Annotated in this window: 59 protein-coding genes (2 of these 59 only partly in view); 35 read left to right on the forward strand and 24 right to left on the reverse strand. The window is 46.9% G+C overall.

Annotation, left to right across the window (positions count from 1 at the left end):
• Positions 1 to 647, reverse strand: the 5' portion of a protein-coding gene (gene holA / locus TBC1_RS03180; RefSeq protein WP_062038420.1) for a DNA polymerase III subunit delta. Its footprint begins 358 nt before the window's first position; the window shows 647 of its 1,005 coding nt (coding positions 1-647); it begins with the start codon at positions 645 to 647; its stop codon lies beyond the left edge, outside the window.
• 12 nt (positions 648 to 659) lie between these two features.
• On the reverse strand, positions 660 to 1,430 hold the full coding sequence (locus tag TBC1_RS03185; protein ID WP_062038423.1) for an AMP nucleosidase: 771 nt from the start codon (positions 1,428 to 1,430) through the stop codon (positions 660 to 662).
• Between the two features lie 104 nt (positions 1,431 to 1,534).
• Between TBC1_RS03185 and TBC1_RS03190 the strand changes: the two genes are divergently transcribed.
• Positions 1,535 to 2,002 carry a type I restriction enzyme HsdR N-terminal domain-containing protein gene (locus tag TBC1_RS03190; RefSeq protein ID WP_172668812.1) on the forward strand — a complete coding sequence of 156 codons (468 nt, stop codon included), beginning with the start codon at positions 1,535 to 1,537 and terminating at the stop codon, positions 2,000 to 2,002.
• Between the two features lie 20 nt (positions 2,003 to 2,022).
• Here the strand turns inward: TBC1_RS03190 and TBC1_RS03195 are convergent, their stop codons facing one another.
• The gene (locus TBC1_RS03195; RefSeq protein WP_062038429.1) at positions 2,023 to 2,730 is read right to left on the reverse strand and encodes a DUF434 domain-containing protein; all 708 of its coding nucleotides are present in this window, start codon (positions 2,728 to 2,730) and stop codon (positions 2,023 to 2,025) included.
• 72 nt (positions 2,731 to 2,802) lie between these two features.
• On the opposite strand from TBC1_RS03195, the gene TBC1_RS17385 reads away from it, so the two are divergent.
• On the forward strand, positions 2,803 to 2,955 hold the full coding sequence (locus TBC1_RS17385; RefSeq protein ID WP_082189590.1) for a YqaE/Pmp3 family membrane protein: 153 nt from the start codon (positions 2,803 to 2,805) through the stop codon (positions 2,953 to 2,955).
• Between the two features lie 148 nt (positions 2,956 to 3,103).
• Here TBC1_RS17385 and TBC1_RS03200 read toward each other — a convergent pair whose 3' ends face one another.
• Complete coding sequence (locus tag TBC1_RS03200; RefSeq protein ID WP_062038432.1) at positions 3,104 to 4,081, reverse strand: tetratricopeptide repeat protein; 978 nt, start codon at positions 4,079 to 4,081, stop codon at positions 3,104 to 3,106.
• A 346-nt stretch (positions 4,082 to 4,427) separates the two neighbouring features.
• Between TBC1_RS03200 and TBC1_RS03205 the strand changes: the two genes are divergently transcribed.
• From TBC1_RS03205 to TBC1_RS03215, 3 genes are read left to right on the forward strand one after another with little or no spacing between them, the layout of a single operon-like run.
• Complete coding sequence (locus TBC1_RS03205) at positions 4,428 to 5,027, forward strand: hypothetical protein (RefSeq protein ID WP_062038435.1); 600 nt, start codon at positions 4,428 to 4,430, stop codon at positions 5,025 to 5,027.
• An 11-nt stretch (positions 5,028 to 5,038) separates the two neighbouring features.
• On the forward strand, positions 5,039 to 5,932 hold the full coding sequence (locus tag TBC1_RS03210; protein WP_062038438.1) for a DUF3822 family protein: 894 nt from the start codon (positions 5,039 to 5,041) through the stop codon (positions 5,930 to 5,932).
• Entirely contained in the window at positions 5,920 to 6,462 is a 543-nt protein-coding gene (locus tag TBC1_RS03215; RefSeq protein ID WP_062038441.1) for an RsmD family RNA methyltransferase, read from the forward strand. The genes TBC1_RS03210 and TBC1_RS03215 overlap by 13 nt, the downstream gene beginning before the upstream one ends.
• Positions 6,463 to 6,531: 69 nt before the next feature.
• On the opposite strand, the gene coaD is transcribed toward TBC1_RS03215, so the two are convergent.
• Complete coding sequence (coaD, locus tag TBC1_RS03220) at positions 6,532 to 7,011, reverse strand: pantetheine-phosphate adenylyltransferase (RefSeq protein WP_082189591.1); 480 nt, start codon at positions 7,009 to 7,011, stop codon at positions 6,532 to 6,534.
• A 115-nt stretch (positions 7,012 to 7,126) separates the two neighbouring features.
• On the reverse strand, positions 7,127 to 7,750 hold the full coding sequence (locus TBC1_RS03225) for an NUDIX hydrolase (RefSeq protein ID WP_172668813.1): 624 nt from the start codon (positions 7,748 to 7,750) through the stop codon (positions 7,127 to 7,129).
• A gap of 7 nt (positions 7,751 to 7,757) precedes the next feature.
• Between TBC1_RS03225 and pyrE the strand changes: the two genes are divergently transcribed.
• Together pyrE and TBC1_RS03235 are read left to right on the forward strand one after the other, a co-directional pair.
• Positions 7,758 to 8,399: an orotate phosphoribosyltransferase gene (pyrE, locus tag TBC1_RS03230; protein WP_062038447.1), complete on the forward strand. Its 642-nt coding sequence runs from the start codon at positions 7,758 to 7,760 to the stop codon at positions 8,397 to 8,399.
• A 10-nt stretch (positions 8,400 to 8,409) separates the two neighbouring features.
• Positions 8,410 to 8,820 (forward strand): SRPBCC family protein, encoded by a 411-nt coding sequence (locus TBC1_RS03235; RefSeq protein WP_062038450.1) that lies wholly within the window; start codon positions 8,410 to 8,412, stop codon positions 8,818 to 8,820.
• A 32-nt stretch (positions 8,821 to 8,852) separates the two neighbouring features.
• On the opposite strand, the gene TBC1_RS03240 is transcribed toward TBC1_RS03235, so the two are convergent.
• Positions 8,853 to 9,611 carry a biotin--[acetyl-CoA-carboxylase] ligase gene (locus TBC1_RS03240; RefSeq protein ID WP_082189457.1) on the reverse strand — a complete coding sequence of 253 codons (759 nt, stop codon included), beginning with the start codon at positions 9,609 to 9,611 and terminating at the stop codon, positions 8,853 to 8,855.
• Positions 9,612 to 9,773: 162 nt separating this feature from the next.
• Here TBC1_RS03240 and rsfS point away from each other — a divergent pair, with 162 nt between their 5' ends.
• The 7 genes from rsfS (at position 9,774) to TBC1_RS03275 (ending at position 15,150) form a co-directional block, all read left to right on the forward strand.
• Positions 9,774 to 10,196: a ribosome silencing factor gene (rsfS, locus tag TBC1_RS03245; protein ID WP_062038457.1), complete on the forward strand. Its 423-nt coding sequence runs from the start codon at positions 9,774 to 9,776 to the stop codon at positions 10,194 to 10,196.
• Positions 10,197 to 10,203: 7 nt separating this feature from the next.
• A complete protein-coding gene (gene ftsH, locus TBC1_RS03250) occupies positions 10,204 to 12,252 on the forward strand; it encodes an ATP-dependent zinc metalloprotease FtsH (RefSeq protein WP_082189458.1) in 2,049 nt (682 codons plus the stop codon).
• A 22-nt stretch (positions 12,253 to 12,274) separates the two neighbouring features.
• Entirely contained in the window at positions 12,275 to 12,958 is a 684-nt protein-coding gene (locus TBC1_RS03255; protein WP_062038460.1) for a LutC/YkgG family protein, read from the forward strand.
• 18 nt (positions 12,959 to 12,976) lie between these two features.
• The gene (locus tag TBC1_RS03260; RefSeq protein WP_062038463.1) at positions 12,977 to 13,180 is read left to right on the forward strand and encodes a putative signal transducing protein; all 204 of its coding nucleotides are present in this window, start codon (positions 12,977 to 12,979) and stop codon (positions 13,178 to 13,180) included.
• A complete protein-coding gene (locus TBC1_RS03265; RefSeq protein ID WP_062038466.1) occupies positions 13,173 to 13,991 on the forward strand; it encodes a phosphatidate cytidylyltransferase in 819 nt (272 codons plus the stop codon). The genes TBC1_RS03260 and TBC1_RS03265 overlap by 8 nt, the downstream gene beginning before the upstream one ends.
• A gap of 87 nt (positions 13,992 to 14,078) precedes the next feature.
• Positions 14,079 to 14,732, forward strand: a complete 654-nt coding sequence (locus TBC1_RS03270) for a phosphatidylserine decarboxylase family protein (protein ID WP_062038469.1) — start codon at positions 14,079 to 14,081, stop codon at positions 14,730 to 14,732.
• A 115-nt stretch (positions 14,733 to 14,847) separates the two neighbouring features.
• A complete protein-coding gene (locus TBC1_RS03275; protein WP_062038472.1) occupies positions 14,848 to 15,150 on the forward strand; it encodes a hypothetical protein in 303 nt (100 codons plus the stop codon).
• Between the two features lie 47 nt (positions 15,151 to 15,197).
• Here TBC1_RS03275 and TBC1_RS03280 read toward each other — a convergent pair whose 3' ends face one another.
• Entirely contained in the window at positions 15,198 to 15,899 is a 702-nt protein-coding gene (locus TBC1_RS03280) for a YjjG family noncanonical pyrimidine nucleotidase (protein ID WP_062038475.1), read from the reverse strand.
• 133 nt (positions 15,900 to 16,032) lie between these two features.
• Between TBC1_RS03280 and TBC1_RS03285 the strand changes: the two genes are divergently transcribed.
• Genes TBC1_RS03285 through TBC1_RS03295 form a run of 3 tightly spaced genes read left to right on the forward strand, consistent with a single transcriptional unit; the run spans position 16,033 to position 17,650 of the window.
• Positions 16,033 to 16,905, forward strand: coding sequence for an SPFH domain-containing protein (locus tag TBC1_RS03285; protein ID WP_062038478.1), 873 nt, complete (start codon positions 16,033 to 16,035; stop codon positions 16,903 to 16,905).
• 29 nt (positions 16,906 to 16,934) lie between these two features.
• Positions 16,935 to 17,429: a hypothetical protein gene (locus tag TBC1_RS03290; protein WP_062038481.1), complete on the forward strand. Its 495-nt coding sequence runs from the start codon at positions 16,935 to 16,937 to the stop codon at positions 17,427 to 17,429.
• Between the two features lie 38 nt (positions 17,430 to 17,467).
• A complete protein-coding gene (locus TBC1_RS03295; protein ID WP_062038484.1) occupies positions 17,468 to 17,650 on the forward strand; it encodes a hypothetical protein in 183 nt (60 codons plus the stop codon).
• 55 nt (positions 17,651 to 17,705) lie between these two features.
• Here TBC1_RS03295 and TBC1_RS03300 read toward each other — a convergent pair whose 3' ends face one another.
• From TBC1_RS03300 to TBC1_RS03315, 4 genes are all read right to left on the reverse strand, one after another.
• Positions 17,706 to 18,653 carry a TIGR01212 family radical SAM protein gene (locus TBC1_RS03300; protein WP_062038487.1) on the reverse strand — a complete coding sequence of 316 codons (948 nt, stop codon included), beginning with the start codon at positions 18,651 to 18,653 and terminating at the stop codon, positions 17,706 to 17,708.
• A 159-nt stretch (positions 18,654 to 18,812) separates the two neighbouring features.
• Positions 18,813 to 20,621 carry a peptide MFS transporter gene (locus TBC1_RS03305; RefSeq protein ID WP_062038489.1) on the reverse strand — a complete coding sequence of 603 codons (1,809 nt, stop codon included), beginning with the start codon at positions 20,619 to 20,621 and terminating at the stop codon, positions 18,813 to 18,815.
• A gap of 115 nt (positions 20,622 to 20,736) precedes the next feature.
• Positions 20,737 to 22,848, reverse strand: a complete 2,112-nt coding sequence (locus tag TBC1_RS03310) for a helix-hairpin-helix domain-containing protein (protein WP_062038491.1) — start codon at positions 22,846 to 22,848, stop codon at positions 20,737 to 20,739.
• A gap of 4 nt (positions 22,849 to 22,852) precedes the next feature.
• Positions 22,853 to 23,674: a PorV/PorQ family protein gene (locus tag TBC1_RS03315; protein WP_062038494.1), complete on the reverse strand. Its 822-nt coding sequence runs from the start codon at positions 23,672 to 23,674 to the stop codon at positions 22,853 to 22,855.
• Positions 23,675 to 23,924: 250 nt separating this feature from the next.
• On the opposite strand from TBC1_RS03315, the gene TBC1_RS03320 reads away from it, so the two are divergent.
• Positions 23,925 to 24,590, forward strand: coding sequence for a DUF2461 domain-containing protein (locus TBC1_RS03320; RefSeq protein ID WP_062038497.1), 666 nt, complete (start codon positions 23,925 to 23,927; stop codon positions 24,588 to 24,590).
• A 225-nt stretch (positions 24,591 to 24,815) separates the two neighbouring features.
• Positions 24,816 to 25,241 (forward strand): YbaN family protein, encoded by a 426-nt coding sequence (locus TBC1_RS03325; protein WP_062038500.1) that lies wholly within the window; start codon positions 24,816 to 24,818, stop codon positions 25,239 to 25,241.
• A 113-nt stretch (positions 25,242 to 25,354) separates the two neighbouring features.
• Here the strand turns inward: TBC1_RS03325 and TBC1_RS03330 are convergent, their stop codons facing one another.
• From TBC1_RS03330 to TBC1_RS03355, 6 genes are all read right to left on the reverse strand, one after another.
• Positions 25,355 to 27,472 carry a M3 family metallopeptidase gene (locus TBC1_RS03330; protein ID WP_062038503.1) on the reverse strand — a complete coding sequence of 706 codons (2,118 nt, stop codon included), beginning with the start codon at positions 27,470 to 27,472 and terminating at the stop codon, positions 25,355 to 25,357.
• 170 nt (positions 27,473 to 27,642) lie between these two features.
• Complete coding sequence (locus TBC1_RS03335; RefSeq protein ID WP_062038506.1) at positions 27,643 to 29,688, reverse strand: alpha-ketoacid dehydrogenase subunit alpha/beta; 2,046 nt, start codon at positions 29,686 to 29,688, stop codon at positions 27,643 to 27,645.
• Positions 29,689 to 29,959: 271 nt separating this feature from the next.
• The gene (locus TBC1_RS03340) at positions 29,960 to 30,676 is read right to left on the reverse strand and encodes a hypothetical protein (RefSeq protein ID WP_137305403.1); all 717 of its coding nucleotides are present in this window, start codon (positions 30,674 to 30,676) and stop codon (positions 29,960 to 29,962) included.
• Positions 30,677 to 30,835: 159 nt separating this feature from the next.
• Positions 30,836 to 31,414, reverse strand: a complete 579-nt coding sequence (locus tag TBC1_RS03345) for an L-threonylcarbamoyladenylate synthase (protein WP_236695634.1) — start codon at positions 31,412 to 31,414, stop codon at positions 30,836 to 30,838.
• On the reverse strand, positions 31,404 to 32,414 hold the full coding sequence (locus TBC1_RS03350) for a glycosyltransferase family 9 protein (protein WP_201781626.1): 1,011 nt from the start codon (positions 32,412 to 32,414) through the stop codon (positions 31,404 to 31,406). Before TBC1_RS03350 ends, TBC1_RS03345 begins: the two co-directional genes overlap by 11 nt.
• A 58-nt stretch (positions 32,415 to 32,472) precedes the next feature.
• Positions 32,473 to 33,288, reverse strand: a complete 816-nt coding sequence (locus TBC1_RS03355) for a 2,3,4,5-tetrahydropyridine-2,6-dicarboxylate N-succinyltransferase (protein ID WP_062042716.1) — start codon at positions 33,286 to 33,288, stop codon at positions 32,473 to 32,475.
• A 105-nt stretch (positions 33,289 to 33,393) separates the two neighbouring features.
• Between TBC1_RS03355 and ruvX the strand changes: the two genes are divergently transcribed.
• The 3 genes from ruvX to TBC1_RS03370 all read left to right on the forward strand — a co-directional run bounded on the left by ruvX (position 33,394) and on the right by TBC1_RS03370 (position 35,140).
• Positions 33,394 to 33,837 (forward strand): Holliday junction resolvase RuvX, encoded by a 444-nt coding sequence (gene ruvX / locus TBC1_RS03360; protein ID WP_062038512.1) that lies wholly within the window; start codon positions 33,394 to 33,396, stop codon positions 33,835 to 33,837.
• A gap of 31 nt (positions 33,838 to 33,868) precedes the next feature.
• A complete protein-coding gene (gene def, locus TBC1_RS03365) occupies positions 33,869 to 34,435 on the forward strand; it encodes a peptide deformylase (RefSeq protein WP_062038515.1) in 567 nt (188 codons plus the stop codon).
• A 174-nt stretch (positions 34,436 to 34,609) separates the two neighbouring features.
• The gene (locus TBC1_RS03370; RefSeq protein WP_137305405.1) at positions 34,610 to 35,140 is read left to right on the forward strand and encodes an outer membrane protein assembly factor BamD; all 531 of its coding nucleotides are present in this window, start codon (positions 34,610 to 34,612) and stop codon (positions 35,138 to 35,140) included.
• Positions 35,141 to 35,175: 35 nt separating this feature from the next.
• Here the strand turns inward: TBC1_RS03370 and cdaA are convergent, their stop codons facing one another.
• Together cdaA and folP are read right to left on the reverse strand one after the other, a co-directional pair.
• Positions 35,176 to 35,991, reverse strand: a complete 816-nt coding sequence (cdaA, locus tag TBC1_RS03375; protein ID WP_062038521.1) for a diadenylate cyclase CdaA — start codon at positions 35,989 to 35,991, stop codon at positions 35,176 to 35,178.
• A gap of 27 nt (positions 35,992 to 36,018) precedes the next feature.
• Positions 36,019 to 36,804, reverse strand: a complete 786-nt coding sequence (folP, locus tag TBC1_RS03380; RefSeq protein WP_236695664.1) for a dihydropteroate synthase — start codon at positions 36,802 to 36,804, stop codon at positions 36,019 to 36,021.
• Positions 36,805 to 36,945: 141 nt separating this feature from the next.
• Here folP and TBC1_RS03385 point away from each other — a divergent pair, with 141 nt between their 5' ends.
• The 10 genes from TBC1_RS03385 to TBC1_RS18225 all read left to right on the forward strand — a co-directional run bounded on the left by TBC1_RS03385 (position 36,946) and on the right by TBC1_RS18225 (position 48,937).
• A complete protein-coding gene (locus TBC1_RS03385) occupies positions 36,946 to 37,503 on the forward strand; it encodes a DUF1599 domain-containing protein (RefSeq protein WP_062038524.1) in 558 nt (185 codons plus the stop codon).
• A gap of 43 nt (positions 37,504 to 37,546) precedes the next feature.
• The gene (locus tag TBC1_RS03390) at positions 37,547 to 38,668 is read left to right on the forward strand and encodes a BT_3928 family protein (RefSeq protein ID WP_062038527.1); all 1,122 of its coding nucleotides are present in this window, start codon (positions 37,547 to 37,549) and stop codon (positions 38,666 to 38,668) included.
• A 6-nt stretch (positions 38,669 to 38,674) separates the two neighbouring features.
• Complete coding sequence (locus TBC1_RS03395; RefSeq protein ID WP_062038530.1) at positions 38,675 to 39,754, forward strand: ABC transporter permease; 1,080 nt, start codon at positions 38,675 to 38,677, stop codon at positions 39,752 to 39,754.
• Positions 39,755 to 39,781: 27 nt separating this feature from the next.
• Positions 39,782 to 40,540: a triose-phosphate isomerase gene (gene tpiA, locus TBC1_RS03400; RefSeq protein ID WP_062038534.1), complete on the forward strand. Its 759-nt coding sequence runs from the start codon at positions 39,782 to 39,784 to the stop codon at positions 40,538 to 40,540.
• Positions 40,541 to 40,558: 18 nt separating this feature from the next.
• Positions 40,559 to 41,392: a 50S ribosomal protein L11 methyltransferase gene (prmA, locus tag TBC1_RS03405; protein ID WP_062038537.1), complete on the forward strand. Its 834-nt coding sequence runs from the start codon at positions 40,559 to 40,561 to the stop codon at positions 41,390 to 41,392.
• Positions 41,393 to 41,444: 52 nt separating this feature from the next.
• A complete protein-coding gene (locus tag TBC1_RS03410) occupies positions 41,445 to 45,929 on the forward strand; it encodes a hypothetical protein (RefSeq protein WP_062038539.1) in 4,485 nt (1,494 codons plus the stop codon).
• 12 nt (positions 45,930 to 45,941) lie between these two features.
• Entirely contained in the window at positions 45,942 to 46,592 is a 651-nt protein-coding gene (gene plsY / locus TBC1_RS03415; protein WP_062038542.1) for a glycerol-3-phosphate 1-O-acyltransferase PlsY, read from the forward strand.
• Positions 46,593 to 46,708: 116 nt separating this feature from the next.
• A complete protein-coding gene (gene dnaN / locus TBC1_RS03420) occupies positions 46,709 to 47,830 on the forward strand; it encodes a DNA polymerase III subunit beta (protein ID WP_062038544.1) in 1,122 nt (373 codons plus the stop codon).
• A 115-nt stretch (positions 47,831 to 47,945) separates the two neighbouring features.
• Positions 47,946 to 48,503, forward strand: a complete 558-nt coding sequence (locus TBC1_RS03425) for a hypothetical protein (protein ID WP_062038547.1) — start codon at positions 47,946 to 47,948, stop codon at positions 48,501 to 48,503.
• 17 nt (positions 48,504 to 48,520) lie between these two features.
• On the forward strand, positions 48,521 to 48,937 hold the full coding sequence (locus TBC1_RS18225) for a DUF3795 domain-containing protein (protein ID WP_082189461.1): 417 nt from the start codon (positions 48,521 to 48,523) through the stop codon (positions 48,935 to 48,937).
• A 40-nt stretch (positions 48,938 to 48,977) separates the two neighbouring features.
• On the opposite strand, the gene TBC1_RS03435 is transcribed toward TBC1_RS18225, so the two are convergent.
• Together TBC1_RS03435 and TBC1_RS03440 are read right to left on the reverse strand one after the other, a co-directional pair.
• Positions 48,978 to 50,864 carry an ABC-F family ATP-binding cassette domain-containing protein gene (locus tag TBC1_RS03435; RefSeq protein WP_062038552.1) on the reverse strand — a complete coding sequence of 629 codons (1,887 nt, stop codon included), beginning with the start codon at positions 50,862 to 50,864 and terminating at the stop codon, positions 48,978 to 48,980.
• Positions 50,865 to 50,988: 124 nt separating this feature from the next.
• Complete coding sequence (locus TBC1_RS03440; protein ID WP_062038555.1) at positions 50,989 to 51,180, reverse strand: cold-shock protein; 192 nt, start codon at positions 51,178 to 51,180, stop codon at positions 50,989 to 50,991.
• 742 nt (positions 51,181 to 51,922) lie between these two features.
• Between TBC1_RS03440 and TBC1_RS03450 the strand changes: the two genes are divergently transcribed.
• Both TBC1_RS03450 and TBC1_RS03455 read left to right on the forward strand, forming a co-directional pair.
• Positions 51,923 to 52,648 (forward strand): TerB family tellurite resistance protein, encoded by a 726-nt coding sequence (locus TBC1_RS03450; protein WP_062038558.1) that lies wholly within the window; start codon positions 51,923 to 51,925, stop codon positions 52,646 to 52,648.
• Positions 52,617 to 53,153, forward strand: a complete 537-nt coding sequence (locus tag TBC1_RS03455) for a YkgJ family cysteine cluster protein (RefSeq protein ID WP_082189462.1) — start codon at positions 52,617 to 52,619, stop codon at positions 53,151 to 53,153. The genes TBC1_RS03450 and TBC1_RS03455 overlap by 32 nt, the downstream gene beginning before the upstream one ends.
• Here the strand turns inward: TBC1_RS03455 and TBC1_RS03460 are convergent.
• A complete protein-coding gene (locus TBC1_RS03460; protein WP_172668815.1) occupies positions 53,150 to 54,025 on the reverse strand; it encodes a class I SAM-dependent methyltransferase in 876 nt (291 codons plus the stop codon). The genes TBC1_RS03455 and TBC1_RS03460 overlap by 4 nt on opposite strands.
• Before the next feature lie 96 nt (positions 54,026 to 54,121).
• On the opposite strand from TBC1_RS03460, the gene TBC1_RS03465 reads away from it, so the two are divergent.
• On the forward strand, positions 54,122 to 54,919 hold the full coding sequence (locus tag TBC1_RS03465; RefSeq protein WP_062038560.1) for a TrmH family RNA methyltransferase: 798 nt from the start codon (positions 54,122 to 54,124) through the stop codon (positions 54,917 to 54,919).
• 37 nt (positions 54,920 to 54,956) lie between these two features.
• Here the strand turns inward: TBC1_RS03465 and TBC1_RS03470 are convergent, their stop codons facing one another.
• Positions 54,957 to 55,874, reverse strand: partial view of a hypothetical protein gene (locus TBC1_RS03470; protein WP_062038563.1) — the 3' portion only. The gene runs 399 nt beyond the window's last position; 918 of the gene's 1,317 nt are visible here — the last part of the coding sequence; its start codon lies off the right edge, out of view; it ends in the stop codon at positions 54,957 to 54,959.

The following is a 55,874-nucleotide window of genomic DNA, read 5'->3' on the forward strand; positions in this document are numbered from 1 at the left end:
TGCAACTCGAAAAAATTATAGTCTTTACTGATGCCGATGTTGTCTTCAACCAGTTTTTCCGTGATCAGACTTCCTTTGGGCAGATTGATATATAATTTGCCAAGTTCATTCGATACTTTGCTCAGGTCATTGCCCAGGGCGTCGGAGATCATACTTGAAGCTTTTGGGCTGATGGAGTAGCCGCTGGTTTCAACCTGTGCCACGATCCAGCCCGGAATCTTTTCCTCATAAATTCTGGCTGAATCAAAAACCACCCCTTTTTTATCAATTAGTTTATAGATAGACTTTCGTTTGTCGAATTTTTTGTATTTGTAGCAAAGAACCAGGATGGTGGTATTCAGTGGTTTCTCGATGTATGGTATCAGGTCGTCGAGGGTTTTTATTTCCTGAGCTTCTTTAACGATGACAACCTGGTGGCTCGACATCATCGGATAGCGCTTGGCGTGGTCAAGGATGATACTTGCATTCACATCGCGGCCGTAAAGAATTGTCTGGTTAAATTCCTTTTCAATGTCACTGAGCACTTCCCGTTCAATGGCATCGCTTATCAGGTCAATAAAATAGGGCTCTTCGCCGCTCAGCAGATACACAGGATAATAAATCCGCTTTTTCAGGTCAGACAGGATACGGTTGAAATCAGTGGTCATGAGATGATTTGATCAGAAACGAAGGTGCTTTACCGTTAAACCTCTATTGATAAGTTGCTTGAGGGATTCAATGCCGATTTTAAGGTGGATTTCAACAAACTCCTCTGTAACGTGCCTGTCGCTTTCCTCGGTTTTAACACCCGAAGAGATCATTGGCTGATCCGATACCAGCAAAAGGGCCCCTGTGGGGATTTCATTGAAAAACCCAACACTGAATATTGTTGCGGTTTCCATATCAATGGCCATGGCCCTGATTGAACGAAGGTATTCTTTAAAAACATCATCATGCTCCCAAACCCGCCGGTTGGTGGTGTATACTGTTCCGGTCCAGTAGTCCCGGTTGAAATCCCGGATGGTTGTGGATATGGCTTTCTGCAGGCTGAAGGCCGGCAGGGCAGGCACCTCATGAGGGAAATAATCATCGGAGGTTCCTTCGCCGCGGATAGCAGCGATGGGTAGTATGAGGTCGCCGAGTTCCGCCCTGTGTTTGAGGCCACCGCATTTGCCGAGAAACAAAACGGCCTGGGGCCTGATGCTTCCGAGCAGGTCCATTATGGTCGCTGCATTGGCACTTCCCATGCCGAAATTGATCATGGTGATATCTCCGGCCGTTGCACTCGGCATGGCCCTGTTTACGCCCCTAATTTCAACATTGTTCCAGTGGGCAAAAAGTTCAAGGTAATGGCTGAAGTTTGTCAGCAATATATACCCGCCAAACTCCTGAAGAGAAGTGCCTGTATATCTCGGGAGCCAGTTCTCTGTGATTTCCTGTTTGGTTTTCATGCCCGGCCTGTCATTTAAGTGCTTTGAACAAATAACTTATTTTATTGCAAATGTAAGGTTTTTGATATAATGTTGCAGTTATAATGCAATACAGACCCTCAACCATGCAACCGCTGAATTTTCCGGGTTACAAATTCAGGATCAGAGAAACATCTCAGCGACGTGAGATTTTTGACCCTTTGCGCAGACGATTTGTAGCCCTTACCCCTGAAGAGTGGGTCCGGCAGCACCTCATTCAGTATCTCTGTATTGACAGGAAAGTACCCGAACACATGGTCGCATCTGAGCGTGGTCTCAGGGTAAACCGTATGCCTCGCCGTTTTGATCTGCTGGTATTTGCGCCTGACGGACGTCCGGTGATGATTGCAGAATGCAAGGCTCCCAAGGTTCCGCTAACCGAAGAGGTTTTTTTTCAGGCATCTGCATATAATCTGGCATTGAAGGTTGATTATTTGTTAATTACCAATGGGATAGAGCATTATTGCGCAAAAGTGAACTACCAGGATAAGCAGCTGGATTTTTGCAGTGATATCCCGGAGTATGCTGTTTTGTGCGGTAATAACCTTTTATAATGACCGGTTCTGATACTTTTTCAGGTGGCAGGAGGAATCTGTGGAAACTGCGTTGAAGCACAGATGTTTCTGAGGTCCTGAAATACAGGATTGAAATTGTTTTCCAGGATGTATTTCGCCAGATCAAAAACCGGCAATTGCGCGCGGTCGATAATAGCCGAATCTGCGGTACAGATTATCCCTTCAGTAGCCGAAGTAAGTTCTGCATCTGCCTTGTCTGTCATCAGTATACGGCAATTGACGGATGCATGGCCGGATAATTCATCGGCAACCGATGCCAATTGGTCGGCCCGGTTAATCTGATTATCAGCATAAAAAATTATGCCTGCGGGTCGGAAACTTTCGAGTGTTTTAAAAACCAGCTCAACTGATCTGAGAAACAAATGCTCAGGAATCTTTTTTCCATGAAATCCTGATGCATCCCTTAAAACACCATCGCAGGAAATAAAGACCCTTTTACCGGTTAGGTAACTTACGATGATCAGGCATTGGTTAAAATAGTCAACATGGAAAAGGCTCCCTGCCGGCGGCAGACCGCAAAGCTTTGCCAGTCTGTTCTGTGCAGTTTCAGGCAGGGTGATCCCCCGGAAAAGCATCGTTCTTTCTGCGGCATCAAGTTGATATCTGTCACAGATCAGCTTCAAAACGCTTTTTGCAGGATATTTTCTTGCGCGGAAATCCAGGTAATCCCTGATGGCATCACAAAAGTGAACCGAAAACTTGTCCATATCCCCAAACTTACAAAATATACATAAGATTTTCGGGCAATATCATTATTTTTGACCAAAATTAAGGTTGATATGTCCATTCTCCGCGTTCTGCTGGCCATTATTTTTCCTCCCCTTGCCGTGCTGGATAAAGGGTGCGGCTCATTTCTCATTGTTTTTATACTTACCCTTGCCGGTTGGATTCCAGGGGTTATTGCCGCGCTCATTATTCTCAATAAGCGCTAACTGGCCATAATCAGTATTGCCTGGATTTTTTTCCGTTGCCCGGCATTAAGTTAACCTTTGGTACAAGTAAAAAAAACAGCTGAACAATGTTGTTTTTGTTCAGCTGCTTTTGATCACCCTTTCAGGGTTATTTCAGAACCTGAGGCTATCAGCTGCACTTCAGGACAGTCTTAATCTGGTAGTTGGCAGATTCGGCCAGGGGGCCGACAGCGGCCTTTTTGAAAGAAGCACAGGCATCTCCGGTTGACCCTTTTCCTGCCTGGGCCATACCGATCTCAAAATGGAATCTGGCTTGCTTGGCGGGAGTATTTTCTTCAAGTGCCATTCCTTTTTCTGCAGTGGCTATGGCATCATCCCAACGCGAGAGTTTGTTGTAAGCTACAGCGAAAAGGTAAAATGCTTCAGGATTGCTTTCGGAGTATTTAACCGATTCATTCAGCATTTCTACCGTGGCATTGAAATCATTTTTCTTGAAAGCGGCATTGGCGTCAACAATCAGATTGTCGCTCATAAATTTACGGGCCTGCTCTACGGTTTTTGAGTCATTGGTTTTTAAACCAGCTTCGATGGCAGCATCCATGGCAGCTTTCATCTCATCATTCTTGTTCTGCTTGTTGTAAACAAGTCCTTTGCTGAGGTGAGCACCGGCAAAATCCGGGTCATAACCCAATGCTTTTTCAAAACTTTCCAGCGCTTCAATGTATTTGCCTGCCTTGTATTCATTATTGCCTTTTACACGGTATAACTTGGGCAGAAGGTCATCGGCTTTTGCCTGAATGCCGTTATCGCCGAACTCAACTGCATAGTTGTGCGCAAGTTCAAAGTTGGTGATGGCTTCATCAATTTTTTTCTCCTTATACAATGCAGTCGCATGATTGTATTGAAGAACCGGAACCTGTTGCCTTGAAAGCGTTAGAATTTCCTGAGCCTCAGGTCCTGCTTTTTCCGCAATCGAAGCTGCCTGCAACAATGCTTCAACTGCTTTGGGAAGGTCGGATGCGGCAAGTTCCACACCACGGTTATAGGCATTGGTTGCATCTTCGATGGATTGGGCAGTAGCCAGGTTTAAACTAAGCGTGAGCGCAACAACAGCAACAAAGGCCTTTAACATTTTTCCTTTTTTCATTTGTATTCTGGTTTGGTTAAAAATTACACTTGCCGGCAAATATAACTAATTACATGCCAAACATTGTATATAAGTTTCATAAAAAATGATAAATGCAGTCATTAATACAATTGCATTCAAAAGGATATTCAATAATATCGCGGCATATCTTTTAAGTCCGGATTGAATTGAGCGAATGAGAGATTGTAACCGGTGAATTAATCTGATCTGCAGGGAATAATCAGTCAATAAGCGTTCGTAATTCCCTGTATCGGTTAACGTTGCAAGGCATGAATAAAAATCCGGTTTAGGGATTGAACAATCAAATTTTATTATACATTTGCAATGCGAAAAAATTTTATTTCTTATGAAAAGTACTGTTATCAAGGTTGTTTTGGCGATAGTAGTCATTGTTCTGGCTTATCTGCTTTATGCTTCCATTATGAAGCCCATCAGGTTTCAGGAGGAACTCAATGCCCGCAATTCCCAGATAGTTGCGAAATTAAAGGACATCAGGACTGCGCAGACCTTTTACAAGCAGTTCAACAACGCTTATACAAGCAGTTTTGACACTCTATTTGAGTTTCTGAGAACGGGGCAGATTCCGGTTGTTAAAATGGTTGCTGATCCCAATGACACCACGTTTACCAAAACCATCAATGACACCATCGGGTTTATAGGGATTGCCGACTCATTGTATTCCAAGCGGGTAAACTTTGTGCTGGAAGACCTTGCTTTAATTCCGCATTCAGAAGGCCGGAAATTCGAAATAAGTACAGCTAAAGTGGATAAAGGAGGTGTGATTGTTCCGGTAATGGAGATTCTGGTGCCTTATGAGTATTACCTTTTTGATCTTGATAAACAGGACGTAATCAACCTTGCCGAGCAACAGAAAACCATGAACAGATATCCGGGAATCAAAATGGGGTCGCTCACTGAAGCAACCACCGACGGTAACTGGGAGTAGATTTGTTAAATATGCCCGGTGAATATCAGACGCAGCTCAGCGTTTACGACCGTCTATTTGATCCGGCATTATCAGAAGAATTTTACCTGTCCATCCGGATTGAGCCGGATGGACTTTCTTTTTCCGTTTACTCGCCGGTTCATAACCAGTATATCGGGCTCGAATCTTTAACCTTTCCTGATTCGGTCCGCATTAAGGACGGGCCCATGGCCGGTATCCTTTACAGCGATTATCTGAACCGGCTTTTAACTACCCATCCGGTGCTTACCAGAAGTTACCGAAAGGTATGCACCATTTTCCACAGCCGCTTTTTTACCCTTATCCCGGGTCCTTTGTTTAACGATAGCCTGAGAGGTGCTTACCTGCAGTTTGTTCACAAAATCGGAGCAGATTCACAGATTCTGGTTCAGAAACTCAGATCCGCTGATATACGTCTGGTTTACGGCATTTACCGGGGATTGCTGCATGAGGTTGAATCACGGTTTCCGGACACCCTGATGGTCCATGAGACAGGGGCTCTGCTTGACTCACTGCTCCCGAGGTTTAAACGCACCGAAGCACCTGAACTTATCTTTGTTAATATTGAATTCGACGCTGCTGGGATTATTGTTCTAAGGGGCGGACTGCCGGTTTTCTGCAATGCATTTGAATGCCGCACGTACGAGGATACTGTTTACTTTATTATGTTTGTCATGGAACAACTGGCACTGAATCCTGAGAAAACGCCGCTGTTTCTGTCAGGGAAAGCCGGTAAGGATGACGCACTCTTCAGGCTGGTTGCAAAGTATGTAAAAAATGTTGACATACTTGAACAATCAGGACCTCACATCGGGGGTTATGTTACCGTTCAATCTAAAACTCACCGCTATTACACCCTTTTGAGCCCCTCGCTATGCGAATCATAAGCGGAACCCATAAAAGCAGGCAAATCCATGCCCCCCGCAACCTGCCTGTAAGGCCGACCACTGACCTAGCCAAAGAGGCGCTGTTTAATATTCTCGTGAATCATTTCGACCTGGAGGATGTAACGGTGCTTGACCTTTTTGCCGGAACAGGGAATATCACCTATGAATTTGCCAGCAGGGGAGCCAGGGGCGTGACAAGCATTGATCTTGAACTGAGATGCGTAAACTTCATCAGAAAAACAGTAACGGACCTTGGCTTCGAGGCAGTGCTTTCATTCAGGTCGGATGCCTTCAGATTCTTGCGTAACTGCGATACCCGTTATGATATTATCTTCTGTGACCCGCCTTACGAGCTGCAGGGGGTTGAAGAGATCCCCCTCACAGTAATGAAGCGAACCCTGCTGAAACCCGGTGGCTGGCTGGTTGTTGAACACTCGCGCGAATACAACTTCGAAGGTTTTGAAGGGTTTTTACAAAAACGGAAGTACGGGAAGGTTAATTTCAGCATCTTCAGCCAGCCGGAAGCCTGAATTTTCGTTTCAGACTGATCATGCCGGGCATGGTGTTTTTACTTACAGGAATGCCCTGTTTCCGAATATTTATTTGTTTTTTCCTGTTACAGGTAGTTTTACCGCATCCGGTATAAATATACTGACATCTCCGCCATTTTTGTATACATCGCGAACGATGGAAGAGTTTATGGAGGTATAATCCGGGGTGGTCAGCAGAAATACTGTTTCTATGTCGGGGTAAAGTTTTTTATTGACCTGGCCCACGGTCCGTTCAAACTCAAAATCGGCGGAGGTGCGCAACCCTCTGAGAATAAAAGAAGCCGAAACGTCCCTGCAGTAATCCACCGTTAATCCGGAATAGCTGTCCACTTTTATCCGGGGACAGTCTGCAAAAACCATTTGAATCCATCTGATCCTGTCGTTGAGATCGAAATAATTTTTCTTTTCAATGTTAAGGCCGATTGCAACAATAATCTCATCGAACAGGGGCAGGGCCCTGCGGATAATGTTTTCGTGTCCGCGGGTTATAGGATCGAAAGAACCCGGAAAAACTGCTCGTTTGATCATAAGGGATGTTTTCTTTAAGGCAAATTTAACATAAATCTCTTTAAACCGGGATTCCCCTGAAAATCCTTGGTTGAGCCCTTGAAGGATTGCAATTTTGTAATCCGGATTTAAAGCATCAGGGCCTGAGGTTGATGTCAAAACGGATCAGATCGTGCAATGAGGCATAGGTACTGCTGAGAATGGTGCTTAAGTTGCTTTTCTCAATCCATTCTGCCCGGGTAATTTCTTCCTCAAGTTGCGGAACCGGAATGGCATTGCCTGTGTACGACATTGCATACCAGTAAGTCCTTTTCAGTACCTTTTTGCCTTTATGTTCATATATATGAAAAGTCGAAGGCAGTTCTGCAACAAGATTATGCCCTGTGATTCCGGTTTCTTCTGTAACCTCCCTTATCGCGGCAGCGGCAGGTGTTTCATTTTTTTCAATCTTGCCTTTTGGCAGGTCCCATCTCCCGAATCTGTAAATAAACAACCGTTCACCGGTCAGATTCCGGACAATGCCGCCCGATGCCTCAAGGTACCAGAAGAGTGAAATAAAGTCGTCGAGCAATTTCTTTATGTTTCCGTTGTTATATATTGTAAGCGGTTGGGATGAGGGGATTTTCAGAAAGTATTTTACAGCCTCTTTCAAATCCCTGCGCGAGTTTATCACAGCTACACGCCCGCTTTCTTCTGATTTCACCTCAGGTAGTGAATCAGTAAGAATTACCGGACAATCATTATAAAAAACTTTGTACATTTGCCGCATGAGTAAAAATGATTCACTAGCACTGGATACAGCAGAGTTCTTATTGCAAATTAAAGCAATAAAACTTGACGTTAATAATCCTTTTACATGGAGTTCGGGGATTAAGTCTCCGATTTACTGTGATAACCGTAAGATTTTATCCTATCCAAAGGTACGCACTTTTGTACGTCAGGAGTTTGCCAAAATGATCGGAGAGGAGTTTGGCTCCATTGATCTGATTGCCGGTGTTGCAACCGGGGCTATCGCCCACGGGGTACTGGTGGCTCAGGATCTTGGCCTGCCTTTTGTTTATGTCCGTTCTGCCAAGAAAGAGCATGGTCTTACCAACCAGATTGAGGGGGTTGTTGAGTCGGGCCAATCGGTGGTGGTAGTTGAAGACCTGGTATCCACCGGACAGAGCAGCCTTGCTGCGGTGAAGGCTCTGCGCGACGCAGGTTGCAACGTAAAGGGCATGGTGGCGATTTTTACCTATGGGCTTGATTCCGCCAAAACCAATTTCAAAAAGGAAAAATGCACCCTTCGTACGCTTACCAATTATGATCAGTTGATCAAGCAGGCCCTTGAAAGGGATTACATCAAGGAATCTGATCTCCAGTCACTGATCAGCTGGCGCGAGAATCCGGAAAACTGGGGTAAATAATTCCCTTCTTATGGCAACATTCAATAGTGATGAGGTGATTATTGCCCGTGATCCCGGGTATATCTTTGAATTTCTCGCAGACTTCGGCAATTTTGAGAAACTGATGCCGCCTCAGGTAACCGACTGGAAGTCGGACAGCGAAAGCTGCAGTTTTAACATCCAGAACATGGCAACACTTGGAATGCGCTACAGGTCGCGGATTCCCAATAGCCGGATAGATATCGTTGCCGATGGAAAAGTTCCGTTTCCTTTTGATCTTCAGTGTTTTATTGATGAAACCGGAACGGATACATCCAGGGTTAAGCTGCAGTTTAATGCCGATCTCAGCCCTATGCTGATGATGATGGCTTCGCGCCCATTGGGCAATTTTATCAATATCCTGGCAGTGAAGCTGAAGGAAATCTGTGAAGCGGTCAGCTGATTTGTCTTTGAATTAAATATTGGCGGTTCTTCTTATTTGCCGGAAGGGACAAAAACTACTTCCTTCAGATCGCATAAATATTCACTACCATCCTCTCCGTTCAGCCTGAGTTTCCCGAATTCACCAATACCGGCAATCATAGCCGTTAAACGTTTCCCATTTATTATGAACTCAGCCGGCTGATTAATCAGGTAAAGCCGGTCGAGGTATGCAGCCTCAAGCAAGGAGAACCGGTTTTCCCTGAGTTGGCTGTACCACCACATCAGACTTTCGTGCCAATTTGTCAGAAGCGTCGGGATATGATAGGTTTTGCCGGTGATTCCTGACAGGGACACCGCCAGCGGCGCGTTGGCTGAAAAGCTGGTCTGGTTGATGTTCATGCCGAGGCCGGTAATTGTATGCTGAATGTTGTTGCCGCTCAGGGCGTTTTTTATCAGTATTCCTGCAATTTTTCTATTATTCAGATAGATATCGTTTGGCCATTTGATCATTGGCTGCAATGTTGGCTCTGTTTTACTGATCAGTGTACATACTGACAAGGAAACAACAATTGTCAGGAAAAACTGCTGATCCGGGCGTAGGAAGCATGGATAGAGCACCGCGGTTGCCAGGATATTTTTACCGGCTTCACTTTCCCAGCGGTTATTTTCCTGCCCTTTGCCTGAAGTCTGATACTTTGCGTAAACAATTAATCCCTCTTCCGGGTTTGAAGTGTTCAGCAGCATCTCCATATAATCGTTGGTCGAAGCGGTTTCGCGGAGTTCAATCATTCCAGGTAACTTTGACTTCATGCTGTATTGGCTTGGTTAAATATGGCAGAAGAATCGGCGGTATAATTGTTGATATGCTGCCTGATGTCATCAGTTTGCCCGAAAAGCGGGCTACCGGTGGCAGCTTTCTTTAAATACCGGTTTTTATTGATTAACTTTGCAAAAATATTATATTAATGGCCTATGGCGGGTAAAAAAGTCAGGTCTGCATCCGAAATGCTGGCCACTATCGTAACAGAAGGAATTTTTGAGAAAAAAGGAGAAGATGTAGTGACCATCGATCTCCGTAAAATGCATAATGCGGTGGCCGACTTTTTTGTAGTTTGCCATGCCGGTTCCCGTGCCCAGGTAGAGGCCATTGCTGATTCAGTGCAGATGGAGGTAAAAAAGGCGGTAGGGCATAATGTATGGAAGAAAGAAGGATTTGAGAATGCAGAATGGGTATTGCTGGATTATGTAGATGTTGTTGTTCACATATTTCAGGAAACTGCCCGGAAATACTATCGCCTGGAAGATTTGTGGGCCGACGCTGAAATCAGGCTTTGCAAGCCTGCACCTCCGGCGAAGAAAAAAACAAAGAAAAACGCATCCGCAGAGGAAGTCTGACATAACTATGAACGATACGAACGAAAAGAAACCTGAAAGCAATAACAGGCCTGATCCGAAGCTGAAAAACAATAAACCCAGATTCAGTTATTATTGGATTTATGCCTTGCTGGCAGTATTAATCATCGGCTTGCAGCTGATGAACTGGAACACCACGGTGAAGAACATCGGGTGGGGCGAATTAAAAGAGATGATCCTGAATCAGGAGATTGAACGCCTGGTGCTTGTCAATAAAGAGTTTGCTGAGGTATTTATCAAGAAAGACAAGCTGGCGCTTGAGAAATTCAAGGAAGTCAGACCTGGTGAGGGATTTGGCAGCACCCGTCCGCAATATGTCTATAATATTGGGTCGGTTGAAACTTTCGAGAAGGATGTCAGTGATATCCAAAAGGATTTTGAGAAACCGGTTTATATTGAAAATCTTACCAGACGCAATGTATGGGGTGACGCGCTTTCATGGATATTACCGGTGCTGCTGCTGATCGGGGCCTGGTTTTTCATCATGCGGATGATGAGCCGCGGCGCCGGGGGTGGCGGCCAGATCTTCAATATCGGCAAATCCAAGGCTCAGCTTTTTGACAAGGATACACACGTTAGCATCAATTTTAATGATGTGGCCGGATTGGAAGAAGCCAAGGTAGAAATCATGGAAATAGTGGATTTTCTGAAGAATCCGAAGAAATATACTACCCTTGGCGGCAAAATCCCCAAAGGGGCCTTACTGGTTGGCCCTCCCGGAACAGGGAAAACCCTGCTTGCCAAAGCGGTTGCCGGAGAGGCAAAGGTGCCTTTTTTCTCCCTATCGGGATCTGATTTTGTTGAAATGTTCGTAGGGGTCGGTGCCTCACGGGTACGCGACCTTTTTAAGCAGGCCAAAGAGAAGGCTCCCTGTATCATCTTTATCGATGAGATTGACGCCATTGGCCGGGCCAGGGGAAGGAACCAGATTACCGGAGCCAATGATGAACGTGAGAATACCCTGAATCAGCTGCTCACCGAGATGGATGGTTTTGCCACCAATGCCGGTGTTATCATTCTGGCGGCGACCAACCGCGCCGATATACTCGACCGCGCCCTGCTGCGTGCCGGCCGTTTCGACAGGCAGATTCATGTGGAATTGCCCGATCTGGAAGAGCGAAAGGCAATCTTTAAAGTGCATATGAAACCCCTGAAATTCGACGAATCCGTCGGCGTTGATTTTCTTTCGAAACAAACGCCCGGTTTTTCTGGAGCCGATATTGCCAATGTATGCAACGAAGCTGCATTGATCGCTGCCAGAAGAAACAAGACAGAGATCAGCAAGCAGGATTTTATGGATGCCATTGACCGGATCATCGGCGGTCTGGAAAAGCGGAACAAAATTATTTCTCCCCAGGAGAAGAAGGTCATTGCTTTTCACGAAGCCGGACATGCCGCGGTAAGCTGGTTGCTGCAATATGCGCATCCACTGGTTAAGGTTACCATAGTTCCCCGCGGCAAAGCGCTCGGAGCGGCATGGTATCTGCCCGAAGAGCGTCAGATAACCACTTATGAGCAGATGTTTGACGAGCTTGTTGCCACTCTGGGCGGAAGAGCTTCGGAAGATGTGGTTTTCGGGAAAATTTCTACCGGGGCACTGAACGACCTTGAAAAGGTGACCAAGCAGGCATACGCCATGGTTGTTTACTTTGGTCTGAACAAAGAGATCGGGAATGTGAGTTATTATGACTCGACAGGTCAGCAGGAATACTCATTCAGTAAGCCATACAGCGAAGCAACCGCTCAGCTTATTGATACAGAAATCAAGAAAATCATTGAACAGGCATACAGCCGTGCCAAGGAGATCCTTTCAGAAAACCGTGATAAATTGGAAGAGCTGGCATCTATACTTCTGAAAAAAGAAGTAATTTTCCGCGAGGATCTGGAAACCATTTTCGGAAAAAGACCTTTTGATGAGTCGCATGAATTTAACGGGCAGAACGGGCCATCTGAAAATGCAGGACAGGGGAGTGATTCCGGTATACAGCCTGTTGAACCACAACCGGCAGAACCGGTTCAACCCGATGAAAATCAATAATCAGCGTTGATAAACTGAGGCAATGAAAGCGCGCAATAAATTCAACACCCGTCCGGAACATATCCGGGAAAGCACGACCCGTGAAAAAGTGTTGAAGAATATCCGGCATGCGCTGATTGAACCCGCCGAAAATCCATTCCCCGGGGTTGAATTCGATTCTCCGGTTTACAAGCCTATGAATGAACCTCCCGATATCAACTTTGCCCGGGAGTTTGCCCTGTCAGGAGGGAAGTTTATATTTTGCGAATCACCCGAAGATATGGTGAAAAAGGTCAGGCTGGTTTTTGATGATCATCTCTGGGAGCAGGCATGGTGCAAGGATGAAGCCCTGACGGGCCTGCTCAGGCATGCAGGCATTAAGGTAAAAACCGGCGACGATGATATTGAATCAATGAAGGTGGCTGTTACCTCCTGTGAGTACCTGATTGCCCGGTTCGGGAGTATCATGGTTTCATCCAGGCAGAAGTCCGGACGACGCATGCACGCTTATCCTGAAATTCATGTTGTTATTGCGTTTACTTCGCAGGTGGTAAATGACCTGAAAGATGCCATTGAAAAAATGAGGATCAAATACAGCGGCAGGCTGCCCTCGATGATTTCGGTGGTGACAGGGCCCAGCAGGACAGCCGATATTGAGAAAACACTGGTGATGGGTGCGCATGGGCCTAAAGAAGTCTATCTGTTTATGGCAGATGATGTTGAATAACTGGCAAGAACGGAAAGTATGGAAGGCTGGACCTGCATATTCACCACCAACCACCTGCATGAAGCTGAACTGATAAAGGGTATGCTTGAAGAGCACCAGATTATGGCAATTACAGTTAATAAGCAGGATTCTGTCTACCTGATAGGAGAAGTGGAACTTTATGTACAGGTGGATGAAGCATTCCTTGCTATGCAAATCATCAATAAGCTGAATCGTGAATAATTTTATAAAACGTACCATTACGGGTACTTTCTTCGTAATATTTATCATTGGATCAGTATTGCTGTGCCCGTGGGTATTTGCATCATTGTTTTTGCTTGTTTCGGTTGGTGGGATGCTTGAATATTTCAGGGTGATGGCCCGCCTTGATTTATACCCTGCAAGGGCAGCTTCACTGCTTGCTTCAATCCTGGTATATGCAGGTGTGGTAGCGGTCATGACAGGTTTGTTATCGCCGGATTACCTGAGGGCCGGATTTTTGATTGTTCCGTTACTGCTGATCGCTGAACTTTTCCGGAATACCGGCAAGCCTTTCAGCAACGTGGCCGCTTCGCTGCTGGGAATTACCTGGATTGTGCTTCCGCTGGCCTTGCTGAATGGATTCTTCAATCCTGAAGCTGATCGCGGATGGATACACGGAGGCGCCCTGCTCGGATTCTTTCTGATTCTATGGATCTATGATTCAGGAGCTTACATAGTAGGTTCTATGGCTGGCAAAAGGAAAATGCTTGAACGGATCAGCCCCGGGAAATCATGGGAAGGATTTGCCGGTGGAACGGTGGCCGGATTACTCACTGCATATATGATTTCTGCCTCCTTTCTTGAATTTTCTTCCCTTGAATGGATGCTGGTTGCACTTGTAATCATTATTTTTGGCACGCTGGGCGATCTGATTGAATCCATGCTGAAACGAAGTGCCGGGATTAAAGACTCAGGTTCCCTGCTGCCGGGCCACGGAGGAATACTTGACAGGTTTGATGCCGTTTTGGTTGCTGCTCCATTTGTATACCTGATTATTAGTTTTCTCAGGTAGTAATGAGAGATGATCGTTCCGGCAGATAATCAATAATCTGCCGTTCGGCAAGGGTTAATCATTTCATTTATAAAGATTCGACGGATCATGGGAATACATAAAGAGGGATACCTGATTATTCTTATTGCATTTATTGCCCTTGGGATAATTTCGCCGGTTACCGGGTTGATTCCCATGCCTTTGTGGCTTCACTATGTTGTCTGGGGGCTGCTGGTCCTGATGTTTGTCTGGATAGTGCGGTTTTTCAGGTCCCCGAAAAGATTGGTCGTGCCTGATGAATCTCTGGTTCTCAGCCCGGCCGACGGTAAAATTGTTGCCATTGAGGAAGTCGCCGAACCGGAATTTTTTCAAGGGAAGAGAAGGCAGATTTCGGTGTTTATGTCACCGAACAATGTGCATGTAAACTGGGCTCCTGTTTCCGGTTCCGTGTGTTATATGAAATACCATCCAGGTAAATACCTTGTGGCATGGCATCCCAAATCATCCGTTGAAAATGAACGGACTACCATAGTAATTGAAAATGCACGTGGAACGCAGGTCCTGGTCAGACAGATTGCCGGTGCCATGGCGCGCCGGATCGTTTGCTATGCAAGGGAGGGCAATAATATCCGACAGGGTGATGAAATCGGATTTATAAAGTTTGGCTCCCGGGTGGATGTATTTCTTCCGTTGGATGCAGTTGTTAAAGTCAGCCTTAATCAAAAGGTAAGCGGAAAACTGACCGTTCTGGCAGAAATGTAGTTTTCCCATTGCAAAATCTTGCCAAATCAGTACTTTAACAAAATATTAACATTTTTGAATATATGGATTCTGCGAACAGGTCGTATCTTTGCGACAAATCTAACGCCAATCCTCTATGAAAAAATTTGCAATTCTGTTTTCTGTTGTTTCGCTGACTTTTGCTTTTGCCGTATCAACAGTTAATGCACAAAATGCTCCTGCAAAAAAGTCTACTGAAAAAGTAGTTTCTGCCAAAACCGATGCTGCTGCTGCTCCTGCAGTTGAGAAGAAAGATGCCAAAGGATGCTGCACAAGCGCCAAATCTACCGAAGCAAAAGCCGGTTGCGCAACTCCTTGCTCCAGCGAAAAAGCCAAGGCATGCTGCAGCGGCGACAAAGCCAAAGCCGCTAAACCGGTTCCGGCTCCTCAAAGCAAGTAATACACGCTGAAATAGATCTAAAGGCTGCCCTCGGGCGGCCTTTTTTATTACAACAGACTGAACAGTTCGCTGAGTTTGCAGATACGGAATGTCGCTTTTGAATCCTGAGCTTCTCCGTTATAGTCAACCAGTACCTGGTCCATTCCCACCGACAGGGCGCCAAGTATATCAACTTCTTCATCATCGCCGATCATCAGGCTCTCTTCAGATTCTGCACCTGACCGCTGCAATGCATATTCAAAAATCCGGGGCTCTGGTTTCCTGGCTCCTGCGTCCTCGGAGGTAATCACGGATGTAAAATATTTCATTAACCCGGCATTGTTAAGCTTCTTATACTGTACTTCTTCAAATCCGTTGGTGATGATGTGAAGTTTGTATTTATCCCCCAGGTATTCAAGAATTGCATGTGTATCAGGGAAGAGGTTGGTTTTGGTCGGACTGAGGGTAACATAGTCGTTGGCCATATTGCTGCTCAGCAGGTTGTCAACGATCCCGAATTCGTGAAGGGTAAGTGCAAACCGGCGGATGTTGAGTACTTCCTTTACAATTTCTCCCTGCCGGTAGAACTCCCACAACATCAGGTTATGGTAATTATACCTTTCAAGAAACCGGTCAAATGAATCCACCCCCTTCTCCGCCAGCCTGTATTTGCTGAATATTTCCCTGAATGTCTCCACACTGTTGGTTTCGAAATCCCATAGGGTTTTATCGAGGTCGAAAAATATATGCCGGTAGGTTTTTCTTTTCACAAATCAATTCAATTGAAAGTATGAACAAAAGTAAAAGTTTGGACGGAAAATCTTTTCAAAAAAAATATTTTCTGAAAGTCTTGACAAAGGTAAATCTTAAATAGTATATTTGCAATATCAAAATGATATCAAAATGGAACCTAAAGAAAAATTTGTCCGCCCCATGTCGGGTTATTTGATGCTGGTTGTTGTACTGGCAATGATTGCATTATTTATCTACAATGTGGTCATCTACAATGAGGTTGTATGGCTGATGATTGTTTCAGGCGCTGTACTTCTTGTCGCTTTTTTCCTGATGCCCGGCTTCCTGGTTGTCAATCCAAACGAGTCGAGTGTGCTGGTTTTGTTCGGTGATTATATCGGTACGGTGAAACACAACGGTTTTTTCTGGGTGAATCCGTTTTACACTAAAAAGAAAATTTCGCTCCGTGCACGAAACCTGAACAGCGATCCCATCAAGGTGAACGACAAGATCGGAAACCCGATCATGATCGGTATTGTGCTGGTATGGAAAGTGCAGGACACTTTCAATGCGGCTTTTGAAGTTGACGACTACATTCATTATGTAGAAATTCAGAGTGAGGCGGCCATCCGCAAACTGGCCGGGCATTATCCGTATGACAATTTCGACGATGAGCAGTCAGAGATTACGCTCAGGGCCGGTGGTGAGGAAGTCAACCATGTGCTCGAGCAGGAGCTTTCGGAAAGGCTGGAGCGCGCAGGTATAGATGTTATTGAAGCCAGGATCAGTTATCTGGCGTATTCTTCGGAGATTGCCGGCGCTATGCTGCGCCGCCAGCAAGCCTCTGCCATTATAGCAGCCCGCGTTAAGATTGTTGAAGGCGCTGTCAGTATGGTTGAAATGGCGCTGGCCCAGCTTTCGGAAAAGAAACTTGTTGATCTGGACGAAGAGAAGAAAGCAGCCATGGTGAGCAATCTGATGGTAGTGCTCTGTTCCGATAAGGATGCCAGCCCTGTAATTAATACAGGAACTTTACATCAGTAGTAATCACAAAGGCGGGAGCGGTGCTAGCAATGAAAGCCATAACCATTGATGCTAAAAATATTGCCTATCAGGAAGGAGATGAGCGCCTGGCTACGCTGACATATCTCAAACGGATGTCATACCAGGCGACCATCCGCCTTTCCGGCGGAGATGAATATGAAATCAGGCCGCTTGATATCTGGAGAAGCAAATTTGAAATTCTCCATAACAGCAAGGCTGAGATTGCCTTTAACAGGAAGTGGAACGGGAAAACCCTGATTGATGTGATCCGTCAGGGCCACAGGCAATCTTACATTTTTCAGCCCAAAGGATTTTTTGATTACCGTTATGTTCTTATGGACAACGATAAGCGGGAGATGGCGGTGCTGCGGACAAAATTCCTTTGGAAGGGGTTTAAATATGATTTCGACCTTCAGGTCAGTGACAGCCTGAAACGCCGTGAAGAATGGCTGTTGCTGGTGGTTTTACAAACTTACCTTTCACGATACATTATGCACCAGCACCGTAAAGGACACGGAATTTAGCTGATAATACGCAAGGAAGCAAAAAGAAAGCTGATACAATGGGGCAGAAGAAATCCTTTGCTTTACGAATTGATGCTGAATTGATGGAAGCCCTTGAGAAATGGGCGGCAGACGAATTCAGAAGCACCAACGGACAGATTGAGTGGATCATCAGCCGTGCGCTGAAAGAGGCCAAACGGTTGAAACCTGACCGGGCCATTCAACAGGGAGAGAAGAGGTAGCAGGAAATTATCCATATCCTGCGGTCTGGCTCTAACTGGTTACAGGATTCCCTGATCAGAGTTGTGGCCGAAAATACCTTCCCTGCCAGGTATCCCGTTTTGTCAGTTCTTCTTCAATCATTATTGCTACCTGATCAGCACGCAGGTTGCTCCAGGGCTGGCTTTCCAGAAAGCGGGGCGGCACTTCTCCGGTAAAGCGTTCAATTACAAAAGATGGATTCAGCCGTTCGATAAACGATACAATAAAGCTGATGTATTCTTCCAGGCTGAAAAGGGAGAACATTCCGGGTTGTTCCCGGAATTGCATGGCCATTTTCGTGCCTTTTACAATCTGAAGCTGATGAAACTTTACGGTTGTCAGCGGAAGCGCGGAGATGATACCGGCCCTGTCGAGCATCTCCTGCCTGGTCTCGCCCGGCAGCCCGAAAATCAGGTGGATGCCGGTTTTGAGTCCGTAATCTGCCGTTTTCCTGATCATAGCTGCAGCCTGGGCCATAGTATGCCCACGGTTGATGGCCATAAGGGTTTGCTCGTTGGTCGTTTCCAGTCCGTACTCAATCATCACATAATAATTATCTGAAAGCCGGCTGAAATAGGCCAGTTTTTCATCATCCATGCAATCGGTGCGGGTGCCGATCACCAGGCCTGCCACATCGGGATGTTGCAGCGCTTCCTCATAAATCTCTTTCAGGTGGGCAAGGGGGGCATAGGTATTTGAGTACGTCTGGAAATAAGCCAGGTACTTCATCGCCCTGCGGTACCTTACTTTGTGAAATGCGATGCCCTCTTCGATCTGTTGGGTTATGCTTTTAGAAGGGATGCAGTACGAAGGATTGAAGGCGTCGTTGTTGCAATAGGTACAGCCTCCGGAACCGGCGGTACCGTCGCGGTTGGGGCAGGTGAAACCGGCATCAATGGATACTTTCTGCACCCTGCTTCCGAAGGTGCGCTTAAAGTATTCGTTGTAACTGTTGTAACGTTTATTGCCGGGAAAAATATTCATGCAGAAATACTGGTAAATATCTGAAACTGCAAAATTGCATTAATTTGGTTTACAATGTAGTCTCATTTTTTATACCGGAGTTACTGAAAGCATTCAGAAAATTAAAAGAAGAGGCTGTCCAACCCGGACAGCCTCTTACAGGTTCAAGGGAATGCAATATTATTTGGTTGCAGCTTCAAGCCGTTTCATAATCGAGAAAATAAATACGGCCGACAGGATACAACAGACAATGAAAATTGCCCAGAGTTGCCACAGGTCAAGCTGACCCCAGAATTTACTTCCTACAAAAAGGAATTTGTTACCAACTGCCGTAGCGAGGAGCCATCCTCCCTGCATCAGACCCTGGAACCGTGCCGGTGCAACTTTCGAAACAAACGACAGACCCATGGGGCTAAGGAATAATTCAGCAATGGTCAGGATCAGGTAACTGCTGATCAGCCAGTAAGGTACAACCCTTGAGGAGTCGGGTACCGGGTTGTATTTTGTTACCCCGTTTTCAACGAACTGCAGTTCGTGAGGAGAAACAAGACCAACAGAAGCAACAAGGATAACCACGAATCCGATGGCAGCGATGATCATTCCGATACCAATCTTCTTGGGTGTTGAGGGTTCCATGTTTTTCTTCTGAAGCCAGGTAAAGACTGCCATTACCGGGAATGTCAGTGATACGATAAACAGCGGGTTAAATGACTGGAATACTTCCGGGGCAATGGGATTGCTGGCAGAACTTCTGGAGATAAAATACCAGGTCAAAGCGCCAAAAACCAGGGTCATGGCGCCGCCAATCAGTCTGTTGCTGTTTTTCTTGTTGAAGAGTAATAAAATAACACCGGCAACAGCACCGATGAATGCAAGAATGGATTCGAGCTTAAAGAAGATATTGGTAAAAGGTCCGACTTCTTTAACGGTATAATCGCGGGCGAAGAAAGTAAGGGTAAGTCCGTTTTGGTGGAATGACATCCAGAAGAAGATCACAACAAAAAATACGAGGATCAGTGAGGTCACCCTTGGACGTTCTTCTTTGGTAGATATCTGGAACATCATGGCCACAAAGCCGACGAAAAGACCGACGGCAGCACCCAGTGCAACATCATCCATAACAAAATAGAATATTACGGAAGTGGTCACCATTAATCCGGCGGCCAGCAGGAAACTGACAATGTTCGTTTTGGCTTTGCCCTGATCATTGTCGGTTTTGGCAACTTTCTCAACGCTGGGGAGCAGCTTGTTGAAGACAATGTAAACAAGCAGGGAAATAACCATCGCTATGGCAGCAATACCAAAGGCGTAATTATATCCTTTGGCAAAAGCATTGATGTAATCGTTGGCAAAAGCCCCGAGATCAGAAACTACCGAGCCTGAAACTGAGTTGGCCAACTCCTGAAATTTTGAGACATCTTCAAGGGTTCCATTGGTGTAGGCATGGCACATTGCCGGAAGGCTGCCGTCATGCTCGAATCCCTGGGTTCTGAGAAACCAGTTGCGGATGCCGGTTGCTACAAAAGGCGCAAAGAACGCGCCGATGTTGATACCCATGTAGAAAATCATGAATGCCGTATCGCGAACCTTCGAATAAGCGGGGTTATCGTACATCTGACCAACAACAGCCTGGAGATTACCTTTGAAAAGGCCGTTACCCAGCGCGATGGTGAATAATCCGGTGAGTGTGATGGCCAGAGGGTTGCCGGGAATCGCCATAACAACATATCCGGCAAACATGATCACAATGCCCATCAGGATCACAAATTTGTACTTTCTTGTAGCATCAGCAAGGATTCCTCCGATCAGTGCGAGGGCGTAGATTCCGAAGTAGAACCATGAATAGTACTCGCCGGCCTGAGATTCTGTCAAGCCATATTTGGCCTGCAGAAACAATACCAGTATCGCCATCATGGTGTAAAAGCCGAAGCGTTCCCCCATATTGGAGAAAAACGCCACCAGCAGCCCTTTAGGATGTTCTTTTAACATAAAAAGTTGTGTTAGTGATTAATATTATTGTTGATTAGAATTTTCCCGGAGCAAAAATAACCAAAAATCCGGGTTTGCAAAATCTGTTGATAAGTCGTTGAAACTACTTCCCGGGCTATAACCGCAAACGGATCTGGACCTTGATATCAGATTTGTTGTTTCCATCGATCTGGTCCAATCCGGAACCTATGGTAGTTCTATTGGCATAATAGGTAAGTGAATATCTGATCCACAGGTCGAGCCTGCGGCCGAAACTGTATTTGCCCATCAGGTAGAAGCGGCTTCCTTTGTAATAATAGGCGGGGATGGAGAATGCATACAGCACATCGCTTTCGTAGGCATAGAGGCGTTCGTTGTAAGTATCGGTATCAAAAAGTGCAAAACGCGCATTTAGCAGCCAGGGTTTCTCAGGTTCGTTGTATATAAAGTCCTGATAGACCAGATATCCTTTTTTTCTATCGAAGCCGGGCATAGTCCATTGTGTGGTTTCAATCCGGCTTTTGAGGGTGATGGCCCGGGTAGCTTTCAGGCTGAGGTGCAGCCGGAAATTCTCCCGTGTTTCAGCCTCGGGATAATCCGTGTATCCGGTACCCCCCGACGGATTGATCTGCTTTTGCTGATAGCGGTACCTGAAGTGGATTTCGGCGTAACGGGCGGGGGTATAGGTGAGCTGGGCGAGGTATTCGCTGCCACGCGAAGGGGCGTCAACCCGGTAACGCAGCCAGCCAAAACGGAAGTGATCGGCATAAGCCGACAGGCTCCACCTGCGGTGCAGTTGGGCAAACATCCCCAGGTACAATCCTTTCTCATTTGCATTCCGGCTTCCTTCCGCGAAGGCGTTGCTGAAAAAGCTCTGGTAGTCCTTGCCGTAATTTCTGTAGATCGCCGAAATGGCCAGGTGCGGATCAGGTGTGGCAGTCGCACCGACCAGCATTGCCTTCCCACCGTTACCGCTTCCCGAAACCTCGCCGAAAATGGTAAGTGAACGCAGGATGGCGGCAAAATCAAAACCAAAATTATTCAGGCTTTTACCGCTGAAGTCGAATTTATTATATAGAGCTTCTCGCCTTTCCAGATCCGCACCCAATTCAGTATGGTATGCGGTCGCCCCCAGGCGGAACATTTTGATCCGGGTTTGCAGGTTTCCTCCGTAAACGGTTTGCTGAATGGCGTTTTTTCCCCTCAGTTCATTCGGAGTCCTATGGTAGCCGGTTTCCTGCAATGAGCTTATGAATAATGTTTCTGCCGTGAGTGAGTCGGTGGCGCCGATCCCGGCATCTACCTTCTTGTCGGAGTAAAAAACAGTTAAGTCTGTATTTTTCAGCGGTGTAATGGTTGCTGCCGCCCCCCGCATAAAGAGGTTTTCATTTGCTCCGGTATTTGGCCTTACCTGCTGCGCAATCCGGCGGGTGGTAATGGCCCCGGCTGATTTGCCGAAAGCCAGGCTGCTGTACATGGTCAATCCCTGCCCGAAGGCGAGATGGTAATCACCGACTGCCAGGTATTTTAAAAATTTATCTCCTGAATAGAAAAAATGCGCCGAGTAGAAGTCAAATCCCTTTTTCAGGCTGTCGGTTGAAGGCCAGAAAGGTTCTCCGGGATCTTTCTCCATGGTAATGCCGAACCTGATTTTGTTGTAAAAACTGTATCCATATCTCAGGTAAAGTTTTTCCGGGCCTCCGAGATAACGAGAATTGGGTTTCAATTGCAAAGCCGAGTCGGAGACTGGCGCGAAGCCCGATTGCTCTTCAAGCACCTGCTGATAGCGCATCAGTACCTGGTGACGGCCATATCTTGCAAGGTTTGACAGGGTAGGTTTTGCCCCCGGCGGTTGAAGCCCAAATGTAATAAACGGAGCAAGCGATGATACAAGCACGGAATCGAATCCTTCGATCAAATTTAATTCATAAATGCTTGTCAGCTCTCCGAATTTCTGGATATAACCGGTAAGGTTGCTTATCTGCAGGTCGTTAAGCTGGAGTTGACGGAGCTCCCTTTCTGAAGCCTGGTTCACGTTTACCGGCTGATGAATGTATTGCAATAATTCATCAACCAGTTCCGAATAGTCGAGTTCAGTGTCTGTTTGCCCTGATAGTTGTTCAATTTTATCTTCCAGTTGAGTGGTGTTGACTGATTCCGGCTTAACAGGCTCCTGTCCAAGGAGCGTGTGGGTTGAGAGAAGCAAGATGAAAATCTGCACGAAGACCGGTCGGATCAGGGCTTTCATAACATCAGAACTTATAGGCTATGGATGCCTGGGGAGAAAACCCGAGCACATAATGGTAGGAGGTGCTGATATCAATAACGAAGTCACCGGCAAAAATGCCTACCCCGAAAGCATTGGAAGCAGGGTTGGTTGAGATACCTCCCCTGAGATGCAGCATGGGAATAAGCTTATACTCAATTCCGGCTTTGAAATTGGCTTCGTGGTTAATGTCTTTTTCTGTTTCTGCCGTTAGCAGAAATTTGGGTGTAATTTCATAGGCGGCACCCAGCCTGAAAATCACGGGCGCCCTTTCATCATTATACTCAGAGAGTTTTGCACTAACGGGATTGTAAATATGTGCGCCAATGGCCAGCTGCGGGGTGATGTTCGCCAGCACACCGGCTTCGAAGGTGATGAAGTTCCGGTTGCCGTAGCTTTCTGCCAGGCGCGCCATATTGTAGTCCAGCTGAAGTCCGAAGGCTATGTGTTTTCCAAATGCTTTCGCGAAAGCGAGGCCGATTTTACTTTCATTGTAGGCTGAATAACCGAAATGTCCGAAACTTAACCCGATGGTTCCCGCCTTAACGGGAAGGGCGAAAGCGCCGGCTTTATAACCAAGCTCTTTCAGCAGAAACCGGTTCTCATAGTAAACAGCTGCTGAAGCATCGCTGAGCCGCGCAAGCCCCGCCTGATTGTTGAACGCTGACCAGATATCATTCAAAGCCACAGATGCGGTCCCCAGGGCTGCAGACCTGCTTCCGGCCGGCCTGTTTTCTCCGCCGGCGATCAGTTCAGCCCCCTGCATCAGCAGTAAACCCGATAAAATAATGATGAATCTGAATTTCATTTGAGGAGATGTGTAAAACTTTGTGTGCCGGTTTATTTTATCATATTTGTAAATTTCACCGATATTAGCAGCGACTAAATTTAATTCCGGTCAGGATAACCAATCTGTTTCACTTCGAAAGTAACTGTCCTGTTTTCCGGTGTTAAATATAGTGGTTTTCTTCCTTTGAGGGAAATCACAACCGATTTTTAACCATGTATTTGATCATTTCGGAAAGAATGATGTTAATATTCTAAAATTACAAAGCCGAATGAAACATATAATAGAATTCCTTACGGATTTAGGTTCTAACAATAACCGGGATTGGTTTGAAAAGAATAAACCTGTTTACAACAAAGTAAAGGCGGATTTTGAAACCTTTATCAACGGCCTGATCGCTGATATTCTGCTTTTTGACCCTTCTCTTGGTGGTTTGCAGGCTAAAGACTGTACTTTCCGCATTTACCGCGATGTGCGTTTTTCGCATGATAAATCACCTTACAAGACCAATATCGGTGCTTTCATGGCCAGAGGCGGAAGGAAATCGACCGGTTCGGGTTATTACCTTCACCTGGAGCCGGGAAAGTCATTTGTGGGAGGCGGAATCTATATGCCTGGCCCTGAAGTGCTGAAAAGGATACGTCAGGAGATTTACTTCAATCCGGGAGCATTCCGTTCAATTATCGAAGAAAGGGAGTTTAAGCGGATTTTCGGGAAACTGTCGGAAGAAGACAAACTGAAACGGCCTCCCAGAGACTTCCCGGCTGATTATCCTGATATGGACCTGCTCATGTATAAGAGCTATGTATGCGGTCATTCAATCTCCGATCAGGATATCGTGTCTTCCGGATTTACAGGTAAGGTGACAGAAGCATTCCGGGCGATGAAGGACCTGAATCATTTTTTGAATAATGCAGTGGAGGCGGGCAGCCATTAAGAAAGAAATGCAGCAGCAAAAAATGCTCATCCCGGTAATGAGTTACTCAGGCTCACTACCGGGACGAAGACTTGTTTAGCTTAATGTGACTTTAAAGGTAAGGCAGGATCAGGGGTTTCCGGATAGAGAAAGTGATTTTTAATGGAATTTTAATAGTGATTTTTGAATCGGAGCGTGCCAGTGTCTTGTTAAAGTATTGAAGATCAAATGCTAAATATTTACTGAATGGATAAAGGTTTACAAAATCCCAAACCCCGTCCCCAACGCAATCCTGTAGTCAGGTCGCTCCTGATGACTTCAGGCGTAATTTCTGCCTTGCTTGGTTTTGCAGGAATTTTTCTTCCGTTGCTGCCAACCACGCCGTTTCTGTTACTTTCTTCCTGGTGTTTTATGCGTTCATCCGAAAAAATGAACCACCGCCTGCTTCATAACCGCTACCTTGGCCCGTATATCAGAAATTACAAATCGGGCAGGGGGATTACGTTAAGAAACAAGGTGTACAGCCTCGTTTTTCTCTGGCTGACACTGAGTATTTCATTTGTATTTTCTCCTCCATACTGGTGGCTGCATACCGGCCTGGCCTTTATCGGGATTACGGTGACCATTCATATACTCAGGTTTAAGACGCTTCACAGGGATGATAATGAGTGATTTCCGGAGGCCTACATGTTTGTACAGACACTTTTTAAATAGTTGACTTGAAACCAAAACAAAAGGCTGCATCATCCGACGCAGCCTTTATTGTTAAAGATAATGTTCAGGTTTTAACTTTCGAGCAGTCCCCTGCGTTTCAGCAGCGGTTTGATGTCCGGTTCAGCGCCCCTGAACTTTTTGTACAATACCATCGGATCTTCAGTCCCGCCGCGTTCCAGGATGTTTTTACGGAAGGATTCAGCGGTTGCATGGTCAAAGAGGCCATGCTCCTTAAAAGCTTCAAAAGCATCGGAGTCGAGGATGCCTGACCAGATATAGCTGTAATAACCTGAAGAGTAGCCACCGCTGAAGATATGGTTGAAATAGGTGCTGCGGTAGCGCGAGGTGATCTCCGGAATCAGCCCGATCTGCGCGAGGGTGGCATCTTCAAATGAACTGACATCGGTAAGGCTGAACTCCTTCATGTTATGATAGCCCATATCAAGGAAAGACGCTGCCAGGTATTCAACGGTGGCAAAGCCCTGGTTAAAGTAGGCGCTGTTCTGGATTTTTTCGATCAGTTCATCGGGGATCACTTCACCTGTCTGGTAATGTTTGGCATATAACTTCAGCACCTCAGGCTCAGAGGCCCAGTTTTCCATGATTTGAGAGGGTAACTCCACAAAGTCGCGGGGTACGGAAGTGCCGCTCAGGCTGAAATAGGTTGAATTGGAAAGCAATCCGTGAAGGGCGTGTCCGAACTCATGGAAAAAGGTGCTGGTTTCGTCAAAGGTGAGCAAGGAGGGCTGACTGGCAGTGGGTTTGGTGAAGTTACATACAATGGTAATCACGGGACTGATCTTTTCTCCGTTTTTCACGTATTGTTTGCGATAACTGCTCATCCAGGCGCCGCCCCTTTTGCTTTCGCGCGGATGGAAATCCATATAAAGCACACCGATGTGATCGCCGTTGGCTTCTTTAACTTCATAGGCAACAGCTTCAGGATGGTACACCGGGATGTCTTTCTGCTCGTTGAAGGTAATTCCATAGAGATTATTGCAAACGGTAAATATTCCCTGTTTCACATTTTCGAGGGAAAAATATGGCTTTAACTGCTCATCGTCCAGGTCATACTGTTCTTTGCGCAGTTTCTCGGCATAGTAGCTCCAGTCCCAGGGTTGCAGCTTAAAGCTGCCGCCTTCCTTGTCGATGATTGCCTGCAGCTGGGCAACCTCTCCTTTGGCACGTTTCAGGGCCGGGGTCCAGAGCTTGTTTAAGAGGTCAAGCACATTGCCGGCATTTTTTGCCATGTTTTCCTCAAGGATAAAGGCTGCATGGCTTTCATAACCAAGCAGGTTTGCACGTTCGAGCCTGAGGGCTGCAATTTTTCCGATCAGCTCTTTGTTGTCCTTATCATTATTATTATTTCCGCGGTTAATGTATGCTTTATATATTTTCTCGCGTAATTCCCTTTTGGCAGAATACTGCAGGAAAGGCATGATGCTGGGATTGTGCAGGGTGTATACCCATTTCCCTTCCATTCCGGCCGCTTTGGCTGTTTCGGCACCCTGATCGATCAGCCCCTGGGTCAGTCCTTCGAGGTCATCCTGGTTTTCGATCACCAGTTTGAAGGCATTGGTTTCGGCAAGTACATTTTCGCCAAACCGGAGCGTAAGTACTGATAATTCCTGGTTGATTTCACGGAACCGGGCCTGTGCTGAACTATCCAGGGCTGCACCACCCCTTACAAAATCCTTGTAGGTGTCTTCCAGCAACCGGGCCTGCTCCCCGCTCAGATTAAGCGAGTTGCGGTTTTCATATACCGTTCTGACTCTTTCAAACAGGTCGGGATTCAGGTTGATATTGTCATAATGCGCCGATAGTTTCGGAGCAATCTCCTTGGCAAGTGCCTGAATTTCATCGTTTGTGTTGGATGAGTTGTAGTTGTAGAAAACTCCGGTAACTTTCCTGATCAACTCCCCGCTGTAATCAAAGGCGGCGATGGTGTTTTCAAAATCAGCCGGCTCCGGATTACTGACAATGGCAGCAATCTCTGCGGTCTGTTCTACAATCCCCTTTTCAATGGCAGGTAAAAAGTGTTCATTTTTTATTTCACCGAAAGGTGGTACTCCAAAAGGGGTATTGTATTCAGTAAGAAAGGGGTTTTCAACGGCAGATTTCTCATTTCCACCTGTTTTACAAGCTGTTATCATAGTGGCAGCCAATAAGATTAAGGTTAGTTTTTTCATTATAAACCGGTTAAGTTCAATAATTTCCTTTCGGGCAAAAATACTGTTTTTTCGATAAAAAATTCACTTAAATGATAATAAATCAACAATATAGCTTTTCTCAAGGATTTGGGCGGGGCGAAAAAAAACGGGCCCGTGATTACGGACCCGTTTGCTTTTGTACTATCAATTCAGAAATTCAGCAATTCCATGGCTGCCTTGTAAATCTTTTCCTGATCAGGGAGGATGGCTTTTTCAAGGATACGGTTAAAGCCAACCGGAGTAAATGTTGACCCGACACGTTTTACAGGGGCATCGAGGAAAGTAAAGGCTTCTTCGGTAATCATGGCGGCAATTTCTCCTCCAAAACCGCCGAACACCTTGTCTTCATGAACCACAAGAGCGCGGTTGGTTTTTTTTACTGAATTGAGGATACCTTCCTTGTCCAGCGGAATCAGAGAACGGATGTCCACCACTTCAATGCTTTTTCCGGTTTCTGAGGCAATGCGTTCAGCTACGGCAAGGCTCATGTGAGTGGTGTTTCCGTATGTGATGATGCTGAGGTCGGTGCCTGTTCTTCGTATGCGGGCCTTCCCGAAAGGAACTTCGAAATCTTCCGGGACGTACGTTTCGGAAAGCGGATCGTTGTAAAGTGCTTTGGGTTCCAGGAACATGGTAGGTCCTTCGGAGCGGACAGAGGTCCTGAGCAGCCCCGCAGCATCGTCGGCAAATGACGGGTAAACGATGCGGATGCCCGGGAATGTTGCCAGAGCGCCTTCTATGGTCTGGGAATGGTACAAACCTCCGCCGATATAACCGCCCGAAGCCAGGCGAACCGTTACATTCGGGGCAAAGGCCCCGTTGCTGCGCCAGTAGTCATGGGTCAGTTCCACAAATTGTTCCATTGCCGGCCAGAAATAATCTGCAAACTCAGCTCCTTCTATGACAATTCTGAGTTTTTTATTGAAACGGCTCATGCCATTGGCAGTACCAACGATAAAATCTTCGGCGATGGGGCCGTTGAATACGCGCTCAATGCCGAATTCCTGCTGCAGGCCTTTACTCACATTGAATATGCCGCCTTTTTCCTTATTGGCAATGTCCTGACCCCAGATGTAAGTGTCGGGATTGTGACGGAATTCGGCTTTAAGAGTCTGGTTAAGCGCCTGGATCAGTTTCAGTTTTTCACCCGATTGTAAATTGTGTGTACCGTCCGGATATTTTGAAGCGGGATAAGGGGCCGGAACAACAAAGTCAAAAATGCTTGCAGGATCCGGATCAGGCGCTGTCATAGCCTTTTTGTGTGCCTTAGAGACTTCCTCTTTGGCCTGTTTGTCTAGTTCATCGAGTTCTGCTTCAGTTACCCTGCCCGAAATGATCAGCGTCTTCCGGTAACGGTCGAAGGGGTCGTTGGCCATAGCGCAAAAACGCTCGTTGTCGTCGCGGTAGAGTTCGTGTTTGTCGGAATTGGAATGTGAATGGATCCTGATGGTGGATGCGTGCACAATGACAGGCGTCTGATGCTCAATGGCATAGTTTCTGGCTTCTGTCATCGCGTTCATGGAATCAAAAACATTTTTTCCGTCGCAGTAAATGATCCTCAGGTTCTTAAAGCCCCTGAAGTTATCTGCGGCCCTCCAGTTGGCAGTCTGGTCCCTTTTATGGACAGAAATTCCGTAATTGTTGTCCTGAAAAACAAATACAACAGGAAGTTTTTCATTACTGGCCCCGTTAATGGCTTCATATACATAACCTTCGCTGGTGGAGGATTCGCCCTGTGAACTGATGGCGACTGCCTTTACTCCGTATTTTTTGATGGCTCGGGCAACGCCGGTTGCATGCAGGGTATGGTTTCCGGTGGCGGATGAGACATTGTGTATATTCCACGCCGGCTTGGCAAAGTGATTCGACATATGCCTGCCTCCGCTTGCAATGTCGGTGCCTTTGGAAATGCCATTGAGGATAATCTCTTCAGCCGTGATACCGGCCGAAATGGCGGTGAGCATATCCCTGTAATAGGGGAACAGGTGATCATTGTTCTTTTCAAAAACCTGGCCGATGGCAAGTTGTATCCCATCATGCCCGGCATAAGGGGCGTGGTATGACCAGCCCAGGGCTTGTTTAAGGTAGTTCGGAGCACGGTCATCAAGTTTTCGCCCGAGCGTCATCAGGTAGTACCATTTTTTAAGCGTTTCCTTGTCGGTAGTCTTGATTCCGAAAGCTTTTGTTCTTTCCATTGTCTGCAATTAAAACAGGATAGTCGTAAATGAATTAGCAGTCCATATAACAACCCATGTACGGGTTTGTTCAACCATTCACCTGATGAGGATAAGCAGGAGTTAATTCATTATTTAACAATGATTTGCGATTGACATCGCCATACCTTGATACCATTAAGAATCATTTAATCAGGATGCTGCCGGTCTGAAATGGTGCTTCCTGAGTAAAAATGGTAACTTCATGCAATGCTGGCCGGATATGGATGGCGGTACCTGATATCAGCGATGATCAGAGTGTCACTCCGAAAGAAAAGTGAAATTTGTCAGCGTAGGGATTATAAGCCAGTTTCACGATGGCGGGAATGTTGACTTTACGGGCCAGTTTTAAAATTCTGGATGCTGACAGACCCGTATTGACAAAAGCAAATCTGCTTGCGTAATAACTCTTTACCGGAGTAAATCCGGACACTACCTTCATGTCGGATTTCAGCAATCTGAAACGGAAGGAGGGCTCAATGTACGTGGAGTAGTAATTGCGGCCGGATTCCGGATTGATATCATCTCCGTAAATCATGGTGGCAACGAGCAATCCGAAAGGATGCTTTTCGGGGCGGGCATAAGCCACATTCAGATCTAAGGTGTGACGGGTGGTACCCTGCCTGATTTCGAAAAACTCGAATTCTTTTACAGGATTGACAGGACAGAAGTAATCGTACAAAGTGACGCTGAAACTACCGAGGCTGTAAGCGGCATAAAGGTCCAGCTCGGTATAGCTTCCGTCAATACTCCAGGCGCCCCATGCTCCTGCGCTGAAATTGCCGTAACTGTATTCCACCGACGGCTGCAGACTGACAGAGGTGCCATTGGCGGCACCCCTCCACAAATGATGGGTATAAATATCCAACGAAGCATCCAGCTTATGCCGGCGCAGACTGTCCTGGGCAGACAGCAGTCCGGGTAAGCCTGAAAGCAATATCAACGTAAGATATAATACCCTTTTAATCATAAAGATGAACCCTTCCTGAAAACGGCCGCGAAATTACAGCTATTTTCTCAAACAGCAAAGGGTGCACTGAAAAGAATTTCCGGGAACGGAACAGGGAAATAGGTCAGATAAGATATTGATAAATAAATGGTTAGTAAAGCCGGGTTTATTACAATGAACCTAATCCCTGATGACTTTGTAATCACCGTTGGAAAAAAGCCTGATGATGGTGGATGCTTTGGCCTGGTTGAACTGATCATGATAAAGCTGAACGCAATAGTCAACTTTATTCATGATGTCCGGGGTAATCTGGCTGAAGACCAATGGTGTCGGCTCACCGGATATATTGGCAGAGGATGAAACCAGCGGACGGCCAAGGGCAGCAATCAGGTTTTTGCAGAACACATCCCTTACTACCCTGATGGCAATGGTTCCGTCAGGTGCTGAAATATTTCTGGGCAGGTTACGTGCATTGTCATAAATAACGGTAACCGGCTTTTCAATGCTGCTGATCAGGTCTTCCGCGATCTCAGGAACTTTCACTACATATTCGTTCAATGCTTCGAAACTATCGAGCAGTATGATCAGGCTTTTGCTCTCCTGCCTTTTTTTTATTTTATAAATTTTGTCAACTGCCCTGGCGTTCAGAGCGTCGCAGCCAAGGCCCCAGACTGTATCAGTGGGATAAAGAATGACGCCCCCGTTTTTGAGCACCTTTACTGTTTTCTGAATCTCTTCTTTTTCCTTATCATTCATCATCTGACGGCAGGATTTTAAGCAATTGATTTGTCTGTATTTTCTCAGCGCAATCAAAATGACCCAAGGGGCATTTCTTTTGTCCGTGCAGGCCGCATGGCCTGCATGCGGGACTCGGTCCGGCTTCTATGATATGCGAAACATCCGACAGCGGCCCGAAGCCAAAAGCGGGCACCGTAGAGCAGAAGATGCCTGCAACCGGGGCATTCACGGCCGAAGCCAGATGCTGGGGCGCCGAATCGTTTACATAATTCATGATGGCAAACTGCATAAGGGCTGCAGATTGCAACAATGAGAGCCTGCCTGCCAGGTTAACGATATCGTCCCTTTCCGATTTGCCGGCGATCCTTGTACATAGTCCGGTGTCGGCCGCTGACCCTAACAATATAACAGCAATACCTGCCGGAATGTTGTTGGTCAGTTCAACCCATTTGTGTTCGGGGTATTGTTTGGTGAACCAGAGTGATGCGGGCGAAATCGTAATAAATTTTCCTTTTGCCCAGTGCCTGGATGTTTCGATGTCCGTTTCAGCCGGGTAGAGGCGGGGGCGCGAAGGTCCGCCGTCAACAAGATGATCAATCAGCCGGTGGTTCCTGATGATTTCATGTTCGGGATTATCGGATATATCGATGCGATGTTCAGACTTCTTTGTGAAGCAAAAAGATAAAGGATTTTTACTGAATCCGGATCTGATTGCGGCACCGGAAAGCACAGTTATCAGACCCGATGAAGCAAACCTTTGCACATTGACAACCGCATCAAAACGGATGCTTCTGATTTTCAGGATCAGCTTGAGCAGATGGAGGTATTTCCCCCCTTTCTTATCCCAAACCAGCACCTGACTTAAAAACGGGTGTCCGTGAAATAACGGCTCGTGCCCTTTTCGGACAAGGACACTGATTTCTGCATGCGGCAGAGCCTGATGCAGTGTTTCGGCAAGGGCAGTCGACAGTATTACATCGCCAATTGATGCGGTTTGTATGATCAGGATCTTTTTCAGCACGATGGTCTGTTTGTGGTTTTCGGGCAGATCTGCTCAATTAAACGATCATGGTTAATTTTCACGCCTGTATTCCATAGTCCCGCAAGGCGTCGTTCAGCGAGGTTTTCAGGTCTGTAGATGCTTTGCGCTGCCCGATGATCAGGGCGCAGGAAACCTGGAACTCTCCTGCAGGAAATTGTTTGGGATAAGATCCGGGGATTACCACCGAACGGGGCGGGACAAAACCCTTGTATTCAACAGGTACGTTGCCTGAAACATCGATGATGCGGGTGCTCCGGGTGATAACCACATTGGCGCCCAGCACAGCTTCCCGGCCGATTCTGACCCCTTCCACAACGATGCTGCGTGACCCGATAAAACAATCATCTTCAACAATCACCGGAGAGGCCTGGACCGGCTCCAGCACACCTCCGATGCCGACGCCTCCCGATAAATGAACATTTTTACCTATCTGGGCGCAGGAACCAACGGTTGCCCAGGTATCGACCATGGTATTGCTGTCGACAAAAGCGCCGATGTTCACATAGGACGGCATCATGATTACTCCGGGAGCCAGGTAGGAACCATAACGGGCAACGGCATGCGGAACCACCCTTACCCCCAGTTCTGCATAATTGTGCTTCAGGGGGATTTTATCATGAAACTCCAGCGGGCCGGCTTCCATAACTTCCATCCGGCGCAGGGGAAAATACAAAATTACAGCCTTCTTAATCCATTCGTTCACAACCCAGCCGTCATCGCCAGGGGTGGCAACCCTCAGGCTTCCCTCGTCAAGCCGGGCAATCACCTCGTTCACAGCATCCATTACCGGGCTGTGCTCAAGCAATCTCCTGTCATTCCAGGCATTTTCAATTGTTTGTTGAAGCAGTAGCATTTTCAGCGAATTATGGGTCAAATTTAGCTATTTTTTATTCCTTATTGGCTTTATTGCTAATTTTGCAGAACCAAATGACAGCGATTTACATTTAATAACAAGACTTTGGGAAGAATACTGGCGATCGATTACGGACAAAAAAGGGTAGGGCTTGCAGTTACCGATGAAAACCGGATCATTGCCTCTCCGCTCACCACTGTTCATTCAAAGGACATCATCGTTTTCCTGAAGGAATATACGAAACGTGAGCGGGTTGACTTGTTCGTAGTGGGTGAGCCCCGGCAGATGAACAATCAGGTGTCGGAGTCGGTTAAATTCATCGATCCGTTTGTCAGGCTGCTTGCCCGTGAGTTCCCTGAAATTCCAGTGGAACGTGTTGATGAGCGGTTCACCTCAAAAATGGCTCAGCGCAGTATGCTTGAGTCCGGTTTAAAGAAAAAGGACAGGAGGGATAAAAGCATTGTGGACATGGTTAGTGCCGCAATTATACTTCAGTCCTTTCTCGAAATGCAGTCATTCAAACTTGACCGTAAAGGAATTGCTGAATGACAGTTTATTGCAATTTTAAGACAGTTGAAAAATGATTATGCCTATTGTAGCCTACGGGCATCCGACCCTGCGTAAGAAAGCAGTCGACATTGATAAGGATTATCCCGGTCTTCAGCAATTTATTGCGGATATGTTTGAAACCATGTACGCCTCCAACGGAGTGGGTTTGGCTGCCCCGCAGGTTAACAGGAGTATACGGTTGTTTGTCATAGATGCAACCCCTTATGCCGAAGACTTCCCCGGAGAAACCAACCTGAAAAGGGTTTTTATCAATCCCCGCATCATTGAGGAAAAAGGGGAAGAATGGTCATTTAATGAGGGTTGCCTGAGTATTCCCGAAATCAGGGAGGATGTGCTCAGGAAGACAGAACTTCATATGCAGTATTATGACGAGCACTTTAATTACCATGATGAAGTCATAAGCGGAGTGCTGGCGAGGGTGATGCAACATGAATATGATCACCTCGAGGGGATATTGTTTGTTGACAGAATCAATCCATTGCGCAGAATTATGCTTAAGCGGAAACTGACTGACATCACCAAAGGCCTGGTAAAAACCGATTACAGAATGATTTTTCCCCTGGCAAAGAAAAAATAACTACAGATCCTGAATCCCTTTCTTAATCTGAAATTCCCTTGCAGACTGTTGACAATTAATGTATGGTCATAATTAGCGGATTTGCAGGGTCTGCCGTATCTTTGCCCGGGAGGGGACTTTTTTCCGGTTCAATCATGATTGGTAGTAAGTTTGTCTAACCTAATTATATAAAGGATGAAAAGTACACTTTTTCCGTTGGTTGCTTTTTCGATCATGGTCTTTGCATTTGCATGCACTTCGGGTATAAAGAAGGAAATGACTGCCATTGAAACTCTTGAAAAAGAGCTGACCGACCAGGCTGCACGGCCTGATCCCGATAAACTGGCAAGCCTGCTGGATGCATATACGGCTTTTGTGGATAATCATCCTGCTGATTCCATGGCGCCGCAATATCTCTATAAAGCGATAAATCTGAGTATGGGGGTGAACAATGGCGTAAAGGCGATGCAGTTGACCGACCGAATGCTGAATGAATACCCGAAAGACTCCCGGATGCCTGAAGTAATATTTCTGAAAGCGTACATTTATGAGAATCAGCTGAGTAATCTTGGGTTGGCACTCAAAACCTACCAGGATTTTCTTTCACGTTTTCCGGAACATGAATTGGCTGATGATGCACAAGCTGCTATTGACAATCTGGGCAAGTCACCCGAAGAACTGATCAGGGAATTTGAGGCGCGCGCAGCAAAGCAGGCCGGAAACTGATCCGGTCTTTTAGTCCTTCCGGTGAACGTTTGAGTTTATTGCCGGTTACTCCCCGCTTCGGGATTAAATTCTTCTTCGAGCAGCGTCTTTAGTTTCGAAGGCTGTATCCCCGGGCTCATCTTACCTTCCTTTACCCAGGAAATTTTCCCCGTCTGTTCGGATACCACAATGGCAATGGCATCGGACTTTTCAGTAATACCAACTGCAGACCTGTGCCTCAGCCCGACATGCACCGGCAGTTCCTCACTTTTTGAAACAGGAAGAATACAACTGGCTGCTTTGATCTTGTTGTTGATGATGATCATAGCCCCGTCATGTAAAGGCGAGTTTTTAAAAAAGATATTTTCGATGAGTTGTTCCGAAATTTTGGCATCCAGAATTTCGCCTGTATTGATGTATTCTTCAAGTTCATGAATTTTTCCGATCACAATCAGTGCGCCTGTTTTTGAATTGGCCATTTTGTGGCACGCCTGTACGATGGGGTCAATGCTCAGGTTTTCATCGTTTGCATACCGGATCTTCCAGAACAGGAAACGGCGGTGGTTTTTTCTGATGAAGGCCGGTGTGCCCAGAAGCAACAGGAATTTTCTGATTTCGGGCTGAAATACCACAATCAAGGCGATAAATCCGACGCTGATGAATGCCCCCAGAATTTCCGTCAACAGTTCCATTTCAAGGATTCTCACCAGTCGCCATGCCAGGAAAATGGCCACGATGCCAAGCAGGATATTGATGGCTGCTGTGCCTTTTACCAGGTTGTATAACTCGTAAAGCATAAATGCGACCAGAATGATATCAATGATATCGAGCAGCCGCAGGTTAATAAAGAAAGGAATCAGCAGTTCGGGCATTACAGCGTTACTTTTTTGCAAACTTAGTTATTTTCGGCCGGATTGTTTCATGGCGGCTACCAATTTAATGGCTTCCGCTGCCGGTTTAACATCGTGAACCCTGAGGATAAGGGCGCCCTTGAGCAGGGCAATGGTGTTCAGCACGGTGGTCCCGTTCAGCGCTCCGGCGGGAGAGGTGTTTAAAACCCGGTTAATCATCGATTTCCTGGAAACCCCTGCCATCAATGGATAGGGATAATCGCAAAAGCTTTCAAGATTATTCAGCAGTTCATAATTATGGGCAACCGACTTCCCGAAACCGAATCCCGGATCAAGAATGATATTTGACTTGCCCAGAGATGTGAGGCTTTCCAGCTGCCGGTCGAAAAACCGGGCAACCTCTCTGCTGACATCCTCATATTCCGGATTGTCCTGCATATTTTCCGGGGTTCCCTGAATGTGCATTAACACGTAAGCAGCATCCAGTCCGGCAAGGGTTTCGTGCATCAGCGGATCCATGGTTCCTCCGGAAATGTCGTTGATGATATGGGCGCCCTGCGCTGCGGCCATCCGTGCCACCTGCGAACGGTAAGTGTCAACCGAAATGATGGCTTCAGGAAACTGAACAGCAATGGTTTTTACCGACTTAACAATCAGGGATAATTCATCGCCGGCTGAAACGGCCTTTGATCCGGGTCTTGTGGAAACGGCCCCGATATCTATGATCGAAGCCCCTTCGTCAAGCATAGTTTCAACCCGGCTGAGCATGGCCTTTTCTGTGAGGTATTTGCCACCATCGAAAAATGAATCAGCAGTGATGTTCAGAATCCCCATCACCACCGGCTCAGAGAGGTCCAGTTGCAACCTGCCACATCTGATTGATCGCTTTTGCGAAAATTCTGTACCTTTATCGGGCGAATTGGTTGAAGAAACCGGCATTACAAAAAGGATTAATTATATAATAATCAAATAAATATGGCTGTTGACACCAACAAACAATACAATACGGCAATACTTGCATGCAAAGATATATTTTTAACCAAGATGAAGGATTACGGGACTGCCTGGAGGGTGCTGAGGCCTGAATCGCTTACCGACCAGATCTACATCAAAGCCAACCGTATCCGGAGTATTCAGGGTAAGGGCACCCATAAAATCGGTGAAGACGAATGGCCGGAGTTTATCGGGATTGTAAACTATGCCGTAATTGCGCTGATTCAACTCGAACTCGGGGATGGCGAGGACCTCGATATGAATCATGGTGAAGTTGAAAAACTGTATGATAAATATGTCAGCCAGGCTAAGTCACTGATGATGGATAAAAACCATGATTACGGCGAAGCCTGGCGAAACATGAGGGTGAGCTCGCTTGCCGATATCATTCTTATGAAACTTTTGAGAGTCAAACAGATAGAGGATAATAAAGGGAAAACCTTTATTTCAGAGGGAGTAGATGCAAACTACTATGATATTATAAATTATGCAGTGTTTGCGTTGATCAAATTAAGTGAAGTGAAACATGAGGATAATTAAATCTTAACTATATTTTGATGTTAATCTACTAAAATTGCTTAAAATGAAGCTGTTGCATTTTATTTCAAGAATCATTGTCGGGTTTGTTTTTATTTTTTCAGGATTTGTAAAAGGAATTGATCCATTGGGAATGGCATACCGGCTTGAAGATTATTTTATCGCCTGGGGTGCCGAATGGATGATGCCAATGGCGCTGGTGCTTTCGATACTGCTCAGCACCATGGAATTCGTGATGGGCGTTGTGGTGCTCTTCAACCTCAAACCCAGGGTAAATGCCTGGTTTCTGATGGGAATAATGACGTTTTTTACCATTCTTACCTTTTTTGATGCTATTTATAATCCGGTGCCCGATTGCGGATGTTTCGGGGATGCCATAACTTTAACAAACTGGCAGACGTTTTATAAAAACCTGATCTTGTTGGGCTTTTCAATCCTGCTTTTTTTCTGGCGGAAGAAAACCAGGGATTTGTACGGCAATTTATCCTCCTACGGAACAGCGCTGGTTTCAGCCATCCTGTTTGCAGGATTATGCATCTATTGCTACAGGCATCTTCCGTTGATAGATTTTATGGAATGGAAGGCCGGCAACAAAATGTATGTTGAGAATCCGGAGCCTGTGAGGTATTATCTGACCTACAGAAATAAAATCACCGGTGAAACAAAGGAATATTTGTCGCCTGATTACCCTTATAATGATTCAGTATGGATGTCGCAGTGGGAGTTTGTTGACCAGCGTGTTGAAGATCCGAACACCTTCCTGGGGCACGATCTGCAGATTCTGGATGCTGAAGGCAACGATTATACGGAAACTTTTATCAGAAACCCTGATTTTCAGTTCCTGCTGGTTGCCTGGGATATTGAAAAGGCGAGCAGTAAGGGCCTGAAAGAAATGGTCTCATTTGCCGCCCTTGCTGAGTCGGAAGGTTATGGTTTTATTGCACTCACCAGCTCGCTGCAGCCGGAGATAGATTCAGTGAAAGCGGCGCTGGGACTGAATTATGATTTCTTTCTTGCCGACGATATCGCGCTTAAAACAATGGTCAGGGCAAATCCCGGACTCCTGGTGCTTAAGGACGGGATTGTTATCGATAAATGGCATTATAACGATTTTCCCGAATATCCGGAATTTAAGCAGGATCATTCAAGCCTGATAAACACCCAGTAAGCTGAAATGCACAGATTTATTCTGAAAAGATTGTATTACGGATTATTTGTGCTTTTTGGGGTAATTACCCTGGTTTTTCTGCTTTTTAATGTACTTCCGGGTGATCCGGCAAGGATGATGCTGGGGCAGCGGGCCGATATGGCTTCGGTGGAAGCCATCAACAGGGAACTGGGGCTTGACCGGCCGCTTATGGTTCAGTATCTCGGGTTTCTGAATGATCTTTCTCCGGTTTCATTACATAGTGTTGCGGATCATTCGTCGATGTGGTTTCCCGACAGTGCTCGTTATGCGCCGTTTATCACATTGGTTTCTGCCGGTGATGCCAGGGTACTGCTCAAAAAGCCCTACCTGAGGCGTTCCTATCAGAGTAAGCGTAAGGTTTCGGAGATCATTTCGCAGGCATTTCCGAATACCATGCTGCTGGCCTTGGTGGCCATGGGCTTTGCTGCCATTGCGGGAATATTTACCGGAATTGTTTCAGCCGTCCGCAAAGGTTCCTGGATCGACCGTGTTTCGCTGATTGTTTCCGTTTTCGGGATGTCATTGCCTTCCTTTTTTGCTGCAATCCTGATGGCGTGGATATTTGCCTTTGTGCTGGCTGATTTCACCGGTCTGAATATGTTCGGTTCTCTTTTTACGGTGGATGATTTCGGGCGGGGTGAATACCTGGACCTGAAGAACCTGATCCTGCCGGCCCTGACCCTCGGCATCAGACCACTTGCCGTGATTTCCGGGCTTACGCGAAATTCGATGCTTGAAGTGCTTTCGCAGGATTATATCCGGACTGCCAGGGCAAAAGGGCTGAGCTATTACAGGGTGATTACCCGCCATGCCCTCCGCAATGCATTGAATCCCGTGGTTACTGCTGTCTCGGGATGGTTTGCCTCGTTGATGGCCGGGGCTGTCTTTGTGGAATACGTGTTTGACTGGAAAGGGATAGGGGTTGTTATCGTGAACGGTCTTGAGAAGTATGATTTCCCCGTGGTAATGGGTGCCGTACTTTTCATTGCAGTGATGTTGGTGATTATTAATATTTTTGTGGATATTATTTACGGTCTGCTTGATCCGCGCGTGAGGCTGGCCTGAATTCTTAAACTGTTTAAAATCTGAATTATGAAAAAGAAAATTGTTGCCGGCAACTGGAAAATGAATAAAACTTTTAAGGAGGCAGAGGACCTGCTTTTTGGTATTGCGGATGCATTGATCAGCGGACGCCCTGACGATGTTGAAGTGGTTGTTTGTCCGCCGGCCCTTTACCTTGAACTGGCCACTGATGTTGCCACTGAACATGATTTCAGCTGTGGTGCACAGAACCTGAGCGAACATGAGGCAGGCGCTTATACCGGAGAAATTTCAGCAGCCATGATCCGTTCCACCGGAGCAGCGTATGTAATTCTGGGACATTCCGAACGCCGCACCTATTATGGTGAGCATGACCAGCTGATCGGTAAAAAGATACTGCAGGCGCTCAGGCATGAACTTATCCCCATTTACTGCTGTGGCGAAGTGCTTGAAGAGCGTGAAGCCGGCAGGCATTTCCAGGTTGTTGAAAAACAAATTTCCGATGCTTTGTCAGGACTTGATGCTGATGCATTTTCGAAAGTTGTGATCGCTTATGAACCGGTATGGGCCATCGGAACAGGCCGCACTGCAAGTCCTGAGCAGGCGCAGGAGATGCATGCCTTTATCCGGAAGGTGCTTGCTTCGCATTTTGGTGAACATGCCGCAAACGATACAACCATCTTATATGGCGGTAGCTGTAATGCTGCAAATGCCCGTGAACTCTTTGCCAATCCCGATGTCGATGGCGGCCTGATCGGCGGTGCATCGCTCAAAGCGGAAGACTTTGTTAAGATTGTGAACAGCTTCTGATTTTTAAACCTTCCGGTTATGGAATATATTGAACTGAACTGCAGCCTTCCGGCAGGGGAGACTGCTTTTGCTGAAATCCTGATGGCCCGGTTGGGTGAGCTCGGCTTCGAGAGCTTCGAAGAAACCAAGGAAGGCCTCCTGGCTTACATTCCCGCACATGACTTCGATCCGTCAATACTTAATACAGAGGAGTTGTGGCCTGCAGATATAGAGGTAAACTATACCTGGCGGCTGGTGCCTGATGAGAACTGGAATGCCATTTGGGAATCGAATTTCGAGCCGGTGACCATCGCCGGGCGTTGCCATATCAGGGCGCCGTTCCATCCGGTAAAAAGCGATGTGGAATTCGAGATTGTGATTGAACCGAAAATGTCGTTCGGTACGGCACACCATGAAACCACTTCACTGATGATTGAGGTGATGCTTGAGACTGAAATGGCCGGCAGGAGGGTGCTCGATATGGGCTGCGGTACCGGTGTGCTGGCCATCCTTGCCGCAATGCGCCGGGCTGCAGAAGTGACCGCCATCGACAATGATGAATGGGCTTATCAAAACGCCCTTGAAAATGTTCAAAGAAATAAACAGCCCGGGATAAACGTTTATCAGGGTGATGCCGGCATGCTGACAAACCTGAAGTTTGACGTGATCATTGCCAATATCAACCGGAATATCCTGCTCAACGATATGCAGTCATACGTGAACTGCCTTGATAGCGGCGGATTGCTGCTGATGAGCGGATTTTACCAGGAAGATCTTCAACTGATCACCGGAAAGGCTTCAGCATTAAATATGCTATACACAGGTCACAGGGTCAGGAACAACTGGGTTGTTGCCTGTTATACAAAAGCCTGAATTTGCTGATGCCGTTGCGTCAAATGGTTATTAATCACTGAACTTGATTGGGATGGCTTATCGGAAGTTTTTGTTTTTTCTTACAGGAATAACCCTGGTTTTTGTTTCCGTGATTTACGCACAGGATCTGAAGAACTTTTCAGATGATCCCGCTGTCTTTGTTGTTGAAATGACAACTTTTATGAAGCCAGCTTCGGATCGTGAGACGAAAGAAGCCGTGCAGCAGTTTACAGCCTCATGGAGCAGCGGTACGTATTCTGTAAAACTTCAACAGGAAGTGATCGCTGTTTTCAACCGCATGCTTGGCCAGCGGATGAGGCCAACCCCGGGGTTCAGGGATTATCTGCAGGCGTTGAATTCGTTCCCCGCCGGCGCTCAGGAATCCTCCATACTGGCCTGGCATAAAGGACTTGAGCCTTTTGTGGATTCAAAGGGTTTGCGTCAGTTATCGGGCTTTCTGGGCAATACGGTAGAACTGAACCGGCGAAAAATACTTTTTAAATCGAAGGGTAATTCCTGGCAGTTCCGGAACGGGAGTTATTCGTTTGCTTATGATTCCGTGTTGTCAGTTGTTTTTAAAAATGTCGACCTTGTCTGCATTTCAGGCAGGGATAGCATACGCATACATGAAACCTCCGGTACTCATTTTCCCCTGGCTGACCGGTTTACCGGACTGGGCGGGAAGGTTTACTGGGAAGCATTCGGATTTGACCCTCAAAAGGTTTATGCGCTCATCAACAGGTATGAAATTAACCTGAAGCAAACGGCATGGTCGGCCGATTCTGTCAATTTTTATCATAAGGACTTTTTCAGCTTTCCATTGGCTGGTAAATTTGAAGACAGGGTTTTGGTAGGTGTTTCTGCCGACCGGGCTACTTTTCCCAGATTTGTTTCCTATCAGACAGACATTGAGATCAGAGAAGTTTTCAAAGATATGAACTACCGGGGAGGCTTTACCCTTGAAGGTCCCCGCATCATTGGCTCAGGATACGGCGAGAAGGATGCCACCATCTGGATCAACAGGAAAGGCTCGCCATTTATTAAGCTGACTTCCAGGAGTTTCGTCATCCGTCCCGACAAGATCGCATCCCAACGGGCTGCAGCCACCATTTATCATGAGACTGACTCAATTTTTCATCCCGGCATACAGCTCCGGTATATTGATGAAGATAAGGAAGTGCTGTTGCTGCGGTCAGGCGAGGGGGCTTCTGCAAGTCCGTTTTTCAACTCTTATCACCGGGTCGACATGTATTTTGAAGCGCTCTATTATCCCATGGGCGCCGACAGCATGAACTTCGAGATGCTCAGGGGAGTAAAACAAACCGGGGATGCCGTTTTTGAATCATCCAATTTTTATTCCGAGGCCAGGTACCACCGTTTGCAGGGGATAGATGAACTCAACCCGATCAACGTGGTTTACAATTTTACCGAACGGCGGAAATCCAGATCGTTTTATCTGACGGAACTGACAGAATACATGCAGAAACCCATTGAACAGGTGAAAGTAATGGTCATAAACCTTTCAAATGCCGGTTATATTATCTACAATCTTGATAATGAACGGATAGAGGTAAATGAACGCCTGTTCGACTACCTCAGTGCAAGGAGCAAAAAGAAAGACTACGACGTAATACAGATCAGTTCACAGGTTACCCGTACCAGCAATGCCGTGCTGAATCTCAATACTTTTGACCTTCTCATCAAGGGGGTGTCACAGGTGTCAATCAGCGATTCCCAGGCAGTTTATATTTATCCCCGCGACAAGGAAATCCTATTGCGGAAAAACCGTGATTTTGTATTTACCGGGCTCGTCAGGGCAGGTTATTTTGACTTTTTCGCCAACAAGAGCTCTTTCGAATATGATAAGTTCAAGTTAAGCATGCCTCAGATTGATTCCATTTCATTTAAAGTGGATACGGTTTCAAAAAAAACAAAACGGATCGAACAGGTTGTTGTTAAAAATGTGCTTGCTAACCTAAGCGGGGAACTCCTGATTGATGATCCCCAGAATAAATCCGGTATTACAAAATTTCCTGCTTATCCGGTGTTTATCAGTGAGAATGATGCTTATGTTTACTACGATCAGCGCAGGGTTGAAAAGGGGGTTTACAAAAGGGATAACTTCTACTACACCGTGTATCCGTTTACCCTCGACAGCCTGAACAGCTTTACAACCGAGGGCCTTAAGTTTGAAGGACATCTGTATTCCGGAGGAATTATGCCTGATATCAGGGAGCCCCTGCGGGTGATGAGCGATTTCTCCCTGGGCTTCACGCGCCAGCTTCAGGATGCCGGATTGCCGGTTTATGAGGGGAGGGCAAATTTCTTTCACAGCATAAGATTAAGCAATAATGGACTGGAGGGGAAGGGGATTCTGGACTTTATGACATCCACCTCGGCTTCCGACCGCTTCATGTTCTATCCGGATTCACTGGTTGCTGACCTCAAGAGTTTTATAATAAAGGAGCAATCCGGGCCTCCGGCTTTTCCGGCTGTTACTGCGGAGAAAGTACATCAGTACTGGTTGCCGTATCTTGACGTAATGCGGCTGAATACAATTTCGGATAAAGACTTCTTTACCATGTACAATGAAAAATCATTGCACAGCGGTACGCTTTCACTCACCTCGGCCGGTTTGCTGGGCAGAGGTCAGAGCCGGCTAGATAATGCGGATATCGGATCGGGAACCTTTGTCTTCAGCAACCAATCCTTTACTACTGACACTACAGATTTCAGGCTTTATTACCCCGATCGCCCCAGTCTGTCGCTGATGGCGAAAGTATATCCGGGAAAAGTCGATTTCAGGACCAAGTCTGCCTCTTTTGGCACACAGGGAAAGAGCGTGCGCATCGCGTTGCCGCTGAGCAAGTACATTTGTTACATGGATAAGATTCAATGGCGGATGGATGAGGAGGAGCTTTATCTCACCAATTCCCTGGCCAGCAGGTCGTCACTTGCCGATACGGTTAACCTGAAGCAGCTGGTTGATTTTGATTTTTCCGGTTCGGAGTTTATGTCGACCGATCCCGCCCGCGACTCCCTCCAGTTTTTCGCGATGGAAGCCACTTACCGGATGAAGGAGAATATCATCAATGCCCGGGAGGTCAAGATGATCAGGGTAGCCGATGTTGCGGTTTTCCCCGGTGACGGAAAGGTAACCATCCTTTCTGACGGGGATATGAAGCCGCTCACAGGCGCCACCATCATCGCCAACCGCAAAAACAAATATCACCGGATTTACGACGCATCGGTCAGCCTGAAATCACGCCGCGATTATTTTGCATCGGGATTTTATGATTACACGGATGATGCCGGTGGCGTTCAGCCCTTGTATTTCAAGGAGATTTTTGTAGGAGATGACGGTCATTCAAAAGGCAGATCAACGGTGAAGGCGGAAGATGGCTTTACCCTGAGTGCATTCTTTGACTTTATCGGCCAGATTGATTTTAAGGCTCAGGAAGAGTTCCTGACATTCTCGGGCGCTTATCACCTGCGCAATGAATGTCTGGATGATAAGGGCGCGTGGGTAAGTTTCACCGCCCCGGTTGATCCGGCGGAGGTGCGTCTCCCGGTTTCGCCGGTTATGAGGGATACCATTGGTGATCCGGTGTTTGCCGCCATCGTTTATTCCGATTTTTTTGGCAGTGTTTACCCGGCTATGTTCCGCAAACCAAAAGCCTGGGGTGATACCCTGGTAGCTTCGGCCAGCGGATTTATAAAATATGACAGGGCCATGGAAGCCTATCTGATCGGTTCGGTTAACAGGCTCGACAATAAGGGAAAAAATGGAAACCTGCTGAGTCTGGACACCCGTCAATGCATCGTAACCGCCGAAGGTTCCATTGAGCCGGGCGCAGGGTTGGGTCAGGTCAGCATGAAAACATTCGGGAAGGCTGTTCATTATTCCATTGCGGATTCTACGCGTTTTTCCCTGGGCATTGCCCTTGATTTCTTCTTCTCCGATCCGGCTTTGGACAGGCTGAAGGACAATCTGCTGAAAAGTGAGCTGCCTGCCCTGGATGTAAATTCCGGAATATATCAGGAACTGCTCAATGGACTGCTGGGCTCCGGCCAGGCGACCGAGGTAGTGAATGAGCTGAACCTGAGCGGTCAGCTCAGGCGTCCCCCTGCGGATCTGGTTAAAACCCTCCTGCTTGCGGATGTAAATATGGTATGGGACCCGCGTCTCAAATCATACATCAGCGAAGGCTCCATTGGTATCGCAGGAATCCGGCGCGACATGGTCAACCGGAAAGTGAATGGCTACCTCGAGATCGGAAAAAGGCGCACGGGCGATATCCTGAATCTCTATATCGAGATCAGTAATACCGAATGGTATTTCTTTACATACGGAAACGGCATTATGCAGGCCATTTCATCAAACAATGATTTTAACAACATCATCGCGGGGATCAAAGAGGATAAACGTACGTTGAAGGGAAGTCAGGAAGGGGAAGGCTATCAGTTTATTATTTCTACGCCTGACCGCCGGATTGCTTTCCTGCGGAAAATGCAATCGCGCGAAGCCGGGTATTAAAAAACAGTAATAATGATCAATGCTGAAGTTTTAGTTGCTGCACTACTGGCATACCTGCTGGGATCCATCCCGACATCAGTATGGGTTGGGAAGTGGTTCTTTAATCTGGATATCCGCACCCAGGGGAGCGGAAATGCCGGAGCCACCAATACAATCAGGGTATTCGGACTGAAGGCGGGCCTGCCTGTTCTTGTGTTTGATGTGTTTAAAGCCTGGCTGGCCGTAACCTTGTCATATTGGCTCGGGAACGACAGTTTTACCGCCAATCAGGAAGTAATATACAGGATCATACTAGGCGGTCTGGCAGTGATCGGGCATGTTTATCCGGTTTTTGCCGGATTCCGCGGCGGAAAGGGTGTTGCCTCGCTGGTAGGTGTGGTTATTGCATTGTTTCCGGCTGCTTTCCTTGTGATACTGGTCTTTTTTATCCTGGTGTTTCTTGTCACCCGAATCGTTTCAGTTTCCTCGATGAGCAGCGCACTGGTCTTTCCCTTTGTCGTGATCTTTGTTTTTGATGAAAAAAGCCTTCCGCTGATCATACTTGCGGTAGCTGTTGCCCTGTTCGTACCTTATACCCACCGCGAAAATATCAAAAGGCTGATCAACGGAACCGAGAAGAAATTTGACTTCGGCAAAAACCGGATAACAAAAGAAAATGGTTAACAGGGTGTTGATAATTTTATTTTTGCCCGCGTAAGGTTTGTTGGTGGATTGTAAATATATTTTCTAATTTTACCGTGAACATTTAATGGATCAGTTACAAAGAAAATTACTTTAATATGAGATTCATAGTATCAAGCCAGAGCCTGCTCAAAAGCCTGCAGTCAATCAGCGGCGTATTAAATTCAAGCAATACACTGCCCATCCTTGATGACTTTTTGTTTGAACTCAATGGCAGCACGCTGAAAATTACCGCCTCGGACCTGGAAACAACCATGACGGTTACCGTTGAAACCAATATGGCTGATGATGAGGGCTCAGTGGCGATTCCTGCAAAAATTCTGCTTGAGCTTCTGAAGACTTACGGTGAAACCCCGATGACATTCACGGTTGACAACGCACTCGGAATTGAAATTGCCGCCGATGAAGCCAAATTCAGGATTGCCGGGCACAATGCAGATGAGTTTCCCCGCGCACCCCGTATGGAAAGCGTTTCAGCGCTTGATTTGCCGGCTGACCTGCTGCTTACGGCCATCAACAAAACTATTTTCGCTACCGGAAACGACGATCTCAGGCCGGCGATGTCAGGAGTTTACTGTGATCTTTCAACTGACTCGGTCATCTTTGTTGCCACCGATGCCCACAAGCTGGTAAGGTATAAACGCTCCGATGTAAGCGCTGAGAACAATTCTACCTTTATTATGCCCAAAAAGCCGCTGAATCAGCTGAAAGGAATCCTGCCCTCTGATACCACCCCGGTGAGTATAGAATACAACGATACCAATGCACGTTTCACCTTTAAAAACATTGATCTGGTCTGCCGCCTGATCGAGGGACGTTATCCTAATTATGAAGCTGTTATTCCTTCAGATAACCCGAATACGCTGATAGCTGACCGTCTCTCCCTGATCACTACCCTGCGCCGCGCATCTTTCTTTGCAAACAAATCCACCAACCAGATCCGGCTGACCATCACCGGGCAGGAACTTTTCGTGGATGCCGAGGATATTGATTTTGCCCATGAATCACGGCAGCGGCTGAGCTGTAACTACAGCGGTGAGGATATGGAAATTGGTTTTAATTCACGGTTCCTTGTGGAAATGCTCACCAACCTCAGTACAGAAAATATCCGTCTGGAAATGTCAGCGCCTAACCGCGCCGGAATTCTCCGCCCCGTGGAAGGTGAAAATCCGGCAGAGGATATCCTGATGCTGGTAATGCCGGTGATGCTGAATTCATAATTGATAAGACTTATTTATTTACAGGGCAACGTATGGAAATGTTGCCCTTTTCTTTTATTTTAGGCTGAAATTCACTATCTTAGTAAGCTATTTTTCTTTTTAAATTGTAAAAACCATGAAAACAAGGATCAGACTCCTTCCATTGGTGCTGTTGTCAGCCGGTTTACTGCTTGGTCTTGCCATGCCTTCATGTGATAAGGTTAAGGAATTGGCCGAGTTTGATATTAACTACGATAATCCGGATATCCGCTTTACATTAGATTCGCTGGATTATCTGCCCAAGAGTGAATCACTGCTGGTTGAGGAGACCCTCTCAATCAATATCGACAGCATCATACAGAAACATGAACTTGAAGGGATCAGAAATGCATCGTTCGAGCAGGTGCGTCTTGAGGTGGAAACGCCGCCACAGGTGAATTTCAACTGGTTGAATTCGGCCCGTGTAACAGTGAGCGCAACCGGACTGACCGAAACACAGATCGCTGCTACCGTGGCCATTTCGCCGGATGGCCGTGCCGTAGACCTTGAGCTGGGCAATATGGAGGTGCTTTCATTTATTTCAGCCGGGCCCTTTACCCTCAGGGTATACGGAAGCATTAACCCGCCATTGCCGGCCAATATGGTTGTGCTTCTGCTGAAAACAAAAATAAAAATGACCGTTCAGCCGGTTTGATTTCTTTCTGATTTGCTGTGCCCGGATATACTGCCTCTGTAATCAGCCCCTGCGGCATCAACTGCACCACCTGTTATGCTTTTCAGCGAAGCAAAAACCGCTGTTCAGGCTGCCGAAATCAGTCAGGGTACAAGCCGAATTATTGTGTTGTATGTAAAATTGTCAACTGCGAAAGGCTGGCAATGACCCGTTCAGGCTTCTGCCACGAATGTGATCAGTTTCCCTGTGCCAGGCTGAAGCAACTTGACAAACGCTACCGCAACAAATACCATAGCAGCCTTGTCGGAAATCTCAGGGACCTGAAGACGATGGGACCTGAAGCTTACATGGAGCGGGAAGACATACGCTGTCACTGTGCCGGATGCGGGGCAGTCATCTGCATTCATTCAAATGTCTGTCAGCAATGCGGCCTGGTGCTGCCCGGGCGCATCTGATTCAGGGAAAATGCCTTTTATGGCAGGATAAATTCCTTCTTTATTCAAATAATTCGCTGAGTTCCAGCCACCGGTTGGTTTTCTCTTCAAGGGCGCTTTCCGTTTCCTGATAATTCCGGCTGAGTTTTTCCAGTTCGTCAGGCCCGCAGGCACCGCTGTTCATTTTGTCCAGGATCTCTTTCTTGCGCGCTTCGAGCGATTGAATCTGCCCGTCGAGTGCTTCAAACTCGGTTTTTTCCTTATAACTTGGTTTCCGGGGTTTGTTCTCCTGAATCGATGCGATTGCTTTCGGGGGCGTCACCGGGCTTTTCTGCCGCGCCAGCCGGGCTTCTTCAGCAAGCTTTAGTTTGTAGTAATCGGTGTAGTTTCCGTAATAATCCTTGATTTTTCCCTCACTCCCGAAAACAAATACATGATCCACAATTTTATCCATAAAATACCGGTCGTGCGAAACCACCAACAGGCAACCTTCGAAGTTGATCAGGAAATCTTCGAGCAGGTTGAGTGTATGAATATCCAGGTCGTTGGTCGGCTCGTCGAGAATCAGAAAGTTGGGATTTTTCAGCAGTTGCATCAGCAGAAATAACCTGCGTTTCTCCCCGCCGCTGAGACTGGAGAAATAATTATACTGCAGCGTATGGGGAAAATTGAAGTGTGAAAGGAAGGCCGAAGCGGAAATGCGGCCTTTGCCCAGCGGCATCTCTTCTGCTATATCTTTGGCAATGTCAATCACCCGCTTGTCCTCTTTGGGCTGAAAGCCCTCCTGGGAATAGTATCCGAAAACAATCGTCTGCCCAGTGGTAATCTTTCCCATATCCGGATGCAGGCTGCCGGTAATCATATTAAGCAGGGTAGTCTTGCCGGAACCATTGCGGCCGACAATCCCGGCTTTTTCTCCTTTTTTGAAGATATAGGAGAAATTGTCAACAACCTTATTTTCTCCGAAAGCTTTATGTATATTATTTAATTCCAGTATTTTACCGCCGATCCGCGTCATTTTCACCTGGAGGGGCCCGGTATCCTTTTCAACCCTTTTATTGGCTTTTTCCTGAATTTCGTAAAAGTTGTCAACCCTTGCTTTCGCTTTGGTACCGCGCGCCTGGGGCATACGCCTCATCCACTCGAGTTCTGTACGGTAGAGGCTTTTGGCTTTTTCCGTTTCCGTAAGTTCAATGGCTTCGCGTTCGGCTTTTTTCCCGATGAAATAGGAATAGTTGCCCTTGTAACGGTAAATTCTGTTGTTGTCGAGCTCAAGGATCTCATCGCAGACGTGGTCGAGGAAGTAGCGGTCGTGGGTAACAATCAGCAGGCTCAGGTTCTGACGTGTGAGATAGTCTTCGAGCCATTCTATCATTTCAATGTCCAGATGGTTGGTAGGTTCATCAAGGATCAGAAGGTCGGTTTCTTCGATCAGCGCTTTGGCAAGCGAAACTTTCTTGCGCTGACCTCCCGATAATTCACCAATTTTCTGATCCAGGTCCGCAATTTTAAACCGCCCGAGAATTTCTTTAATTCTAACGTCGTAATCCCATCCGCCGATCAGTTCCATTTTGCTGGTACTGTTTTCGAGCATGCGGTGGGCTTCAGGTGAATCATCATGTTTAATCAGGTTCAGGCTGTATTCATAATCACGGATGGTGCGCATGAATTCATTCTCGGCGTGGAAGAGAATGTCAAAAATCGTCTGATCCTCATTCATCTCAGGGTTTTGCGGAAGGTAGGCCCACCTGATGTCGCGGCGGAAGGTTACTGCGCCGCTGTCGGGCAGTTCTTTGCCGCAGATAATGTTCAGCAGGCTGCTCTTTCCCGCGCCGTTGCGGGCAATAAGCGCTACTTTCGCTCCCTGGTCAATTCCAAAAGTGATTTCGGAGAAAAGTTCTTTCTCTCCGTATGATTTACTGAGTTGTTCAACAAGAAGATAATTCAACGGATGTGGTTTTAGCAGCGGCAAAGATACGCTTTATCGGCCAATCGGATATTGACTGATTGGGCGTGCCCTAAAGCAAAAAGCCTCAGGGAATGAGGCTTTTTAGCAGAACTGAAAAGAAAAACTAAATCTTTTTAACGTCAACAGCTTTCTTTCCTCTTTTGTCCTCGGCAATTTCGAAAGAAACGAGATCATTTTCATTTACTTTCTCGGTAAGGCCTGTGGCATGAACAAAAACATCATGCTGGGTTTCATCGTCGATAATAAAACCAAAGCCTTTGCGCTCATTGAAGAATTTAACTTTACCGGTAGGCATAACAATTGAAAATTAGAGATTAACAACACAAATATAGTAAAAAAAACAGGGAAATCAAATTTAAGTTCGATCCTGATTGATCAAACTTATGGAGAAGGCCGGCAATCAACATATATAGATATGCCTGAACCCTTTATCAATGCGGAATAACTGCTTGTTCAGTCTGTATCCAGCAACCAGCGAAAAATCTTTTCAGCTTCGGCTGCTGAATCGCCGCAGAATGATGGTTCCGGCTGAAAACCCGAGCAAACGGCCGGGCGTTCCGGTTTGCCGAATAAAGCGCACTTCAGGTCACCGGTAAGTTGAACACATCGCACAAATGCAGGTTTACCCGCCGGCATACCCGGGATGGGTGAACTGATGGAAGGAAAGATACAGCAGGCGGCGCATCCGGGGCGGCACTCCATAAAAAACGGCATTTAAATTTGCAAAGCTAATGGATTAAAGGATGACTCATGCAGCCCCTGCAAACACTTTTATAATGATGGGCCCATAAGGGGGGATATTCTTACCTCATTTGATGCGGCCTTTTTGAATTCTCTAAAGATAAATTTAATCTTCGCCTTCGTTTCTGCTGACAGCTTTAACTTTTAATACCTTTGCACCTGAAGCGGGTGTTGACAGATAGCGGAAGGTTTTCATTGAACAACCGGAAATTTGCGGCAAAGGTTTCAATAATTGTTTTACCCGGTAATATCAAGGTATTTGTAACATATTTCCTAATTTCTACATTCAACGTTTAATGGCATCATTTGGCAAATGGATCGGAGGCGGCCTGGGTTGGGCGCTGGGTGGCCCCATCGGAGGAATTCTTGGTTTTGTGTTCGGATCGATTTTCGACAGCATGCAAAGCGGTCAGTATGAGCACAAAGGATTTACGCCGACCCAGGAAGGAGATTTTAAGGTCAGCCTGCTGGTTATGATTGCCGCCATCATGAAGGCCGATGGCAGGATTATGAAGTCAGAACTGGAATATGTGAAGCGGTTTTTGCTGGGTCAGTTCGGGGAGCAGGAGGCTGAGCGGTTGCTGCTGTTGCTCAGGGAGATACTACGGCAGGATCTGGACGTGGATGAAATCTGCGAGCAGATTCAGGAGAATATGGAATACCCGTCGAGGCTGCAACTGGTCCATTTCCTGTTCGGTGTTGCTGCCGCCGATGGCGAGCCACATGCAGCCGAAGCGGACTTGCTGAAACGCATATGTCTTCACATGGGTATCCGCCAGAAAGATTTCGACTCCATCAAAGCCATGTTTATAAGGGATACCGGCAGCGCTTACCGCATTCTTGAAATCTCCCCCGATGCCAGTGATGATGAGGTGAAGAAAGCTTACCGAAAGATGGCACTTAAATATCATCCTGATAAAGTGGCCCATCTGGGAGAGGATGTGCAGAAGGCGGCAAAAGAGAAATTCCAGCAACTGAACCAGGCTTACAATGAGATCAAGCAGCAGCGCGGATTTAACTGATCTGAAGATCGTTGAAGCCGATGTCCCCCGGCCTGAACAACTCAAAACTTTATTTCGCGCCAATCAATCCCTGTTGCTGAAAGCCACAAAGAGACTGGCAAAAATCAATCCGCGGTCACTGGATTCCGCGGTTCATTCCATGCATGATCAGGCCTTTGGTTTTTACGATTGCCTTTTGTGTGCCAACTGCTGCCGCAGCATCAGCCCTGCCATCCGCTACAGCGATGTGGATGATATGGCAAAAAAGCTGAGGATAAAACCTTCGGAAGTCGTTGAGAAATATCTGAGAACAGACAGCGACGGGGATTTTGTATTTCATTCGGCTCCCTGTCCGTTTATTGACGGGGATAACTATTGCAGCATTTACAGTCACCGGCCGAAAGCGTGCAGGGAATATCCGCATACCGACCGCAGCCGGTTTTACCAGTTGCTTAAGCTTTCGTTGAAAAATGCAGAGATATGTCCGGTAGTTTACGCCATTCTGCTTAAGCTGAGCGCCGTTTAAAACCTTAACACAGTGCCCAGGGGCAGTTTTTTGCCAAAGTTGTCTGCCAGAAAGAGTTCCCCCGATTCCAGGGTTTCCCTGTTTCCAAAAGCTGACCTGATCAGATTTTCCCCGATCAGCGAAGAAAACCCCATCGAATACAGGCTCATTATCAGGAAGTTTTCATGTTCATCGAGCAATTCGCTGCACTGTTTGATCATTTCATTGATATGTTCCTCAAGCACCCATTTCTCGCCGTCCGCCCCGCGGCCGTAAGCGGGCGGATCGAGTATAATGCCCTGGTAGCTGTTGCCGCGGCGAACCTCCCTTTTTACAAATTTTAATGCATCTTCAACCACCCAGCGGATTCCGTCAAGTCCGCTGAGTTCCATATTTTCACGGGCCCATGTAATCACAGGCTTCACCGAATCCACATGCACCACTTCGGCACCTGCCGCGCAGGCGGCAAGGGATGCGCCGCCCGTATAGGCAAACAGGTTCAGAACTTTCGGGCGGTTTGTTTTCATGGCGCTGATGCGGTCATAAATAAAATCCCAGTTGTCGCCCTGCTCCGGAAAAACACCGATATGCCTGAAACTGGTAAGCCCCAGCCGCAACTTCAGGTTCATCTTTTTATAGCTGTAGCCGATCTGCCACTGCTCACGGCAGCCCTTTTTCAGGATCCATTTCCCTTTTTCGGGATCATTCTTTTCTTTCCTGAAAATAGCCTGTGCACGTGCCGCCCACTCTTCCGCTGCCAGCGATTTGTCCCATACCGCCTGCGGTTCGGGGCGTATCAGCACCTGGCTGCCGAAACGTTCCAGTTTCTCAAAATTGCCGGAATCCAGCAATTCGTAGTCTTTCCAGTTCTCGGGGGAGAGCAGTTTTATCATAATCCCGGGGATTTTTTCTGATCCGGGGTCCGTAATCCCTTCACAACTGCAAAGATGCGAATTTTCCCTAACTTTGTCCTGTCAATTCCCCGCCCGATGTCAGAACTTATCACCAGCCCGCAAAATGCCAGGATCAAAAACCTTCTGCTGCTTCAGCAGAAATCGCGGGAGCGCAGGAAGCAAAATCTGGTAGTGGTTGAAGGGCTGCGCGAAACAGCCATCGCAGTGGAAAACGGCTACAGGATGACTGAATTTTTCGTTTGTCCGGAGATCAGCAACCAAACCGGTTTTGTGGATTTGGTTGGTAATGCAAGGGTTACGGAAGTAAGCGCAGCCGTGTTTGAAAAACTGGCTTACCGCGAAGGCTCCGATGGCTGTATTGCGCTGTTTGAACCACGCTGGCTGAAAATCGGTGAGGTAAAATTACGTCCCGATCCCCTGGTGGTGATCCTTGAATCGGTGGAGAAACCCGGCAATCTGGGCGCAATCCTTCGTACTGCCGATGCCGCCGGTCTTGACGCCGTGATTGTGTGTGATCCGTTGACCGATATATATAACCCCAATGTAATCCGTTCAGGAGTGGGTTGCGTGTTTTCGAGGCAGGTGGTAGCCTGCTCCACTGAAGAAGCGCAGCAATGGCTCAAAGATAAAGGAATCCGCAGCTATGCTGCTGAATTGCAGGCCTCCTCGCACTATCATCTTCACAGCTACCAGGGGCCGACCGCCTTTGTGATGGGAACGGAAGCCGACGGGCTTACACGGAAATGGATAGACTTCTGCGATGAGCGCATCATCATACCCATGCTGGGCAGTATCGACTCGCTGAATGTGTCGGTTTCGGCGGCGGTGTTGGTTTTTGAAGCCATGCGGCAGCGGGGCTTCAGCATTCCATAGAGATATAGCCGGGCGCAGCGGATCCGAATGATGATAATCAGAAACTGTAAACGGCTCCGAGTCCGATGCGGAGGTTCCCGGTTTCCCGGCTGCTGATCACCCTGTATTTTTCATCATTCTCCCCATATGCGGCTGTAGTATATTCCATCTCGGCGATCAGGCTGAATTTTCCGGTAATATAAGTTATCATGGGTGCTAAACGGTATACGTATCCGATATCGGCATCGCGGGCGTAAACGGGACCCGTCAGCTCCTCAGCGGAACCGTCGTTTTTGGTGAAGCCGGCAAACAGCGAAGGTTGCCACTGCCCGAGGTTGAGCTGTGTATTTATCCAAACGGAATGATAATTCAAGGGGCTGTACTCCCGCTGCTTTGTCAGCGGATCGGTTTTACTCACCCCGAAACCGCCCATCATCAGGTGGTCGTTTAACGCCTGTCCGTAAACGTACTGAGTTTTGATGGCAGCCTTTCCGGGATTCCATGAAATAAAGACGGTGTATGAAAGGCAATTCAGGGATTCGTCAGCTTTATACAAGCTGTCGGTAACCAGACGAGGTGTCAGTTTTTTAAAATCAATTCCTGCTCCGGCAAATATTTTTTCTGTCTTAACCTGAATCTGTCCGTGCAGGTTGGGGATTATGCTGTTTCTCAGGTAAACGGAAGTGCTGCCCTGGGGGCCGTTGTTGACGTAGTCGCGCTGGGCGGCGGCGACCGCCACCAGGTTAAAAAACCCGGTTCTGTAATCCATCCTGAGTTGCGGCTGGCGGCTGAAAGAGTGAAACGGCGCGCCGGTATTGAGTGAGAGTACGTTGGGGATCATTTCGGGCAGGTCGAGGGGGTGCCAGTATTGTCCGGCCAGCAGCCGTGTTTTCTTCCACTGCAGTGATATGTAGCCATGGCGCAGGCGAAGGCTGTTGTTTTCGCTGTTGGAGGCTCCGGTGAAATCCGCTTCAAT

Source organism: Lentimicrobium saccharophilum, assembly GCF_001192835.1.
Lineage (GTDB): Bacteria > Bacteroidota > Bacteroidia > Bacteroidales > Lentimicrobiaceae > Lentimicrobium > Lentimicrobium saccharophilum.

What these genes read in the sequence shown, in the direction of transcription:
- TBC1_RS03185 (WP_062038423.1), bottom strand. Translation starts at nt 1,430, where the DNA reads ATGAAAACCAAACAGGAAATCACAGAGAACTGGCTCCCGAGATATACA.
- TBC1_RS03190 (WP_172668812.1), top strand. Translation starts at nt 1,535, where the DNA reads ATGCAACCGCTGAATTTTCCGGGTTACAAATTCAGGATCAGAGAAACA.
- TBC1_RS03195 (WP_062038429.1), bottom strand. Translation starts at nt 2,730, where the DNA reads ATGGACAAGTTTTCGGTTCACTTTTGTGATGCCATCAGGGATTACCTG.
- TBC1_RS17385 (WP_082189590.1), top strand. Translation starts at nt 2,803, where the DNA reads ATGTCCATTCTCCGCGTTCTGCTGGCCATTATTTTTCCTCCCCTTGCC.
- TBC1_RS03200 (WP_062038432.1), bottom strand. Translation starts at nt 4,081, where the DNA reads ATGAAAAAAGGAAAAATGTTAAAGGCCTTTGTTGCTGTTGTTGCGCTC.
- TBC1_RS03205 (WP_062038435.1), top strand. Translation starts at nt 4,428, where the DNA reads ATGAAAAGTACTGTTATCAAGGTTGTTTTGGCGATAGTAGTCATTGTT.
- TBC1_RS03210 (WP_062038438.1), top strand. Translation starts at nt 5,039, where the DNA reads ATGCCCGGTGAATATCAGACGCAGCTCAGCGTTTACGACCGTCTATTT.
- TBC1_RS03215 (WP_062038441.1), top strand. Translation starts at nt 5,920, where the DNA reads ATGCGAATCATAAGCGGAACCCATAAAAGCAGGCAAATCCATGCCCCC.
- coaD (WP_082189591.1), bottom strand. Translation starts at nt 7,011, where the DNA reads ATGATCAAACGAGCAGTTTTTCCGGGTTCTTTCGATCCTATAACCCGC.
- TBC1_RS03225 (WP_172668813.1), bottom strand. Translation starts at nt 7,750, where the DNA reads ATGTACAAAGTTTTTTATAATGATTGTCCGGTAATTCTTACTGATTCA.
- pyrE (WP_062038447.1), top strand. Translation starts at nt 7,758, where the DNA reads ATGAGTAAAAATGATTCACTAGCACTGGATACAGCAGAGTTCTTATTG.
- TBC1_RS03235 (WP_062038450.1), top strand. Translation starts at nt 8,410, where the DNA reads ATGGCAACATTCAATAGTGATGAGGTGATTATTGCCCGTGATCCCGGG.
- TBC1_RS03240 (WP_082189457.1), bottom strand. Translation starts at nt 9,611, where the DNA reads ATGAAGTCAAAGTTACCTGGAATGATTGAACTCCGCGAAACCGCTTCG.
- rsfS (WP_062038457.1), top strand. Translation starts at nt 9,774, where the DNA reads ATGGCGGGTAAAAAAGTCAGGTCTGCATCCGAAATGCTGGCCACTATC.
- ftsH (WP_082189458.1), top strand. Translation starts at nt 10,204, where the DNA reads ATGAACGATACGAACGAAAAGAAACCTGAAAGCAATAACAGGCCTGAT.
- TBC1_RS03255 (WP_062038460.1), top strand. Translation starts at nt 12,275, where the DNA reads ATGAAAGCGCGCAATAAATTCAACACCCGTCCGGAACATATCCGGGAA.
- TBC1_RS03260 (WP_062038463.1), top strand. Translation starts at nt 12,977, where the DNA reads ATGGAAGGCTGGACCTGCATATTCACCACCAACCACCTGCATGAAGCT.
- TBC1_RS03270 (WP_062038469.1), top strand. Translation starts at nt 14,079, where the DNA reads ATGGGAATACATAAAGAGGGATACCTGATTATTCTTATTGCATTTATT.
- TBC1_RS03275 (WP_062038472.1), top strand. Translation starts at nt 14,848, where the DNA reads ATGAAAAAATTTGCAATTCTGTTTTCTGTTGTTTCGCTGACTTTTGCT.
- TBC1_RS03285 (WP_062038478.1), top strand. Translation starts at nt 16,033, where the DNA reads ATGGAACCTAAAGAAAAATTTGTCCGCCCCATGTCGGGTTATTTGATG.
- TBC1_RS03290 (WP_062038481.1), top strand. Translation starts at nt 16,935, where the DNA reads ATGAAAGCCATAACCATTGATGCTAAAAATATTGCCTATCAGGAAGGA.
- TBC1_RS03295 (WP_062038484.1), top strand. Translation starts at nt 17,468, where the DNA reads ATGGGGCAGAAGAAATCCTTTGCTTTACGAATTGATGCTGAATTGATG.
- TBC1_RS03300 (WP_062038487.1), bottom strand. Translation starts at nt 18,653, where the DNA reads ATGAATATTTTTCCCGGCAATAAACGTTACAACAGTTACAACGAATAC.
- TBC1_RS03305 (WP_062038489.1), bottom strand. Translation starts at nt 20,621, where the DNA reads ATGTTAAAAGAACATCCTAAAGGGCTGCTGGTGGCGTTTTTCTCCAAT.
- TBC1_RS03310 (WP_062038491.1), bottom strand. Translation starts at nt 22,848, where the DNA reads ATGAAAGCCCTGATCCGACCGGTCTTCGTGCAGATTTTCATCTTGCTT.
- TBC1_RS03315 (WP_062038494.1), bottom strand. Translation starts at nt 23,674, where the DNA reads ATGAAATTCAGATTCATCATTATTTTATCGGGTTTACTGCTGATGCAG.
- TBC1_RS03320 (WP_062038497.1), top strand. Translation starts at nt 23,925, where the DNA reads ATGAAACATATAATAGAATTCCTTACGGATTTAGGTTCTAACAATAAC.
- TBC1_RS03325 (WP_062038500.1), top strand. Translation starts at nt 24,816, where the DNA reads ATGGATAAAGGTTTACAAAATCCCAAACCCCGTCCCCAACGCAATCCT.
- TBC1_RS03330 (WP_062038503.1), bottom strand. Translation starts at nt 27,472, where the DNA reads ATGAAAAAACTAACCTTAATCTTATTGGCTGCCACTATGATAACAGCT.
- TBC1_RS03335 (WP_062038506.1), bottom strand. Translation starts at nt 29,688, where the DNA reads ATGGAAAGAACAAAAGCTTTCGGAATCAAGACTACCGACAAGGAAACG.
- TBC1_RS03340 (WP_137305403.1), bottom strand. Translation starts at nt 30,676, where the DNA reads ATGATTAAAAGGGTATTATATCTTACGTTGATATTGCTTTCAGGCTTA.
- TBC1_RS03345 (WP_236695634.1), bottom strand. Translation starts at nt 31,414, where the DNA reads ATGATGAATGATAAGGAAAAAGAAGAGATTCAGAAAACAGTAAAGGTG.
- TBC1_RS03355 (WP_062042716.1), bottom strand. Translation starts at nt 33,288, where the DNA reads ATGCTACTGCTTCAACAAACAATTGAAAATGCCTGGAATGACAGGAGA.
- def (WP_062038515.1), top strand. Translation starts at nt 33,869, where the DNA reads ATGATTATGCCTATTGTAGCCTACGGGCATCCGACCCTGCGTAAGAAA.
- TBC1_RS03370 (WP_137305405.1), top strand. Translation starts at nt 34,610, where the DNA reads ATGAAAAGTACACTTTTTCCGTTGGTTGCTTTTTCGATCATGGTCTTT.
- cdaA (WP_062038521.1), bottom strand. Translation starts at nt 35,991, where the DNA reads ATGCCCGAACTGCTGATTCCTTTCTTTATTAACCTGCGGCTGCTCGAT.
- folP (WP_236695664.1), bottom strand. Translation starts at nt 36,804, where the DNA reads ATGGGGATTCTGAACATCACTGCTGATTCATTTTTCGATGGTGGCAAA.
- TBC1_RS03385 (WP_062038524.1), top strand. Translation starts at nt 36,946, where the DNA reads ATGGCTGTTGACACCAACAAACAATACAATACGGCAATACTTGCATGC.
- TBC1_RS03390 (WP_062038527.1), top strand. Translation starts at nt 37,547, where the DNA reads ATGAAGCTGTTGCATTTTATTTCAAGAATCATTGTCGGGTTTGTTTTT.
- TBC1_RS03395 (WP_062038530.1), top strand. Translation starts at nt 38,675, where the DNA reads ATGCACAGATTTATTCTGAAAAGATTGTATTACGGATTATTTGTGCTT.
- tpiA (WP_062038534.1), top strand. Translation starts at nt 39,782, where the DNA reads ATGAAAAAGAAAATTGTTGCCGGCAACTGGAAAATGAATAAAACTTTT.
- prmA (WP_062038537.1), top strand. Translation starts at nt 40,559, where the DNA reads ATGGAATATATTGAACTGAACTGCAGCCTTCCGGCAGGGGAGACTGCT.
- TBC1_RS03410 (WP_062038539.1), top strand. Translation starts at nt 41,445, where the DNA reads ATGGCTTATCGGAAGTTTTTGTTTTTTCTTACAGGAATAACCCTGGTT.
- plsY (WP_062038542.1), top strand. Translation starts at nt 45,942, where the DNA reads ATGATCAATGCTGAAGTTTTAGTTGCTGCACTACTGGCATACCTGCTG.
- dnaN (WP_062038544.1), top strand. Translation starts at nt 46,709, where the DNA reads ATGAGATTCATAGTATCAAGCCAGAGCCTGCTCAAAAGCCTGCAGTCA.
- TBC1_RS03425 (WP_062038547.1), top strand. Translation starts at nt 47,946, where the DNA reads ATGAAAACAAGGATCAGACTCCTTCCATTGGTGCTGTTGTCAGCCGGT.
- TBC1_RS03440 (WP_062038555.1), bottom strand. Translation starts at nt 51,180, where the DNA reads ATGCCTACCGGTAAAGTTAAATTCTTCAATGAGCGCAAAGGCTTTGGT.
- TBC1_RS03450 (WP_062038558.1), top strand. Translation starts at nt 51,923, where the DNA reads ATGGCATCATTTGGCAAATGGATCGGAGGCGGCCTGGGTTGGGCGCTG.
- TBC1_RS03455 (WP_082189462.1), top strand. Translation starts at nt 52,617, where the DNA reads ATGAGATCAAGCAGCAGCGCGGATTTAACTGATCTGAAGATCGTTGAA.
- TBC1_RS03460 (WP_172668815.1), bottom strand. Translation starts at nt 54,025, where the DNA reads ATGATAAAACTGCTCTCCCCCGAGAACTGGAAAGACTACGAATTGCTG.
- TBC1_RS03465 (WP_062038560.1), top strand. Translation starts at nt 54,122, where the DNA reads ATGTCAGAACTTATCACCAGCCCGCAAAATGCCAGGATCAAAAACCTT.